The organism is uncultured Adlercreutzia sp. (assembly GCF_958431955.1).
In the GTDB taxonomy this organism is placed as follows: domain Bacteria; phylum Actinomycetota; class Coriobacteriia; order Coriobacteriales; family Eggerthellaceae; genus Adlercreutzia.
Map to the genome: position 1 here is coordinate 57,672 of NZ_CAUASN010000005.1, position 49,019 is coordinate 106,690.

Annotated in this window: 50 protein-coding genes and 2 tRNA genes; 43 read left to right on the forward strand and 9 right to left on the reverse strand. The window is 67.9% G+C overall.

The window, feature by feature from the left end:
• Positions 1-60: 60 nt before the first annotated feature.
• Complete coding sequence (locus tag Q5064_RS02850) at positions 61-1,047, forward strand: DMT family transporter (RefSeq protein ID WP_302962116.1); 987 nt, start codon at positions 61-63, stop codon at positions 1,045-1,047.
• Between the two features lie 78 nt (positions 1,048-1,125).
• On the opposite strand, the gene Q5064_RS02855 is transcribed toward Q5064_RS02850, so the two are convergent.
• From Q5064_RS02855 to Q5064_RS02875, 5 genes are all read right to left on the reverse strand, one after another.
• On the reverse strand, positions 1,126-1,821 hold the full coding sequence (locus Q5064_RS02855; RefSeq protein ID WP_302962117.1) for a pentapeptide repeat-containing protein: 696 nt from the start codon (positions 1,819-1,821) through the stop codon (positions 1,126-1,128).
• Between the two features lie 82 nt (positions 1,822-1,903).
• A complete protein-coding gene (locus Q5064_RS02860; RefSeq protein WP_302962119.1) occupies positions 1,904-2,773 on the reverse strand; it encodes a DMT family transporter in 870 nt (289 codons plus the stop codon).
• On the reverse strand, positions 2,770-3,567 hold the full coding sequence (locus Q5064_RS02865; RefSeq protein ID WP_302962121.1) for an AraC family transcriptional regulator: 798 nt from the start codon (positions 3,565-3,567) through the stop codon (positions 2,770-2,772). Before Q5064_RS02865 ends, Q5064_RS02860 begins: the two co-directional genes overlap by 4 nt.
• 62 nt (positions 3,568-3,629) lie before the next feature.
• On the reverse strand, positions 3,630-4,286 hold the full coding sequence (locus tag Q5064_RS02870; RefSeq protein ID WP_302962123.1) for a response regulator transcription factor: 657 nt from the start codon (positions 4,284-4,286) through the stop codon (positions 3,630-3,632).
• Positions 4,283-5,410 carry a sensor histidine kinase gene (locus Q5064_RS02875; RefSeq protein ID WP_302962124.1) on the reverse strand — a complete coding sequence of 376 codons (1,128 nt, stop codon included), beginning with the start codon at positions 5,408-5,410 and terminating at the stop codon, positions 4,283-4,285. The genes Q5064_RS02870 and Q5064_RS02875 overlap by 4 nt, the downstream gene beginning before the upstream one ends.
• A 118-nt stretch (positions 5,411-5,528) precedes the next feature.
• On the opposite strand from Q5064_RS02875, the gene Q5064_RS02880 reads away from it, so the two are divergent.
• The 18 genes from Q5064_RS02880 (at position 5,529) to Q5064_RS02965 (ending at position 21,303) form a co-directional block, all read left to right on the forward strand.
• Complete coding sequence (locus tag Q5064_RS02880; protein WP_302962125.1) at positions 5,529-6,503, forward strand: ABC transporter ATP-binding protein; 975 nt, start codon at positions 5,529-5,531, stop codon at positions 6,501-6,503.
• Positions 6,504-6,511: 8 nt separating this feature from the next.
• Entirely contained in the window at positions 6,512-7,696 is a 1,185-nt protein-coding gene (locus tag Q5064_RS02885) for an ABC transporter permease (protein WP_302962126.1), read from the forward strand.
• Entirely contained in the window at positions 7,683-8,894 is a 1,212-nt protein-coding gene (locus Q5064_RS02890; RefSeq protein ID WP_302962128.1) for an ABC transporter permease, read from the forward strand. Before Q5064_RS02885 ends, Q5064_RS02890 begins: the two co-directional genes overlap by 14 nt.
• 254 nt (positions 8,895-9,148) lie before the next feature.
• Positions 9,149-10,582 (forward strand): UPF0236 family transposase-like protein, encoded by a 1,434-nt coding sequence (locus Q5064_RS02895; RefSeq protein WP_302962130.1) that lies wholly within the window; start codon positions 9,149-9,151, stop codon positions 10,580-10,582.
• Positions 10,583-10,697: 115 nt separating this feature from the next.
• A tRNA-Val gene (locus Q5064_RS02900) sits at positions 10,698-10,772 on the forward strand.
• Positions 10,773-11,076: 304 nt separating this feature from the next.
• Positions 11,077-11,919, forward strand: coding sequence for a Flp pilus assembly protein CpaB (cpaB, locus tag Q5064_RS02905; protein WP_302962132.1), 843 nt, complete (start codon positions 11,077-11,079; stop codon positions 11,917-11,919).
• Entirely contained in the window at positions 11,916-13,283 is a 1,368-nt protein-coding gene (locus Q5064_RS02910) for a P-loop NTPase (RefSeq protein ID WP_302962135.1), read from the forward strand. The genes cpaB and Q5064_RS02910 overlap by 4 nt, the downstream gene beginning before the upstream one ends.
• Positions 13,284-13,292: 9 nt before the next feature.
• Complete coding sequence (locus Q5064_RS02915; protein WP_302962137.1) at positions 13,293-14,624, forward strand: CpaF family protein; 1,332 nt, start codon at positions 13,293-13,295, stop codon at positions 14,622-14,624.
• Positions 14,588-15,565 carry a type II secretion system F family protein gene (locus Q5064_RS02920; RefSeq protein WP_302962139.1) on the forward strand — a complete coding sequence of 326 codons (978 nt, stop codon included), beginning with the start codon at positions 14,588-14,590 and terminating at the stop codon, positions 15,563-15,565. Before Q5064_RS02915 ends, Q5064_RS02920 begins: the two co-directional genes overlap by 37 nt.
• Before the next feature lie 5 nt (positions 15,566-15,570).
• Positions 15,571-16,512 carry a type II secretion system F family protein gene (locus tag Q5064_RS02925; RefSeq protein WP_302962141.1) on the forward strand — a complete coding sequence of 314 codons (942 nt, stop codon included), beginning with the start codon at positions 15,571-15,573 and terminating at the stop codon, positions 16,510-16,512.
• 48 nt (positions 16,513-16,560) lie between these two features.
• Positions 16,561-16,803 (forward strand): hypothetical protein, encoded by a 243-nt coding sequence (locus Q5064_RS02930; protein WP_302962142.1) that lies wholly within the window; start codon positions 16,561-16,563, stop codon positions 16,801-16,803.
• Positions 16,804-16,826: 23 nt separating this feature from the next.
• Positions 16,827-16,991 carry a hypothetical protein gene (locus Q5064_RS02935; RefSeq protein WP_302962143.1) on the forward strand — a complete coding sequence of 55 codons (165 nt, stop codon included), beginning with the start codon at positions 16,827-16,829 and terminating at the stop codon, positions 16,989-16,991.
• Between the two features lie 34 nt (positions 16,992-17,025).
• The gene (locus tag Q5064_RS02940; protein WP_302962145.1) at positions 17,026-17,544 is read left to right on the forward strand and encodes a TadE/TadG family type IV pilus assembly protein; all 519 of its coding nucleotides are present in this window, start codon (positions 17,026-17,028) and stop codon (positions 17,542-17,544) included.
• Complete coding sequence (locus Q5064_RS02945; protein ID WP_302962146.1) at positions 17,534-19,642, forward strand: molybdenum cofactor biosynthesis enzyme; 2,109 nt, start codon at positions 17,534-17,536, stop codon at positions 19,640-19,642. The genes Q5064_RS02940 and Q5064_RS02945 overlap by 11 nt, the downstream gene beginning before the upstream one ends.
• Positions 19,633-20,088, forward strand: a complete 456-nt coding sequence (locus Q5064_RS02950) for a hypothetical protein (RefSeq protein ID WP_302962148.1) — start codon at positions 19,633-19,635, stop codon at positions 20,086-20,088. The genes Q5064_RS02945 and Q5064_RS02950 overlap by 10 nt, the downstream gene beginning before the upstream one ends.
• 14 nt (positions 20,089-20,102) lie before the next feature.
• Positions 20,103-20,609, forward strand: a complete 507-nt coding sequence (locus Q5064_RS02955; protein ID WP_302962150.1) for a hypothetical protein — start codon at positions 20,103-20,105, stop codon at positions 20,607-20,609.
• Positions 20,606-20,971, forward strand: a complete 366-nt coding sequence (locus Q5064_RS02960) for a DUF192 domain-containing protein (protein ID WP_302962151.1) — start codon at positions 20,606-20,608, stop codon at positions 20,969-20,971. Before Q5064_RS02955 ends, Q5064_RS02960 begins: the two co-directional genes overlap by 4 nt.
• Positions 20,968-21,303, forward strand: coding sequence for a hypothetical protein (locus Q5064_RS02965; protein ID WP_302962152.1), 336 nt, complete (start codon positions 20,968-20,970; stop codon positions 21,301-21,303). The genes Q5064_RS02960 and Q5064_RS02965 overlap by 4 nt, the downstream gene beginning before the upstream one ends.
• A 56-nt stretch (positions 21,304-21,359) precedes the next feature.
• Here the strand turns inward: Q5064_RS02965 and Q5064_RS02970 are convergent, their stop codons facing one another.
• Positions 21,360-21,704 (reverse strand): winged helix-turn-helix domain-containing protein, encoded by a 345-nt coding sequence (locus Q5064_RS02970; protein WP_302962153.1) that lies wholly within the window; start codon positions 21,702-21,704, stop codon positions 21,360-21,362.
• 21 nt (positions 21,705-21,725) lie between these two features.
• A complete protein-coding gene (thrC, locus tag Q5064_RS02975) occupies positions 21,726-23,300 on the reverse strand; it encodes a threonine synthase (protein ID WP_302962155.1) in 1,575 nt (524 codons plus the stop codon).
• 220 nt (positions 23,301-23,520) lie between these two features.
• Here thrC and Q5064_RS02980 point away from each other — a divergent pair, with 220 nt between their 5' ends.
• From Q5064_RS02980 to Q5064_RS03010, 7 genes are all read left to right on the forward strand, one after another.
• Positions 23,521-23,802 (forward strand): FeoA family protein, encoded by a 282-nt coding sequence (locus Q5064_RS02980; protein WP_302962157.1) that lies wholly within the window; start codon positions 23,521-23,523, stop codon positions 23,800-23,802.
• 93 nt (positions 23,803-23,895) lie between these two features.
• The gene (locus tag Q5064_RS02985) at positions 23,896-24,126 is read left to right on the forward strand and encodes a FeoA family protein (protein WP_302962158.1); all 231 of its coding nucleotides are present in this window, start codon (positions 23,896-23,898) and stop codon (positions 24,124-24,126) included.
• 155 nt (positions 24,127-24,281) lie between these two features.
• Positions 24,282-26,813 carry a ferrous iron transporter B gene (locus Q5064_RS02990; protein WP_302962160.1) on the forward strand — a complete coding sequence of 844 codons (2,532 nt, stop codon included), beginning with the start codon at positions 24,282-24,284 and terminating at the stop codon, positions 26,811-26,813.
• Positions 26,814-26,844: 31 nt separating this feature from the next.
• Positions 26,845-27,048 (forward strand): hypothetical protein, encoded by a 204-nt coding sequence (locus tag Q5064_RS02995; protein ID WP_302962162.1) that lies wholly within the window; start codon positions 26,845-26,847, stop codon positions 27,046-27,048.
• 191 nt (positions 27,049-27,239) lie between these two features.
• On the forward strand, positions 27,240-27,620 hold the full coding sequence (locus Q5064_RS03000; protein ID WP_302962165.1) for a metal-dependent transcriptional regulator: 381 nt from the start codon (positions 27,240-27,242) through the stop codon (positions 27,618-27,620).
• A gap of 90 nt (positions 27,621-27,710) precedes the next feature.
• Positions 27,711-28,679, forward strand: a complete 969-nt coding sequence (locus Q5064_RS03005) for a septum formation initiator family protein (protein WP_302962167.1) — start codon at positions 27,711-27,713, stop codon at positions 28,677-28,679.
• An 81-nt stretch (positions 28,680-28,760) separates the two neighbouring features.
• Positions 28,761-29,711, forward strand: coding sequence for a Ppx/GppA family phosphatase (locus Q5064_RS03010; protein ID WP_302962169.1), 951 nt, complete (start codon positions 28,761-28,763; stop codon positions 29,709-29,711).
• A gap of 74 nt (positions 29,712-29,785) precedes the next feature.
• Here the strand turns inward: Q5064_RS03010 and Q5064_RS03015 are convergent.
• A tRNA-Leu gene (locus Q5064_RS03015) sits at positions 29,786-29,868 on the reverse strand.
• A 378-nt stretch (positions 29,869-30,246) separates the two neighbouring features.
• Between Q5064_RS03015 and Q5064_RS03020 the strand changes: the two genes are divergently transcribed.
• The 16 genes from Q5064_RS03020 to Q5064_RS03095 all read left to right on the forward strand — a co-directional run bounded on the left by Q5064_RS03020 (position 30,247) and on the right by Q5064_RS03095 (position 46,995).
• Positions 30,247-30,513 (forward strand): type II toxin-antitoxin system Phd/YefM family antitoxin, encoded by a 267-nt coding sequence (locus Q5064_RS03020; RefSeq protein ID WP_302962171.1) that lies wholly within the window; start codon positions 30,247-30,249, stop codon positions 30,511-30,513.
• Complete coding sequence (locus Q5064_RS03025) at positions 30,503-30,808, forward strand: type II toxin-antitoxin system RelE/ParE family toxin (protein ID WP_302962174.1); 306 nt, start codon at positions 30,503-30,505, stop codon at positions 30,806-30,808. The genes Q5064_RS03020 and Q5064_RS03025 overlap by 11 nt, the downstream gene beginning before the upstream one ends.
• Positions 30,809-30,920: 112 nt before the next feature.
• Positions 30,921-31,793 (forward strand): NrfD/PsrC family molybdoenzyme membrane anchor subunit, encoded by an 873-nt coding sequence (gene nrfD / locus Q5064_RS03030; RefSeq protein ID WP_302962175.1) that lies wholly within the window; start codon positions 30,921-30,923, stop codon positions 31,791-31,793.
• A 91-nt stretch (positions 31,794-31,884) separates the two neighbouring features.
• Entirely contained in the window at positions 31,885-32,241 is a 357-nt protein-coding gene (locus Q5064_RS03035; RefSeq protein WP_302962177.1) for a GntR family transcriptional regulator, read from the forward strand.
• 79 nt (positions 32,242-32,320) lie between these two features.
• Positions 32,321-33,181, forward strand: coding sequence for an SPFH domain-containing protein (locus Q5064_RS03040; protein WP_302962179.1), 861 nt, complete (start codon positions 32,321-32,323; stop codon positions 33,179-33,181).
• A gap of 245 nt (positions 33,182-33,426) precedes the next feature.
• The gene (locus tag Q5064_RS03045) at positions 33,427-35,859 is read left to right on the forward strand and encodes a molybdopterin-dependent oxidoreductase (RefSeq protein ID WP_302962182.1); all 2,433 of its coding nucleotides are present in this window, start codon (positions 33,427-33,429) and stop codon (positions 35,857-35,859) included.
• Between the two features lie 2 nt (positions 35,860-35,861).
• Entirely contained in the window at positions 35,862-36,488 is a 627-nt protein-coding gene (locus tag Q5064_RS03050) for a 4Fe-4S dicluster domain-containing protein (protein ID WP_302962184.1), read from the forward strand.
• A 90-nt stretch (positions 36,489-36,578) separates the two neighbouring features.
• Positions 36,579-37,328: a hypothetical protein gene (locus Q5064_RS03055; RefSeq protein ID WP_302962186.1), complete on the forward strand. Its 750-nt coding sequence runs from the start codon at positions 36,579-36,581 to the stop codon at positions 37,326-37,328.
• 217 nt (positions 37,329-37,545) lie between these two features.
• Complete coding sequence (locus Q5064_RS03060) at positions 37,546-38,601, forward strand: polyprenyl synthetase family protein (RefSeq protein ID WP_302962188.1); 1,056 nt, start codon at positions 37,546-37,548, stop codon at positions 38,599-38,601.
• 1 nt (position 38,602) lies between these two features.
• Positions 38,603-39,505, forward strand: coding sequence for a peptidoglycan-binding protein (locus Q5064_RS03065; RefSeq protein WP_302962189.1), 903 nt, complete (start codon positions 38,603-38,605; stop codon positions 39,503-39,505).
• Between the two features lie 322 nt (positions 39,506-39,827).
• On the forward strand, positions 39,828-41,114 hold the full coding sequence (gene leuC, locus Q5064_RS03070; protein ID WP_302962192.1) for a 3-isopropylmalate dehydratase large subunit: 1,287 nt from the start codon (positions 39,828-39,830) through the stop codon (positions 41,112-41,114).
• Between the two features lie 14 nt (positions 41,115-41,128).
• A complete protein-coding gene (locus Q5064_RS03075) occupies positions 41,129-41,623 on the forward strand; it encodes a 3-isopropylmalate dehydratase small subunit (protein WP_302962194.1) in 495 nt (164 codons plus the stop codon).
• A 325-nt stretch (positions 41,624-41,948) separates the two neighbouring features.
• Complete coding sequence (gene leuB / locus Q5064_RS03080) at positions 41,949-43,055, forward strand: 3-isopropylmalate dehydrogenase (protein ID WP_302962195.1); 1,107 nt, start codon at positions 41,949-41,951, stop codon at positions 43,053-43,055.
• A 142-nt stretch (positions 43,056-43,197) separates the two neighbouring features.
• Complete coding sequence (locus Q5064_RS03085) at positions 43,198-44,691, forward strand: helix-turn-helix transcriptional regulator (RefSeq protein ID WP_302962197.1); 1,494 nt, start codon at positions 43,198-43,200, stop codon at positions 44,689-44,691.
• Positions 44,692-44,855: 164 nt separating this feature from the next.
• Positions 44,856-46,373, forward strand: a complete 1,518-nt coding sequence (locus Q5064_RS03090; protein ID WP_302962199.1) for an FAD-dependent oxidoreductase — start codon at positions 44,856-44,858, stop codon at positions 46,371-46,373.
• Positions 46,374-46,614: 241 nt separating this feature from the next.
• Entirely contained in the window at positions 46,615-46,995 is a 381-nt protein-coding gene (locus Q5064_RS03095) for a NifB/NifX family molybdenum-iron cluster-binding protein (protein ID WP_302962201.1), read from the forward strand.
• Between the two features lie 67 nt (positions 46,996-47,062).
• Here Q5064_RS03095 and Q5064_RS03100 read toward each other — a convergent pair whose 3' ends face one another.
• Positions 47,063-48,172, reverse strand: coding sequence for an ATP-binding protein (locus Q5064_RS03100; RefSeq protein ID WP_302962203.1), 1,110 nt, complete (start codon positions 48,170-48,172; stop codon positions 47,063-47,065).
• A gap of 184 nt (positions 48,173-48,356) precedes the next feature.
• Between Q5064_RS03100 and Q5064_RS03105 the strand changes: the two genes are divergently transcribed.
• On the forward strand, positions 48,357-49,019 hold a 663-nt coding region (locus tag Q5064_RS03105), incomplete at its 3' end, for an ATP phosphoribosyltransferase regulatory subunit (protein ID WP_302962206.1).

Sequence of the window (49,019 nt, forward strand, 5' to 3'; positions counted from 1 at the left end):
TTTGAAGGGGGTGCGCGGCCGGCGTTCGGCGGCGCGCCACGGGAAGCGAGAGGAGGCATCATGAGCCAGTGGAAGCAAGCGCGGTGGCCGTTCGTGGTCTTCGTGCTCATTGAAGTGGTCATCTTCGGATCGGGAAGCGCCGTGACGAAGTTCGCCTACGAGTCCATCACGCCCCTGTGGTGTTTGGCCGTGCGTTTCGGGCTCGCCACCGTGGTGTTCGCCCTCTTCTTCGGCCGCCGCATGGCCCGTCGCCTGCGCGGGGTGCGCGTGCGCACGTGGCTGCCCCAGGCGCTGTGCATGGCGGTGTCGTATCTGTGCTGCAACGTGGCCCTCGACCTGACGACCGCCACCAACGTGGGCTTCCTCGTGGCGCTGCCGGTGGTGTTCGCGCCCATCCTCTCCACGATTGCGGAGCGCGGGCGCTATCCGAAGGCGATTATCCCCTTCCAGGTAGGGGTGGCTGCGGGACTCTACCTGCTGTGCAGCCAGGGCGGCAGCTTGGCCATCGGGCCGGGCGAGCTGATGGCGCTGGCTTCGTCGGTGGCGCTGGCCGGAGCGCTCGTGTTCGGCAAGCAGGCCTTGGCCGAGCTGGACGCCGTTACCGTGGCCGGCACGCAGATCGCCGTGGCCTTCGCGTTGTGCCTGGGCTGCGCGCTTCTGTGGGAGCCGGCGCTGGATGTGGCGGCGGTGCGCCCGGTGGCCTGGGGCATCATCGCGTTTCTGGCCCTGTTCTCCACCTGCCTGGCGTTTTTCCTGCAGAGCCTGGCGCTCGATCGGCTTTCCTCCACCACGGTGTCGCTACTGCTGACGGGCGAGCCGGTGTTCACGGCGCTGTTCGCCTACTTGTTTTTGGGCGAGACCCTCTCGCCGATGGGCCTGGCCGGTGCGGCGCTCATCGTGGGCACGGTGGTGGCTGCCACCTACGTGGACGGCCGCGCGGACGCCCCGGCTCGCGAGACGGCTCCGGCCCTCGCGCGCCTGCCGCGGCGGGTGGTGCGCCCGCGCCTGCTCGTTCGCCGGGTGCGCGACGACCGCATGGCCGCTTAAGGGCGGCCGCCGCATCGCCGCAGCTGCGGATTTTGCCATGGAGGCGCCGCCGTCAGATCGGGACGGCGGCGCCCTTTTCTATTCCGCGACGATCACGCCCAGGCGTCGCGCGAGGGCGGCGGCCTGGTACACGTTCATCTTCGTGCCGTAGATTTCCGCCATGGTGTCTGAGAGCGCCACCCCTTCCAGCTGGCAGGTGGTGAAGTCGATGCCGAGCAGCGGCGTGCGGAAGAAGCTCGTGCCGATGAAGCGGTCGTCGTCGAGCATCACGTAGTGCAGCTCCATCTCGGCCATGTCGGCGCCGGAGAAGTCGCAGCGCGCGGCCTCAACGCCCCACCAGCGGCAGCGGTTCTGGGCGCTGTAGGCCAGTGTGCAGTCGGCGAGGGACACCTGCTCGAGGTTCGCCTCCATGAACGACGCGCCGGTGAGCTTGCAGTTCTTGAAGGTGCAGCGGGTGAACCCGGCCCCGTCGAAGGAGGCGTTGGAGAAGTCGCAGCCCTCGAACACCGTGTCGGTGAAAAGCGCGCCGGAGAAGTCGCAGTCGGGCAGCGCGCAGTTCGCGAAGCGGGCGTGGGCCGCCTCCAGCTCGGAGAAGCTCTCCCCGGTAATGGTGAGGTCGCGGGCATCGATGGCCTCGAGGGACGCGCCCGGGCCCTCGAGAAGGTCGGCGGCCGCGAGGGGCGCGAGCTTATCGGGGACGGCGGGTACCACGAGCGCCCGCGATGCCGCCGCGCGATCGAAGGCAACCTGCACGGAGTCGGGGATCACGGCCATGGGAGCATCCTTTCGTCAGCGGGGAAGGGTGCCGCCATTGTACTACGGCGCACGGCGGCCGCGGGTGCGCCCCTCGCGGTTTCTAGCGATTCGAGAGCGCGAGGCCCGCGATGGTGAGAACGAGGCCCGTGGCGATGGGGGCGGTGAAGGGCTCGGCGAGCACGATGACGGAGGCCGTGGCGGTAATGGCCGGCACGAGATAGATATAGGTGCTCGTGACCACCGCGCCCAAATGCTTCACAGCGAAACCCCAGGTGACGAAGCAAGCGGCCGAGGCGCCCAGACCGAGGAACGCCAGGTTCGCGAGGTTCACCGGATCGACGAGGACCACGCCCGGGGGCAGGGTGCCGGCGAAGGGCAGCGCGGGCAGCATGAACAGGAGGCCCCACAGAAAGATGCGCTTGGTGGCGGCCAAGGTCTCGTAGCCGGCATCGGCGATGCGCGCCACGGTGGTGGAGTAGACGGCCCAGACGAGCGCCGCCGCCAGGGCCAGGCCGCAGCCGGCGAGGTTGTCCGCAACGTCGCCGCCGAGGGCTCCTCCGCTCGCGAAGCTGACGAGCGCGATGCCCGCCATGGCCAGGACGAAGCCGGCGATAAAGCGGCCCGACAGCGCGCCGCGGTTGCCGCGCGCCACGGCGATGAGCGCGCAGAACAGCGGCGAGGTGGCCACGATAACGCCCACGGCGGTGGCGCTCGTGAGCGTGAGGGCCACGTTCTCCATGAGGAAGTAGCAGGCGATGCCCGTCAGCCCTGCCAGGGCGAACAGGAGCTCGTGGCGGCGCTTCCGCAGGCGCAGGATGCGGGGGCGCAGGCAGATGAGGGCGACGGTGCCCAGGGCGAAGCGGATGAAGAGGATCCACAGCGGCGAGAAGTCGGCGAGCAGCACCTTGGTGGACACGAAGGTGATGCCCCACACGAACACGGTGAAGGCGGCGAGCAGATGGGCTTTCACGGGCGCGTCTCCTTCGCGGCGTCGGCCGCCACGGCGCGCTGGTAGAAGCCCGGGGTCATGCCCAGCCGCTCTTTGAAGGCGCGCGTCAGATGGGCCTGGTCGGAGAAGCCGGCCGCGCAGGCGGCCTCGGCGCAGCTCGCTCCGGCGGCCAGGATCTCCCGGGCGCGTTCCACCCGCAGCGAGGCGAGGTAGCGCATGGGCGTGATGCCGAAGGCGGCGCTGAAGGTTCGCAGGGCACGGTACTTGTCGAGGCCGGCGGCGGCTGCCACCTCATCGAGGCGCACGGTTTGCGACGCGTGGTCGCGCAGATAGGAGGCCATGGTCTGAGCCGAGTGGTCGCAGGGCGCGGCTTCCCGCGAAACCGCCAGCTGTCCCACGAGCAGGCAGATCGCCTCCTCGAGGCGCTCGTCGTCGGGGACGGGCGCATCCACGAGCGCGGCGATGTCGTCCATGCGGGCCGCGGCTGCGGGATCTTTCACCACGGGGCCGCGCAGGGGAGGGCAGTCGGCAACGCCCACGAGGGCCACGCTGTCGTAGACGAGCGGTCTTACGCCCTCCTGTGTGCAGCCGTGGACATCGCCGGGGTTCAGGGCCAGCAGGCATCCCGGATCGAGGCGGTAGCGCCGCCGCCTGCACTCGAGGAGCCGGCGCCCGTCGCGCATAAGGCCGATAACCGGGTAATCGTGGGCATGGGGCGCGAATGGCCGGTCGAGGCCGGCGAAACGGCGAAATTCGACGGTGCCGCCCAGGACGCAGCGCACTGATTCGGTATGTGGGGCGCGGGGTGCTTCCATAACGTGACCATGATAGGCGTTCCGCCGACGATTTCTTGCACGAAATTGCAGGGCCTCGGCCGCTAGCGCCACCAGGCGATGGCGATCTGAGTGCGGTTGCGCAGGCCGCATTTCTGGAGGATGGCCGAGATGTGGTTGCGCACGGTTCCCTCGGACAGGTACAGCGCGGCGGCTATCTCCCGGTTGTCCAGCCCCTCGGCGATGAGCTCGGCCACCTCGCGTTCGCGCTCGGTCAGGCTGCCGGCAAGGGCGCTGCCGCCGCCCAGGCTGCGGCCCGCGAGCGCCCCCATGCGCTCGCTCGCCTCGGCGCCCATGACGATCTGCCCGTCCATGACCGCGCGCAGGGCGCCTTCCAGGGTGGAGACCTCCTGCTTGATGAGGTATCCGCGGGCCCCCAGGGCCAGGGCGCGCACGATGTAGTCGTCGTCGGCGAAGGTGGTGAGGAACACCACGCGGGCCTTCGGGTCGGCGGCCAGGATGCGCTCGGCTGCGGCGAGGCCCGAGGTGCGCGGCATGCGGATGTCCAGCAGCGCGATGTCGGGGCGGCAGGCGGCGTACAAGTCCGCGGCCTTCTCGCCCTCGGTGCTCGTGCCTGCCACGCGCACGGCGCCGCGGGCCTCCAGGATGGTGCGCAGCGACTGCACGATGAGCGGATCGTCGTCGACGAGGATCACGATGATGGCGTTGGCGTTGCCGGTGCTGTTGGCGTCGGCGCTCATGCGTCCTCCTGGGGCTTAGGGAAGGTGGCGAACACGCGGCTGCCCGTGCGCGGGGCGGCGAGCGGGGCGAAGGAGAAGGTGCCCCCGAGGGCCTCTGCCCGCTCGGCCATGGAGGTGAGCCCGAGGCCCGCGGTCGCCGGAGGGACCGCCGCCCGCGCCCCCGCGCTGCCCGGAGCCGCCTCGGCGCAGCCCGCGCGGCCGTCGTCTTCCACGATAAGCTGGTAGAAGCTGGGAAACTCCGTGACGAGCACCGTGGCATGGCGCGCCAGCCCGTGGCTCGAGGCGTTGGAGAGCGCCTCGCGCACGATGGCGATCACGGCGAGGCCTACGGGCCGCGGCAGGGCGCCGGCTTGGAACGAGAGGCTGCCGTCGAGCCCCGGGAACTCCGCGACGAGCGTCTCTAAGGCCGTGCGCGCGTCCAGGGCCGCGTCGTGCAAATCGTGCACCGAGGCGCGCACGGTGTCCAGGGCCTCGTGCAGGGTTTCCGCCACGGCGTCCAGGTCGCGGGCCACGGGCGTATCGGCACCGTGGGCTACGCTTACGGCCTGAACTTGCAGCACTGAGCGGGTGAGCAAATGCCCCACGTTGTCGTGGATTTCCCGGGCGATGCGCGCCCGCTCGCCGAGTACCGCGCAGCTGACTTCCAGATCTTGGCGCTCGGCCAGGTCGCGGGCACGCTCGGCGAGGGCGAGCCGCTCTTCCTGCACCGTGTCGCGCAGCGAGCGCAGGCGCTCCCGCTCCTCGGCGTTGCGCCGGGCGCGCCATCCCATGAGGCAGGCGAGCAGCCCCAAGGCCGCTGCGGCCGCGGCCAGCGCGAGGCTTCCCGCCACCGCATTGCAGACGAGCGGAAGCGGCCACGCCCAGCGCAGGGCGCCGAGGCGGAAGGCCCAGGCCGCGTAGGCCGCCAGCGCCGCGAAGGCGGCCAGCGGGGGCATCACGGCCGCCGCCGCGAGCAGGCCGCCCGCTGCGATGAGGCGCGTTGGCCTGCGCCTGGCGAGCTCGACGGTGCAGGCGGCGCATATAGCTGCGAGCAGCGAGGCCACGCTTGCGGGCCCGGCCGGCGCCAGAAGCGCGACGGGAATGCCCAGGGCCAGAAGAACGGTGTTGTCGATGGCGCGATCCATGGGGCCATTATAAGGGCGCGCCACCCGGGCGGGCGAAAACCGTGACATTTGGCACTTCTGCCGCCGCCGCTCCCTTGGAATAATGCAATCAGCGAACCTGACGAGGGAAGGAGGGCCTGTGGATGCACGCACGGCATTCGGCGCCGAGCGCGCCGCGGGCGATATCGTGGCTGTGGAGAACCTGGTGAAGCGCTACGGCGACGTGGTGGCCCTGGACCACTTCAACCTGGCGATCGCCCGGGGCGAGATATTCGGGCTGCTCGGGCCCAACGGCTCGGGCAAGACCACGGCCATCAACTGCATTTTGCAGCTGCTCACCTACGACAAGGGCTCCATCTCGCTGTTCGGGCAGCCCATGGGCCCTACCCGCTACGACCTGAAGCGCATGATCGGCGTGGTGCCCCAGAACGTGGCGCTGTTCGAGGAGCTCACCGTGCGCGAGAACATAGACTTCTTCTGCGCGCTGTACGTGGGCGAGGCCCGCGAGCGGGCGCGCCTGGTGGATGAGGCCATCGCGTTCGTGGGGCTTCAAGACTACGCGTCGTTTCGCCCGCGGAAGCTGTCGGGCGGCCTGCTGCGGCGTCTGAACATCGCCTGCGGCATCGCGCACAAGCCCCGCCTTGCGTTTTTCGACGAGCCCACGGTGGCCGTGGATCCCCAGAGTCGCAACGCCATTCTGGAGGGCATCCGCGCCATGAACGAGGCCGGCTGCACCGTGGTGTACACGAGCCACTATATGGAAGAGGTGGAGGAGATCTGCTCGCGCATCATGATCATGGACCGGGGCCGCTCGGTGGCCGTGGGCACCAATGCCGAGCTGAAGGCCATGGTCGGCGCCGGCGAGCGCATCCTCGTGGAGGTGGCGGCCCTTCCCGACGGCGCCCGCGGCCAGCTGGAGGCGCTGCCCCACGTGCGGCGCGTGACCTACGCGGAGCCGGAGCTGGTCGTGCAATGCGAGCAGGGCGCGCACAATGTGGGTGATGTGCTGGCGGTGCTGGCGGCGGCGGGGCTGCCGCTGGGCCGCGTGTACGCCGAGCCGCCCACCTTGAACGACGTGTTCTTGGAAATCACCGGCAAAGAGCTGAGGGACTAGGAGGCGCCATGGGCACGCTGTTTGTCAGCACCCTGCGCGCGCTGCTGCGTGAGAGGGGGCTGTTCATCTGGTCGCTCGCCTTCCCCATGCTGATGGCGACCATCTTCATGTTCATGTTCGCGGGCATCGAGGACGCCACCGCGTTCGACCCGGTGCCCACGGCCGTGGTGGCCGACGAGGCGTGGGACGCATCGCCCTTTTCGGAAGTGGTGGAGGCCCTGGCCGAGCCGGGCGACGACCAGCTGCTGGAGGTGCGCGCCTTCGGCGATTCCCAGGAGGCCCTTCGCGCCCTGACGGGCGGCGAGGTGATGGGGGTGTTTGCCGTGGATGGCGGCGATGTGGAGCTGACGCTGTCTCCGGGGCTCCAGATAGGGGCCAGCACCTCGGCCGACGATGTCGACCGCACCATCCTGGAGTCGGTGGCGACGGCCTATGTGCGCGATGCCGACCTGATGGCGTTCCTCGCGATGACCGACCCGGCCCTGCTCGCCGACCCCGACCGCGTTGCCGCGGCCTTCGACGGGGAAGATGCCACCGAGGAGGTGTCGCTCACCCGCAGCGCCCCGGCGCAGACCGTGCGCTTCTACTACGCGCTCTTCGCCATGGCCGCCCTGTTCGGAGCCCAGATCGCCGTGTTCGCCATCTGCTGGACCCAGCCGAACCTGTCGCCCCTGGGCGCGCGCCGGGCGCTGGGGGCCATCGGGCGCACGCGCACCCTGGCGGCGACGCTTGGGGCCTGCTGGCTCGTGAGCTTCGGCTGCCTGGTCGTCGCGTTTCTGTACACGCGGTTGGTGGTGGGGGTCGATTTCGCCGGCCGGGAGGGGTGGTGCGTCGCGGGATTGGCCGCCGCTGCGCTTCTGGCCTGCGCGCTGGGCACCGCGCTCGGGACCCTTCCCAAGATCGATTTGGGGTCGAAGACGGGCATTCTCACGGGCCTCGTGTGCCTGCTGTCGCTGTTCACGGGGCTCTACGGCGAGCCGTGCATGGAACTGGCCGATCTGGTCGCGCGCGAGTTCCCCGTGCTGGCGTCGCTGAACCCCGCCAAGGCCATCTGCGACATGTTCTACAGCCTGTACTACTACGACGGGTTGGAGGTGTTCGCGGCGAACGTGGCCGAGATCGGCGTCTTTGCGGCGGTGCTGTTCGCCGTGGGAGCCCTGTTCATGAGGAGGCAGCGCTATGCGAGCCTGTAGGTACGCGCTTGAGATCGTGGCGAAGCATCCCATCTATCTCATCATATACGTGGGGTTTTTGAGCCTCATGGGCCTGTTCGTGACGAGCGGTCTGTACCCGCCGGCGATGTCGGACGAGTACGAGCCGGCCGAGATTCCCTTCGCGGTGATCGACCGCGACCAGTCCGAACTCTCGTGCTCGGTGGCGGCGTTTCTGGCGGAGCAGGGGCCCTCGGTGGAGGTGCCCGACGAGCTGCGGGCGTGCCAGGACGCCGTGGCCACGGGCGAGGTGCGCTACCTGCTCATCGTGCCTGAGGGGTTTCAGGAAAGCTTCCTGCAGGCGGCCCGCGAGCGCGCTGCCGCGCCGCGCCTTGAGACGGTGTTCAGCTTCGAATCGATGGGGGCGACGCTGGTGGACACCCAGGTGAACCAGTACCTGCAGCTGATCCGGGCCGCCGCTGCCCTGCAGCCAGAGGCCGATGCGGGCGCGGTTGTGGCCCAGGCCGAGGCCGCATCCGAGAAGGCCGCGACCATCCGGGAGGTTCCCGCGCCCGGCGAGGCGACCGGTTGCGAGGCCTTCATCTTCTACCTGAAGTGGAGCGCGTATCCCCTCACGGTGGCTGTGGTGGTGTCGGTGGGTATTCTCATGGGCGCCTTCAACCGCACCGATGTGCGCCGGCGCGTTACCGTGTCGCCCGCATCGGGGCTGTCCCTGGGCCTGCAGAAGGCCCTGGCGGGGCTCGTGGTGGCCCTGGGGGTATGCGCGGTCATCGTCGGTATCGGCCTGGCGGTCTTCGGCGATGCGGCCGCGGCGCTTCCTCCCGGTGCCCTGGCCGCCGTGTTGGGGCTCGTGCTGGCCTTTCTGCTGGTGCCGCTGGCCATCGCGTTTCTGCTGGGGCAGCTGGGCTGCGGCGAGAACGTGTCGAATACCGTGGGCAACATCGTCGGCATGGTGCTGTCGTTTCTTGGCGGGGTGTGGGTCAGCGCCGACCTTATGCCCGAGGCGGTGCGCACCGCGGCCATGTTCACGCCGGTGCACTGGCTCTGCACGGGGCTGGGCGCCGCGGCCGCCTCTGCCCCCGGCGGCGAGGTGCTGCTCTGCGCCGGGGTGATGGCGCTGTTCGCCGCAGCCGTCTTCGCCGTGGCGCTCGTGGCCGGCCGCCTGCGCGCCCAGACGAGCGAGGCCGGCGGCAACGCCGCCGCAGCGGCCCCGCGCTAGGGAGGCGGTGCGGGCTGCTCGCGCGTTGGCCTGGACTCGGGCGTGGCCTTCTGGGATGCGGGAGCCTGCGCCCCCCCCATCGACTTTACGCCGTCCCCGCTGCCCCTCGGCGTAAAGTTTTTGGGGGGGCGCAGCGCGGCGTGAGCCGCGCCGGGGACGAGGGAGGGCGCGGCCCTTCCGAGGACCGGCCTGTCAATGAGAAAGAGGTTCCCCTATCCTTTTGTTCGACCAAGAACGGAGAAAAGGAGAACCTCGTGGACAATGATAGCAGCTTGAGGGAGGCGGCAGTGGCCTCGATGGCGGAGATGTTCCTGTCCAGCGCCAGGGGCGCTGCCGACTTCGCGGCCTTCGAGGACGCGGCCATGGCCGCCGGCCACTCGATGATGGCCGAGGCCATGGGGCGGGCTCTCGAGGCCAGGGACGCGGAGCTGTCGGCCGGCAGGCCGGCGGGGCTGCGCCTGCGCGACCTCAGGGAGCGCACGCTGGCCACCGAGGTCGGCGACGTCTCCTTCTCGCGCCGCCGCTACCGCGACGGGTCCGGAGGGGCCGTCTACCTCCTCGACGACGCCCTCGACCTGCCCTGGGGCGCCCGCGTCTCCCCGGGCGCGGCGGCCTTCCTGGTCGCGGCCGGCACCATGGCCTCCTACGCCCGCACCGCCTCGCTGCTGGCCCGCCGCGGCTCGCACGTGAGCGCGACGGCGGTGATGGGCTGCCTGCGGTCGGCCGGCGCGCTGTGCGCCGAGGAGGACGAGGCCGCGGCCGAGTCGCTCTACTCCGACGGCGTCGTCCCCGACGCCGAGCGCGAGCGGGCCTGCCTGCTCGTGGAGGCCGACGGCACCTTCTTCAGCCTGCAGCGCCCCGCCGAGGGGGCGCCCCGCCGCGTCGAGCTCAAGGCGATGGCGGCCTACGAGGGCAAGGTGGCCGAGGGGCGCAAGGCGCGCCGGGTCGCCCCCCTCCACCACGCCGTCGTCGGCACCGCCGGCGAGCTGTGGTCGCAGGGCGTGGCGGCCATGGGCTCGCGCTGGGACCTGTCCAGGCTGGAGCGGGTGCACCTGGGCGGCGACGGCGAGCCGTGGTGCTCGGCGCTGGGCGCGTGGCTCCCGCGGGCCGAGGTCGTCTTCCGCCTCGATCCCTTCCACGTGAACCGCGCGATCCTCGCCGCGCTGCCGGACAGGCGCCTGGCGGCGATGCTGATCGGGCTGGTCCGCGACGGCGGCGCGGAGGCGGCCGTGGCGCTGCTCAAGGGCGCGCGCGACCTGGGGCTGGCCCGGGAGCGGGCGGGCGCCGCGGCGATCGGGTACCTGGAGGGGAACCTGGCCTCGGTCGCCGCGGCGGGGCCCTCGCTCGGCACGATGGAGTCCGACAACCAGCACCTGTACGGCGCGAGGATGGACTCGGTGCCGTGCGGGTGGTCGGAGGCGGGCGCCTGCGACATGGGGCGCCTCGTGAGCCGCCGCGAGAGCGGCCGGGCCGTCCCGCGCATGACCCGCGAGCGCTCGGCGACGCCCCGCCGCAGGGGTCGCCGGGAGGCCTGCGAGCTGCGGTCGCTGGAGCGCGGCGGGGCGAGGGCCTCGGAGGTGGTACAATCCGTCGGGAGCGGGTACGAGCCGCCCCATCGCGCCAGCGTGGCGCAGATGGCGCCCGTCGTGCCGCTCGCGGCCGGCCTGGACTCGGGCATGGCCTTCTAGGATGCGGGAGCCTCCGCCCCCATCAACTTTACGCCGTCCCGCTGCCCTTGGCGTTTGCCCTGAGCGGGAACTTGTGGCACAATACCCATTCGCGCGCCTGGCGCGCAACATATCCGGTCGCGTGGCGCAGCGGGAGCGCAGGTGCCTTACAAGCACAAGGTCGGGGGTTCAAATCCCTCCGCGACCACCAGAAGTATTCGCAGGTCATCGCCTATTTCTGAGGCGGTGGCCTGCTTTCGTTTCCCGATGATTCCCGCGCACTTCCCCTCGAGCCTCGATCCTGCTCCGGCGGGGCTCGCGGGAGTTCGCTGCGATGGCGAGGGGCCTGGCGCGGGCATGTTCCCGGGAATGGAACGGGAGTCGGGTGGGTCGTGAGCGGTGTCCGGGCGCGACGCCGGCGGGGTGCGGGGCGGGAGCTAAATGCGAACTTGCGGAGTCATTTCCACGGTTTTGGGAGCGCATACTGCCGGTGTTTCCAAAGGACGGGAGATGACATGAGAGCAAGTAAGACGACCGTGGCCGGCCTTGTGTGCGGTCTTGCCTGCGCGCTGTGCGTGGGGTTGTACGTGGTGGGTGTGCGCGCCGAGGTGGAGGAGGCGCGAGCCGAGGCCCTCGAGCGCTTCGGGGGAGACCAGATCGAGGTCTGCGTGGCCCAGCGCGATCTGGCCGCCGGCGAGATAGTGGACGGGGGCGCCGTCGCCACCAAGCTGTGGGTGGCCGACCTGCTGCCCGACGGGGCCATAACCGATGCCTCCCAGATCGTCGGCCGCCGCCTCGGGTCGAGCGTGATCAAGGGCGAGGTGCTGTGCGAGCAGCGCACGGAGGCCGCCGAATCGGCGCTGAACGTGCCGACGGGCAAGGCGGCGATCAGCGTGCCCGCGCGGGCGGTGCAGGCGGTGGGCGGCTCCGTGGAGGCCGGCATGCTGGTCGATGTGTACGCGACCGGGCCCGTGTCGACGGCGAAGCTCGTCGCGGGGGCGCTCGTGCTGGCCACGAGCGCCTCGGGCGAGGGAGCCTCGGGGACGGCCGAATGGGTGACGCTCGCGGTGGATCCGGAGCGCGTGCAGGAGATCGTGGCCGCTGCCCAGAACCTGGAGCTGTACTTCGCCCTTCCGGCGGAAGAGGAGATTCCAGCTGACGGGGCAGAGGCCCCTGACGCGGCTGGCGGGGCTGTGCCGGCCGATGGGGCCGAAAAAGCCGATGCTGCCGGTAGGGCCGGGAAGGCCGCCGGGGCGGAGGCGGCCGGCGGGGATGCGGACGCTGCCTTGGGCGCTGCGCAGGGCGCAGCGGCTCCCGGCGGCGTCCAAGGGTCTTCTGCGGAAGGGGGCGCCCGATGAGCGCGCGGGGTTTGTGGGCGCTGTGCGCCCGTGCGGCCGACCTCGCCGATGCGGCGAGGTGGGGCCTGCCCGCTGCGGCGTTCGAGGACGCGCCGTGGCTCGAGCGGTACTCGAGCGCCGTGGAGGCGCGGTCGGCCCTGGCGGGCCGCGCCGATGTGGCCGGGGTATGGGTGGCGTCGAGCGATGAGGTGCAGCCGATCAACCTGGCGGCGGCGCTGAAGAGGGACAACCCCGCCCTGCAGGTCTTCCTCGTGGGGGATGAGGACGCGCCCGACCCCTCCCGCGCCAGCGCCGCCGGACTCGACGGGGTGCTCGGGCCGGAGGAGTTCGCCGCCCGCTTCGCGGCGTCCTCCCTCGGAGAGCCCCTGCCGTCGCCGGTTGCCGGGGACGGCCCCGCGCCCGCGTCGGCGCGGCCCTCTGCGCCCGATGCCTGGTTCGCGTCGGAGGAGGCCGTCGCGGCGTCTCCTGCGGGGGAGCGGGCGTCGGCCCGGGAGGCCGACGCCCGGGGACGTGCGGGCTTTCTGCTCACTGTGGCAAGCGGTTCGGGCGGGACGGGCAAGAGCACGGTGAGCGCCCTGCTGGCCCGCCTGGCCGAGCGCCGCGGCCTGCGCACGGCGCTGCTCGACGGCGATCTCCAATTCGGAGATCTGGGCGAGCTCGCGGGCTCGTGCGAGAGGATCTCGGTGGAACAGGTCGTCTCGTCGGATGCGGCTTTGGACGAGGTGGACGGCAGGCCCTTCGTGCTGATCGCCGCCCCGCGCGATCTCGAGCGGGCCGAGGCCGTCGTGGGCTTTTTCGACGGCGTCGTGTCGGCCCTCACGGCCCGGTTCGACCTCGTGGTGGTGAATACCGGGGGCAGCTGGGGCGAGCTCCATGCGCGGCTCCTCGAGCAGGGGGCGGCATCGGTGCTGCTCATGGATCAGCGGGCCTCGTCGGTGCGCGCATGCCGCCATGCCCTCGACCTGTGCCTGCGCTGCGGCATCGCGACTGGCTCGTTCCTGCTGGCGCTGAACCGCTGCGGGCGCCATGCGCCCTTTGGCTCCGCGGACGTGTCGGCCGCGCTGGACGGCGCCCGCGTCGTCGAGCTGGCCGATGGCGGGCGCGAGGTGGAGGAGTTGCTCGGCGCCGGCTGCACCGATCTGCTCATCGAGTCCGGAAACGGGTTGTGCGGCAGCCTCGACCGGGTGCTCGACGAGCTGCTCCCCGAAAACGCCGCGGCTCAGCCAGTGGGACGGGAAGACGTCATCGCCCGGCTCGACGTGGCGGGCGCACGAGAGCGGGAGGGCCGGCGCTCGCGCAAGCGTCGGCCGAAGGGGCGGCGCGAGCGCGCGGGCGAGACGGCCGCCGGCGCCGCGCTCCGATAGGAGGCTCCCATGGCTTTTCTGGAACGGGTTCAAACGATGGAGGAGGGCCGCCGCGCCGCGCGCGACGAGCGCCAGGAGCGGGGCGTCGAGGCGCTCCGGGCGGCGGTGGGCGAGCTGGTCCCCCTCGACCGCATGGCGGCCCTGGTGGGCGACTCCCCCGAGCGCGCCCGCAACGAGATACGGGCCGCATGCCGCCGAGTCGCGGTACGGGAGCCGTGGAGCTCGCTCGATGCCGGCTCCTTCCAGCGCCTCGTGGAGACGCTGATCGACACGGTGTTCGGCCTGGGGCCGCTCGACGCCCTCGTGCGCGACGAGTCGGTGACCGAGATCATGGTCAACGGCACGAGCAGCGTCTTCGTCGAGCGGGAGGGGCGGCTGATGCGAAGCGACGTGGCCTTCGAGAGCGACGAGCAGGTGCGGGCGCTCATCGACCGCATCCTCGGTCCTTTGGGCCGCCGCATCGACGAGTCGTCGCCCCTCGTGAGCGCCCGGCTGCCCCAGGGCCACCGCGTGCACGCGGTGGTGCCGCCGCTGGCCATCGACGGCCCGTGCCTGACCATCCGCTCGTTTGCGCGGCACTCCCTGTCGTTGGCACAGCTGCGGCGGCTCGGCTCCTTCGACGAGTCGGTGGAGCGGTTCCTCGTATGGGCGGTGCGGGCGCGCAGATCCATGGCGGTGTCCGGCGGCACGGGCAGCGGCAAGACGACGCTGCTCAACGCGCTGTCCCGCCATATCTCCCACGAGGAGCGCGTCATCACCATCGAGGACGCCGCCGAGCTCAAGTTCGACGAGCACCCCCATGTGGTGAGGCTCGAGGCCCGCGCTGCCAACGCCGAGGGCACCGGCGAGGTCACTATCCGGGAGCTGGTGGTGAACGCCCTGCGCATGCGGCCCGACCGCATCATCGTGGGGGAGTGCCGGGCCGAGGAGGCCATCGACATGCTCCAGGCCATGAACACCGGCCACGACGGATCGCTCACCACCCTGCACGCGAACTCGCCGCGCGAGGCGGTGGATCGGCTGGTGACCATGGTGCGCTTCGGGGTCGATCTGCCCCTCGACGCCATCGAGGCCCAGATCGGGAACGCGTTCGATCTCGTCGTCCAGACCGCCCGCTGCCCCGGCGGCGAGCGGTGCGTCTCCGAGATAGCCTCCGTCACCTTCGACTTCGACCGCCGGCGGTGCGCGCTCACGACGCTGTACCGGCGCGATGCGGGGCGCGCCTGCGGCCGCTGGGTCGGCTACCCGCCGTGGGTGGAAGAGCTGGCTTGGAGGGGCATAGCCGAGAAGAAGGAGGTGAAGGGATGGATCCGCTCGTTGGATATGCGGCTGTCGGCGTAGCGGCCTCGGGTGCCGCCGGGTTCTTGGCCTGCCGCGGCCTGCTCGCCGGCCGGAACCGGCGCCTGCGGGCGGCCGCGCCGATCGAGGGCGCCGGCCCCGGAGGCGCCCGGTGGCTGCGGCGCCTGGCCAGCCGCGGCGCGGGGCCGCTGCTGCCGCTCGCGTCGGCGCTCCTGCGGAACCGGGCCGTGTCCCGGTGGGCCGACGGCCTCGTCCGGCTGTGCCGGTCGCGCGGTCTGGCGACGCAGCCGGCCCCCGCGGTCTCCGCCGCGCTGGTTCTCGGCATCGTGGCAGTGGGCGGCGGGTGGGTTCTGACGGGCTCCCCGGTGTTCGGCGCTGCGCTCGCTGGCTGTGCCGTCGTCGCCGTCGGCGGCCTGTCGCGGGCCGAGGAGGACAGGTGCCGTGCGGCCCTGAGGGACGAGGTGCCCGATGCGTTGCGCTCGCTGGGCGTGTGCTTCCGCGCCGGGCTGTCCCTCGTGCAGACCCTGCGGCAGACGGGCACGGAGATGAAGGGGCCCTTGGGCGAGCTGTTCCTCTCGGCGGCTTGCGTGCTCGAGACAGGCGGAACCGCGGGGGAGTCACTGGCGGTGTTCCGCCGCCGCGCCGACGTTCCCGAGCTTGCGTTCGTGGCGGTGGCGCTCGACGTGCAGCATGCCTGCGGCGGCAGCATAGCGCCCGTGCTCGATGCGGCGCGCGAGTCGGTGGAGGGGGAGATCGAGCTGGCGCGCTCCCTCAGGGTGCAAACGGCCCAGGCGAAGCTGTCGGCCCGCATCGTCACGGCGATGCCCTTCATCCTTGTGGCGCTCTTCTCGCTGATGAGCCCAGGCTTTTTAGCCCCGTTCGTGGAGAGCGTCCCGGGCATGGTCCTGCTGGCCATGGCGCTTGCCATGCAGGTCGCCGGCATCGTCGCGGTGCGTCGTTTGCTCGACGTGGACGGGAGGTGAGGAAAATGGGATGGCTGAATATGGCCCTCGTGGGCGCCGCGATGGTCCTCGCCGGAGCGGCGGGCTGGCTCTCGCAGCGGGCCGCGGGCGCGTGGAGACGGCGGATGCGCCATCGCAGGGCCGTCTGCGGTCGCGACGGACCCACGTCCTCGGGCGCGGGCGCGGAGCGGCATTCCGCCCTGGACGAGCGCCTGATCGCCTACGGCGTCGGCGTGTCCCGAAAGCTGCACAGCTCCCTCGCGCGGCGGTGGGCGCCGGCATGGCTGGCGAAGCGCCCCTGGGTCGCGGCGAGGGCGTCGACGGCGGGCTTGGGGGGCCGCCTCGATGACGGCGGCTTCTGGGAGGCCCGCCTGAGGCTCGCCGCAGGCGGGGGCGCCGCGGGCCTTCTCGTCGGCGCGGTCTTCTCGACGGAGCTCGGCTGCTGCCTCGCCGTCCTCGGCGCGGCCCTCGGATGGCGGGCGCTGCCCTGGGCGATCGCGCAGCGGACGCGCCGGCGCGCCGAGGCGATGGAGCGGGATCTGTCCGAGATGCTCGACGTGGTGGCCCTCGGCATGAGGAGCGGCATGTCCTTCGACCGCAGCCTCGAGCTGTACACGGGCTATTTCCGCACGATGCTCGCGGAATCGTTCGCGCGCGCCCAGCGGCAGTGGACGTGCGGCCTCGCCTCCCGGGACGAGGCGCTGCGTGCCGTGGCGGCCTCCTATGCGTCCCCGCTTCTCGAGCGGGTGGTGGAGAACGTGATCCGCTCGCTGCGGTTCGGCGCGACGCTGGCCGACAACCTGGAGGACGCGGCGCGGGAGGCCCGCAGCGGCTACAAGGCTCGCAAGCAGGAGCAGGTGGCGAAGGCGCCGGTGAAGATGATGGTGCCGACAGGCGTTCTCATCCTGCCCGCCATGCTCATGCTCGTGCTGGGGCCGGTGCTGCTGGAGCTGGCGGGGGGATTGTGATGGGCGGTGCCGGGATGCAAGGAAAGAACTCTGGAAAGGAGCTTGGTTATGGAGAAGATGAAAGCCGCGCGCCGGTGGGCCGGCAGGGCAACGGCGGAGATCGACGCGCGCACGCGGATGCTCTGCGCGAGGATGCACGCGAAGACGGGGGAGGTGCGGGGGCAGGGGACGACCGAGTACGCCATCCTGGTCGGCGTGCTCGTGGTGATCGCCATTCTGGCCATCACCCTGTTTCGCCCGAAGCTACAGGAGCTGTGGGACGCCATCGCCAACGGCATCAACGGCCTCTAGCGGACGACCGGGGGCAGGGCACCGTGGAGTACGCCATCGTCACGGCCGGGGTGCTCTGCGTGGTCGTCGCCCTCGGGGCGCTGTGGAGGGGGCTGTCGTCGGGCATGTTCGTCGATCATGCCCTGCTGTCGGCCTCCCACCACCTCCAAGGCGCCTTGGGATGGGCCTTCGACATTTTCAGCTACTAGGAAAGACGGCGGGGCAACGCGAGGAGGATCGGAGATGAGAGGGAAGACCGGGCGGAATGCGAGAGGGGATGGCGGCCAGGCTACGGTGGAGGCGGCCTTCGCCCTGCCGGTGCTGTTCCTCCTCGTACTGCTGCTGGTGCAGCCGGGCATCGTGCTCTACGACCGTATGGTCATGGCCTCGGCTGCCGCCGAGGGATGCCGGCTGCTGGCGACGGGAGGGGAAGACGACGCGACATGCGTCGCGCTGGTCAAGCGGCACCTCGGGGCCGTCCCACAGCAGGACAACTTCCACGTGCACAGCTCGGGTTGCACCTGGGAGGTGGTGTGCGAGGGCGGTGGCGCAGACGCGCTCTCGCGGGTAACCGTGCGGACGGAGGTGAGGCCGCTGCCGCTGCTGGATTTGGGGGCGACACTGCTCGGCCTTGTGAACGAGCGGGGGAATCTGGAGGTGGAAGTCGCCGTGGAGACGCCCACGAGGGCGGAATGGGCCCAGCGGTCGCTCGAAGGGGCGACCCCGAACGAGAAAGCAGGTGAGTGGTGCGATGGGAATTGATCGGCTGGTAAGGGACGAGGAGGGCTTCACCACGGCCGGCATGGCCGTCGCCCTCCTCGTGTCACTCGCGCTGCTTTTCTCGGCCGCCCAGGTGTACCGGGTGAACACGCTGGCCTCCGAGGTGCAGGATGTGGCGGACGCGGCCGCCCTGGCTGCGGAGAACCAGGTGGCGGAGTTCATGGTGGCCGTGAGGGTGGTCGACGGGGCCGTGCTCTCCATGACGCTGCTCGGGGCGGCCTCCTACGGGCTGGGCGTGGTGGCCCTCTGCGCGCCCCCGGCCGCCGAGCTGGGAGCCCAGCTCGTCTCGACGGGGCAAAAGGTGCTCGACGCGCGCGACGCCCTGGCCGAGCGCGCCGCCGCGTCGCTCAACGCCCTGCAGAAGGCCCTCCCCTTCATGGCCTGCGCCAGCGCCGCCGCCGTGGCCCATGCCAACAGCGCCTCGCGCGGGTGCGACTACGCCGCCATGGCCCTTCTGCTACCCGCCGAGGGGGAGGCGGTGGCGGTGGGGGCCAATGCCGCCGAGCGTGATATGGAGGAGGGGGTCCGGAACGGAGAGGAGGCGCTCGCCGATGCGGCGCAGCGGGCCGAGGATGCCGTGCAGGCGGCCGACGAGGCCAAGGAGCGCGGGTTTTTGCGCGACTGCGGGGATGCCCCGGGCTACTGCATGTACGAGCGCGCGGGCCATCTGGCGGGGCTCTCGGGCGCGGACAACCCGCTCTACGAGTCGGCGGAGGCCTGGTCGTTCTCGGTCGCGCTCGACCGCGCGTGGTCCTACTACCGCGCCCGCCTGGGCATCGAGGCCCCGGAGGGCCCGTCGGCGCAGGAAGGCGCTCGATCGGCCTTGCGCCGCCTGTTCTACCGCTACGCGGTGGCCGAGCTGCGCCAGGCGCGCGAGCGGTCGGCGGCGAGCGGTGTCGTGTCCTTTCCCCGCCTGCCTCGGAACACCGAGCAGATGCGCGCCACCTCCTTGTACACCGACCCCTCCTTTCCCATCACCGTCGAGGAGAGCGTGGCCGTGATGCACGCCTGGGAGGGATGCCCCGACGCGGGCCTCGTCGAGTCCTACGGATCGGTGCGCACGCTCGAAGCCGGCGGCTTCGAGGAATGCCCCTCCTGCCGCTTCACGGCCTCGTCCCTCGGCAGCGTGGCCTCGGCGTCCACGGCCATCGACAACGGCTTCGAGTACCACTACGACGCCGTAGCCCAGGCGGCCGACGATTACGAGCGCGCTCGGCGGGAGGCCGAGCCTCTGGCGGAGGCCGTGCGCGAGGAGGCCCAAGGGCTGCTCGACACGGTGATGGGGGCGCTGCGCGGGGCATCGTCCATGCGCATCGATGCCCAGCCGCCGGGCTCGGCCGGGTGCATCGCCCTCGTGGCCGCGTCGGGAGCAGACTCCGCGGGGGCGTTTTCCCATTCGTTCGCGGGCGGCGGCAGCGCTTTGGGGACGCGGGCGGCCGTGGCGGCGGCCACCCTCATCGAGGACGGGGACGAGGAGGCATCGGTTGTGGGGGATCTCCTCGACGGTCTGGATGCCGACGGGTCGGCCGCCGTCGGCGCGGCCCGCATCGTGCTCGACTGCTGGTCGGGCCTGCTTGGCGCCTACGGCTCCGGGCAGGAGGCGCTGATCGACGGGGTCGGATCGGCGCTCGACTCCCTGCCGCTTGTCGGGGCCGCAGGATTGGGGGCATGGGCTGCCGGGGCCCTCCGCGATAGCCTGGCGGCCGTCGGCCTCGAGCCGGCGAACTTGGCGCCGCTTAAGCCGGTTCTGGCCGGAACGGGTGCGGTGGCCCGCGCCGATGGGGGCGACTTCGCGGTCCGCTATCTCGCGGTGCGCGAGGAGATGCTCGCGGAGGCCCCCTCGTCGGGCAACGTGTTCGGCGCTCTCGCCGACCGCATCGAGCGCGAGGCCTTCGATCGCCTGGACGGCTTCGAGATAGAGATCGCCTGCGTAGAGCTGCCGGTAGTCGACCTGGAGCTGCCTATCACGGTGACGCTGCCCCCGTCGGTCACCGAGGGGGCCCGCGGAATCGTCGATCGCGCGATGGAGGCGGTACGCGCCGCTGCCGGCGCGGCGGGACTGGACTCGTCATGGGAGTGAGGGCCGCCCGCGCCCGCCTGGCGGGGCGCGGGGAGGCGGGGCAGGCGACCGTGGAGCTCGCCGTGGCGCTGCCCGTCGTCATCATCGTGGCCGTTGTGGTGGTGAACGCCCTGACGTTCTTCGGGACGTGCGCGGCCTTCGACCGCGTGGCGCGTCAGACGGTGTGCGCCGAGGCGAGCGCCCCGGGCGCCGGGGAAGACGTCGGGACGACGGTCGCGCGCGTGGAGGGGCGGCTCGAGGAGGCCTTCGCCGCCTCCAACGTGACGGTGGCGGTGCGCGCGGAGGGCGCGCCGGCGGGGCTCGTGCGGTTCACGGCGCGCATCGAGTACCACCCGACGCTCTTCGGGCTCGGCATGCGCACCGAGGTGCTCGGCGTGGCGCTGCCCTCCCTGGCCCACGAGGTGGATATGGCGGTGGACGTGTACCGCCCGGGAATGCTCTTTTGAGGAAGGAGGCTGGTATGGCCGTTCAAACGAGGCGCCTGCTTCGCGCCGCGTTGATTTTGGGAATCGCGTTCGTTGTCCTGGGCGCGACGGCTGCTGCCGAACAACGGGAGACTGCGGCCGCCGCGCAGCCCTTCTCCGGGGAGGCGTTCGCGCGGTCCCTCGTCGATGGGGAGGAGACGACCGCGGAAAACTCGCTCGCGGCCCTCGACGCCGCCGTGGGCCGCGAGGCGCGGGAGGTGCCGGCGTGGGTCTCCGAGGAGGTGCTCTCCCTCGACGGCGCGACGGAGATCAGGGCCTTGGACGACTGGTCCCTGATCGGCTTCACGTTGCCAGGGGAGGCGGAGACGGTGCAGGCGCAGGTCGCCGCGGAACTCGAGGGGCGCGGGTGGGCCCTCGTGGAAACGGGAGCCGGGGCGTCGTTGTCGGGGGTCAAGAAAGGAGGCCGGTGCTCATGGCTGCTGCTCAACTGCACGGCCGTCGGCGACGAAACGTGTATCGTCGTCCAACTGCCTGCCGCGTGAGGGACGGGGAGGGCGCGCCCTTCGATGGCGTGTGGGTGGTGGCGGCACGCCCGCTGATGAGGCTGCGCGGCCTGGCGGGACGCGCTCCCGACCGCACGGTCATGGCCTTTCCCCGCTGCCGCGATGTGCACACGCTCACTATGCGCCACCCCCTCGACGTCGCCTTCGTCGATCGACGGGGGAGGGTGATGGAAGTGCGCCGGCTCGTGATGCCCGGCGCCCGCCTGCGCAACGACCGTGCTTCCGCCGTGGTCGAGCGCTTCGCCCGGCCGGGGCCGTGGTTCGCGCGGGGAGATGTGGTCGAGATGCCCCAGAGCGGGCGCAAGGGCGGCCGGCGCGCCGCCGGAAGGAGGAGGAGATGAAGATCTGCCCGACCTGCATGAGCAAGCTGTTCGACGATATGGACACCTGCTACGGGTGCATGTACCGCTTCGGGAGCGATCCTGAGAGAGAGCGCGAGGCCGAGGCGGTCATGTGGCCGCCGACTCCCGAGGACGTGAACGAGGGGGCGGCCCTCGAGGGGTCTATCCCATGGGGCATCCCCGAGCCCGCGGGGCTCGGATGCGGGGGACATCCCCCGTCAAAGGTGTCTGCCGCCCATGCCATGGAGGCGGGCGGCCTGGTGCTGCGCGTGATCGCGGGGAGCGGGCGTCCGGAGGAACCCCTCGTGACCATAACGATCGAGCCGGCCTAGCGGGCCGGCTCGGAGGGTGGTGCCGTGACAGGCGGCGGGATGCGCCGAAGATCGCCTCAGCGGGTCATTTCGGCGAACAGCTGGGCCGCCTCGTCGGAGAGCCGCTCCTGAATGGCGAGATAGGCGTCGAGGAGCGTCTCCCCCTCGGCCGTCAAGGTGGAGCCGTGGGCACCGTCGCGCAGGAGGAGCTGGACGCCGAGCGTGCTCTCGGTGTCCTTGATCACGCGCCACGCCTTGCTGTAGGCCATGCGCATGGCCTTCGCCGCGGCGTTGAGCGAGCCGTGCTCGCGCACGCCGAGGCACAGTTTGGCGATGCCCGGGCCGAAGGCGGACTTCTCCTCGGCCTCGGGGTTCGAGATGGTTATGCGCACGACCGGGGTGAGCGATTGCAGCTGGCTCATGGGCGTCTCCCGTCTTTGGGGCTAGCGTCGGCAGAAGGCCTCTGCGGCCGCCTCGATAGCCTCGACGTCATTGTCTATCACATCGGTGAATCGTACCGCGGCGGCATCGAGGTTGGCAAGTCCGGCGGGAATGTCGTGCCGCTTCGTTTCCTCGGCGATACGTTCGTTGAGCTGGCAGCCGGTCAGCTTCGCCACCTCTTCCGGAAGGGCCTCGCCGGGCGCCATGCCGTGCAGGGCGCGGTACACGTTGTCCCCGAACTTGGCCCAGTGGGCGGTGGAGGCGATGAGCACCGGGTTCTCGCCGCGCAGGTTCTGGGCGGCGGCGAAGGCCACGGCCGTATGGGGGTCGAGCAGGTAGCCGTATTCGTCGTGGACGTCCTTGATGGTGGTAAGGCACGTGGCGTTGTCGATGGAGTCGGCGCTGAAGTTCTCGCGCACGCGGGCGAACGTCTCGGGATCGACGCGGAAGCAGCGCTTCTCGTTCAGGTCGGCCATCCACTGGCTGATGGCCTTAGGATCGCGGCCGGTGAGCTCGAAGAGCTGGCGCTCCAGGTTGGAGGACACGAGGATGTCCATCGAAGGCGAGGAGGTGAGGATGAACTCGCGGTCGGAGATGTCGTAGGTGCCGGTGTTGATGAAGTCGGTGAGCACGCGGTTGTCGTTGCTGGCGCACAGGAGCATGCCGATGGGCACGCCGATCTGCTTGGCGTACCAGGCTGCCAGGATGTTACCGAAGTTGCCGGTGGGCACGCAGACGTCGATCTCGTCGCCGACTGCGATCTTGCCCTGGGCCACAAGCTCGGCGTAGCTGGAGATGTAGTAGACCACCTGGGGCAGCAGACGGCCCCAGTTGATGGAGTTGGCGCTCGAGAGGGCGACGGAGCACTCCTCGGCGAGCTTCTCGGCGAAGGCGGCGTCGGCAAAGGCGCGCTTCACGCCGGTCTGGCAGTCGTCGAAGTTGCCGCGCACGGCCCATACGCGCACGTTGTCGCCGGTGGTGGTGACCATCTGCTTGCGCTGGATGTCGCTCACGCCGCCGTCGGGGAACAGCACGCCGATGGACACGCCGTCGACGCCCTTGAACCCCTCGAGGGCCGCCTTGCCTGTATCGCCGGAGGTGGCCACGAGGATCATGAACTCGTGGTCGAGCTTGCCCCGGTCGCGCAGCTGGGCGGCGCTGGCCGAGAAGAAGTGCGGCAGGCACTGCAGCGCCATGTCCTTGAAGGCGCTCGTGGGCCCGTGCCACAGTTCCAGGATATGGGTGTCCTCGTCGAGGGAGGTGATGGGGCAGACGGCCTCGTCGTCGAAGTTGTCGCCGTAGGCGCGCCCCATGAGCATGTCGATGACGTCGTCGGGAAGGTCGATGTTGAACGCCTTGTACACGGCGGCGGCGCGCTCGGCATAAGGGAGCGCGGCGAGGCCCGCTATCTCGTCTAGCGTGAGGGAGGGCAGCTGCTCGGGAACGTAGAGGCCGCCGCCCGGGGCCAATCCGTTCACCACGGCCTCCGTGAACGGGATCGGCTCGCCGCCCGCTCCGCGCGTGTCGAGGTAGAGGTTCTGGCCGAAGGCTTCGGCGCGATCGGTGGGCTGGGACATGGGGCTCCCTTCCTGAAGGATGACGATTGCGGACAAGGATACCACGGGCCGCCGCCGCTCCCGCCGCCGATGGGGGCGAATGCACGGCAGGGCAGGGGGAGGAGCACGCGCCGCCTGCCGTTCGCGGAAAAGTACGAAAAAGTTAACTTCATGGGTTTACATAAGCTAACTTTGGACTACAATACGGAGTTGCATGCATCTAACATTGATGGGAGTCGCTATGAGCCAAGCAATGGTTGTGGAAGGCGCCCGCTGCCAGGCCGACAGCGCCGGTGTAACGTGCCAGCCGATGCCCCTCGCGTTTCTGCGGGGCGGCGATACGGCGAAAGTCGTCCGTGTGCGCGGAAAGGGCGAGGTGCACCACCATCTCGAGAACCTGGGGTTCGTCGAGGGTGCGTCCGTCTCGGTCATTTCCGAGCAGGCGGGGAACTTCATCGTGCAGGTCAAGGGAGCAAGTGTGGCCCTCGACCGCAGCGTGGCATCGAAGATCATCGTCGCTTAAGACAGCTATTGCCGGCACGCCCTCGGCAGCGGGGGCGCGCCGTCTCGTCGCGTCTCCTGTCACCAGTTCAGAGGAACACAGAAAGGAAGGACTATGGCAGAGGATAAGACCCTGCGCGATGTGCCCGTGGGGCAGTCGGCCACCGTGCGTCGCCTGGTGGGCGAAGGCGCCGTCAAGCGCCGCATCATGGACATGGGCATCACCAAGGGCACCGAGGTGTTCGTGCGCAAGGTGGCGCCTTTGGGAGATCCCATCGAGGTGACCGTGCGCGGCTTCGAGCTGTCGCTGCGCAAGGACGAGGCCGAGAACGTACTCGTTGCCTAAGAGAGCGAACACGGCTCTCACCTGCGCCTTTAGGCGCATTTTTTCTCCCTTTTAGTTAACTCGAACTAACTTTGATCATGTCGCAGACGCTGGGGAGAGCGTCGGGGAAGCAAGAGGCGGCATGGCGGTGATTTTTGGAGAAGGAAAGGCTGATCATGGCTATCAACATTGCCCTTGCCGGCAATCCCAATTGCGGCAAGACAACCATGTTCAACGACCTGACCGGGGCGAACCAGTACGTGGGAAACTGGCCCGGTGTAACCGTTGAGAAGAAGGAAGGCAAGTACCGCGCCGACAAGGACGTGACCATCACCGACTTGCCGGGTGTGTACTCGTTGTCGCCCTACACTCCCGAGGAGATCGTCACGCGCGACTACCTCATGAGCGGCAAGCCCGACGTGGTCATCAACCTGGTTGACGCCACCAACCTGGAGCGCAACCTGTACCTCACCACCCAGATCATCGACCTGGGCATTCCGGTGGTTCTGGCCCTGAACATGATGGATCTGGTGGAAAAGAACGGCGATGTGATCAACGTGGCCGAGCTCTCCCGCCATCTGGGCTGCCCGGTGGTGGAGACCTCCGCCCTCAAGGGCCGCGGTATGGACGCCCTCATGGAGCGCGCCATCGCCGAGGCGAAGAAGGGCGTTGCCCCCACGACCGAGCTCGGCTTCGACCAGAAGGTCGAGGAGGCCCTCGCCAAGGTGATCGACATCGCCGGCGCGCGCATCAGCGGCCGCCACGCTCGCTGGTATGCCATCAAGCTTCTGGAGGGCGAGCAGCTCACCATCGACAAGCTCGATCTGCCCGCGGGCGACCTGTCTAAGATCGCCGCGGTGCGCGAGGCGCTGGAGAACGCTGAGGACGACGACGCCGAGTCCCTCATCACCAACGAGCGCTACGACGCCATCACCGACGTGTGCGCCGAGTGCGTGAAGAAGTCGCCGAAGGCCATGACCACTACCCAGAAGATCGACCGCGTGGTCACCAACCGTATTCTCGGTATTCCGATCTTCATCGTGATCATGTTCTTCGTGTACTACATCTCCGTGTCCACGGTGGGCACCCTTGTGACCGACTGGGCCAACGACGGTCTGTTCGGCGACGGCTGGCTCTACACCAACACCGAGGCCTACGAGGCCGATGTGGAGGAGTACGAGGGATACCAGGCCGAGATCGACGCCTATCTGGAGGCGGCTGAGGAAGACGGCCTCGATGTCGAGGCGTTCTCCGAGGCGCTCGAGGCCGAGGATCCCACGGCTGAGGACGAAGAGGTCATCGAGAACTTCATCTACGCCGCCGAGAGCGCCAACGTGGTGGGCGAGATGGAGGTCGAGGATGAGGAGACCGGCGAGGTCGCCATCGAGTCTGTTGACTCCGCTGCTTTCGCTGAGGCCCTCGAGGCCGAAGAGCCCGATCCGGCCGACTACGGCTTCTACCATGTGGGCGTGCCTGTGGTGGTGGAGGGCTGGCTCGAGGCCGCCGGCGCCGCACCCTGGGTGCAGTCGCTCGTGCTCGACGGCATCATCGCCGGCGTGGGCGCTGTTATCGGCTTCATCCCGCAGCTGATCGTGCTGTTCATCCTCCTCGGCTTCTTGGAGGGCTGCGGATACATGGCCCGCGTCGCCTTCATCATGGACCGCATCTTCCGTCGCTTCGGCCTGTCCGGCAAGTCCTTCATCCCGATGCTCATCGCCTCTGGCTGCGGCGTGCCCGCGGTCATGGCCACCAAGACCATCGAGAACGAAAAAGACCGTCGCATGACCATCATGACCACCACGATGATCCCCTGCGGTGCCAAGCTGCCCATCATCGCGCTCGTCTTCGGCGCCCTGGCCGGTGGCGACTACGAGGCCACCTGGTGGGTTGCCCCGCTGTTCTACTTCCTGGGCCTGGCTGCCATCATCATCTCCTGCATCATCCTGAAGAAGTTCCGCGCCTTCGCCGGCGAGGTTGCCCCCTTCATCATGGAGCTGCCCCAGTACCACCTGCCCACGGTGAAGAACGTGTTGCTGTCCATGTGGGAGCGCGTGCGCAGCTACGTGGTGAAAGCCGGTACCATCATCTTCCTGTCCTCGATGGTCATCTGGTTCCTGCTGAACTTCGGTATGTACGAGGGCTCCTTCGGCCTGCTCGATCCTGACATGGACGATTACATCCAGTACAGTCTCATGGCCGGTCTCGGCAACTTGCTGGCCTGGATCTTCGCGCCGCTCGGTTTCGGCAACTGGGAGTCCACCGTTACCTCCATCACGGGTCTGGTGGCTAAGGAGAACGTCGTGGCCACGGTGGGCGTCATCACGAGCCTGGGCGACGAGATCGGCGAGACCGATCCGAGCCTGTGGAGCTCCTTCGCCGTCATGCTCGGTGGCAGCAGCGCCGCCATCATGGCCTTCTGCGCCTTCAACCTGTTGTGCGCCCCCTGCTTCGCCGCCATCGGCACCATTCGCCGTCAGATGATGTCCGCGAAGTGGACCTGGGCCGCCATCGGCTACATGACCGTGTTCGCCTGGTGCGTGGGCCTCATGGTCTACCAGTTCGTCGGTCTGGCCACCGGTGAGGTCGCTTTCGGCCCCTTCACGGCCCTGGCCGTCGTGGTTGCAGCCGGCATGCTGTTCCTGCTGTTCCGCCCGGCTGCCAAGGCGAAGCCCTCCGGCCAGCTGGAGGCGGCCGCCGACAACGCCTAACGACTCGCACCCGCTTCGCAAAGGAAACGCCATGCAAGAGCTCAGCCTGAACTTCCCCACCGTCGTCATTCTCGTCGTCATCGCGGCGCTGGCCGTGCTCGCCATTCGGCGCATGACCCATCGCGGGCTGTGCGACTGCGGCGACCACTGCGAGAGCGGCTGCCACGGCTGCGAGGGCTGCTCGGCGGCAGAGTCCATGGCCGCTGCCATGGAGAAGGCGGCGAAGGACAAGTAGCCCTTGCGCGGCGCCCCTTCGGGACGCCCGGCGCCGACTCGGGAGGGAGCGCGGCGCCGGGCCCGGCGAGGTAACCGCTCGGCAAACCGTTGGCGAAGACAATGTGAACGAGGCTCGGAACTCTGCGTCCGAGCCTCGTTTTTTCATAGGGGCCGTGATACCATGAGGACAACTATGATAAGGAGAGCGCTGTGGTGAAGACATCCATGTCCCATGAGGACTACCTCGAGGCCATCGTCATGCTGGGAGGCACGACGGAGGTGCCCGTGCGCTCGGTGGACGTGGCCAACAAGCTGGGCGTGTCGAAGGCCTCGGTGAACAAGGCCATCTCCGCCCTGAAGGAGCAGGCGCTGGTCGTGCAGCCCCACTACGGCGACATCACGCTCACCGAGGAGGGCTACGCCTACGGCAGCTCGGTTCTCGGCCGGCACCGCATGCTCTTCGACTTCCTCACCAAGGCCGTGGGCATCTCGCCCGAGGTGGCGGAGGAGGAGGCCTGCCAGATGGAGCATGCCATCAGCGACGATTCCTTCGAGAAGTGGGAGGCCTTCGTCAAGAGCCTGAACCTCTAGCCCCGGCGCGCGAGCGCCCGTACCTGACCGCTTTCGACTGACTATCCGAACCCGAACCGAACCACGGCAGCGAAAGGAAGCCCCTCACCCGTGCCACCCCAGGCGAACATCGTATCCTTCGACGCAGCGCGCCGCGCCGCGGCGGGGGGTCGTGCGCCCGCGACCCGGCACGCGGCATCGGGCACGGCGCCCCGGCGCCCGGCCGGGCGCGTTCTCATCGGGGGCGACCAATCGGCCATCGTGCGCGACGGCGACGAGGGGCGCGGCCGACCCTTCACGGTGCCGCGCCCGACGCCGAGCTGGTACGACGGGGGAGCCTCGGCGGCTGTGCGCCCCGACGACGGGTTCCTGTCGGGCGCGGCGGCCCGCGCCGACGAGGAGGCGGGCGAGGAGTACGAGGCGCGGCTGCTCGCCGCTCTGGAGGAGCGCGAGCGGGGGCCGCTCGACCGTCTGCGCGCCAAGCGCCGCGAGCGCACGAAGGACCGCGCCGATCGGGCGTACTTCCGCCAGTACGAGGCCGGCGCTCCCGCCGACGGGGCCCAAGGCGGCCCGCGCGCCGCGGTGTACAAGGGCGAGATGGGATCGTCGCACCGCCGCTCGTCCCGCATGCAGCAGCAGGCGTCGGCCGGCGCGCAAAGCCGCGGCGGCCGTATCCGGGGCGCCTCCGACAGCCCCTCCCTCTTCCGCCATCCGTCGCTCATGGGGCTTGCCGCCACGGCGCTCTGCATCGCCTTCGGCGTCGCCTTCCTCTATGGGCCGGCCCAGCAGCTCTACGTGGATCTGCGCGAGAAGGACCGCCTGACGGCTGAGTACGAGGCCGTGGTCGAGCGCAACGAGGCCCTCGGCGCGCAGGTGGATGCCCTGCAGACCGAGGCCGGCATCGAGGATGCGGCCCGCACGCAGCTCGGTTGGGTGCGCGAGGGCGAGCATGCGGTGTCGGTGGCGGGGCTCGCCGAGCGCGCGAAGCCGGAGTTCCGCGGCAACATCGTCTCCGAGGACGTCGAGCTGCCCGAGACGTGGTACTCGGGGGTGCTCGATCCCCTGTTCGGAGTGTCCTGAGGCCCATCCGCGCGGATGCTTTGGGGCGCTTCGGAGGAGCGCCCCGCTGCCGGGCGGGCAATCTCGTGAAAGGAAGCTAGCATGGCCTATCGCAACGGGCGCTTCGCCGCTCTGGACATCGGCACGGTGACCTGCCGGCTGCTCGTGGCCGACGTGGATGCGGGGCGCATTCGCGAGGTGGCCAAGGAGTACGCCATCACCGATTTGGGCGTGGGGGTGGACGCGACGGGGCGCCTGTCGCAGGAGGCCATCGACCGCGTGCTTTCCACGGTGGATCGCTATCTGGGCGTGCTCGCCCGCAACGACGGGCCCGCGCATCCCGTGGAGGGGCTCATCGCCATGGCCACCTCGGCGTCGCGCGATGCGGAGAACGGCCCCGATTTCGTGCGCCAGCTCGCCGAGCACGGCGTGACGCTGAGCGTCATCCCCGGAGAGCGCGAGGCGCAGCTCACCTTCATCGGCGCGTCGAGCGATTTTCCCGGCGAGAACCTGCTCGTGGTGGACATCGGCGGCGGCTCTACCGAGATCGTGGCCGGCCGTTTCGGGGAGGAGCCCGTGGCCGCCCGCTCCTTCGACATCGGGTGCCGCCGCGTGACGGAGCGCTTCTTCCGCGACGATCCGCCCACGCCCGGGCAGATCGACGAGGCGCGAGCGTGGATGCGCGAGACCATGGCGCCGTACTTCGCCGATCTGGCCGGGCGCAGCTTTGCGGCCGATCGCGTGGTGGCCGTAGCCGGCACCGCCACGAGTGTGGTGGCCATCCGCGAGGCCATGGAGGTCTACGACTCGTCCCGGGTGCACCGGGCGCAGGTGACGGCGGCCGAGCTGCGGGCCATCGAGCGCCACCTGGCCGGCGAGACGCTGGAGGAGCGCAAGCGCACGGTGGGGCTCGACCCCAAGCGCGCCGGCGTCATCGTGGCGGGCCTCGTCATCTTGGAGGAAGTGCTCGCGCTTGCCGGGGCCGAGGCCTACACGGCCAGCGAGTCGGATATCCTGCACGGGATGATTCTGGAGGCGGCGCGCGAAGAGTAGAGTCGCCCGCAGAGCCGCGATCTGGTGCGGCGCGAGTTTCCGCTGTGGCGGGCGCCCGGGCAGCGAGGTGCGCATGGTAGGGGCGGTGGGACTCGAACCCACAATCCGAAGAGGCGGATTTTAAGTCCGCTGCGTATGCCAATTCCGCCACGCCCCCACGGCACGACTCTCGGCGCCCGCCCATGATACCACGACCCGCCCGGGTCGCCGCCGGGTTTGCGGCGAGACGCGAGCGGGACGGGGGTCGCCCTGCGCGCGATGTTCCCGAGACCCGTGCGCGACGCCGTCGGGACGCGAGCGGGTCTCGGGCGGGACGCGAGCGCGGTGCGCGGGGAGACGGAAATGCGAACTCCTCGCGACAAAAGTGCGGCGGCGGGATGCTAGGCTCTCTTCTTGAACGGATATCGCGAAGCGAGAGTTCGAGGAGGTGAGGTTCGTAGCGCAAGATCGTTCCGCCGTGGCATCGGTTGCGATGGTGCCGCCCTTCCCCTTTGCTGATGTGGTACAATTAGGCCACAACGCAAAGGAGGCCTTTATGACGACATGTGTTCCGGTGCGGGATATGAAGAACACAGCGGCGTTCTCCGACTTGGTCGAGCGGGAGCGGGATGTGACGGTGACCAAGAACGGCTACGAGGTGTTCCATTGCCTGAGCGGAGATCAGTATCGCATTCTTCAAGAAGAGGTGGCCAGAGCGCGGCTGCTGTCCCGCATGATGCTGGCCGAGCGGGAATGCGAGGCGGGCGCTTGCGATGGCTTCGACGCGTTCGCTGCGTCCGTGAGGGAAGAATATGGCCTGTAGAAAGGTCATATTGGCGGAGGCTCAGCAGGAATTTCGCGATATTGTCGGGTATCTCGTCGGCGTACTTCAGAGCCCCCACGCGGCGCAGCGATTCATGGACGAGTTCGATGCGCAGCTTGCGCTGGTGAGCGAGAGCCCCAGCCTCTACGGCCTCTCCCGCATGCCGGAACTTGCGGCACGGGGCTACCGCTGCGCCCCGGTGGGCAGTTACGTCATGATCTACAAGGCGCAGGCCGATGCGGTCGTCGTCGCCCATATCTTTCATCAATCCCAAGACTACGCGCGCTTGGTATGAAAACAATGGCGGCCTATTGATATCGGGGGCGGGAGGTTGGTTAGAAAGTCTTGGGCAGCTTGAAGGGGCCGTCCCTTATAATCTTCTAATCTGGCAACGGAGGGGGTGGAAGATGTTCAATGGCCTCATAGCGGCGTACATGTTTCTCGGCGGTGCCGGTGCCGGAATGGCTCTCGTGCTTGCCGTGCTTGCCCTGAGGGGGCTTCGGATGTTCGCGCCGGGCACTGCTTCTGGCACCTCGCTGCCTTTGGCTCTTTCCCATCGGCGTCTGATCGGGCTCGGATTCATTGTATCGTGCGGAATTTGCGCGCTTGGGTCGTTTTGCCTCATGGCGGATATGAAGCGCCCAGAAGCACTCCTGACGTTGCTCGCTCATCCGTCGTTGACGGTGTCTTCGGTCGGTGCCTATGCTTTAGCGGCTACCGTCGGTGTCTCTTTGTTGCTCGGATCGACCTATCTCTCGCGGCGCGTCTGGCCCTGCGCCGCTATAAGGACGGCTCTCCTCGGATGTGTTGTCCTGTGCGCAGTTGTCATGACCTACACGGGATTGCTGTTCACGGCCTTTTCGGCGGCGCCCCTGTTCCGCACGGGATGGGTGGTTCCGCTCTTCGTGCTATCCTCGCTTTCGTGCGGATGTGCGCTGGTGGGGCTGTGGGCGCAGGTGAGCCGTACGGCGAGCGCCTTCGCCAAAGAGCTGGCGGCGATCGATCTTGTGGACGGGGTAGTCATCTTGCTGGAGTCTGTGGCGATGGCTGCGTTTGTTGCCGACGCAGCGACCGTGGCCCCGTCGTCGGCATCAGCTCTGCTGTCGGGAGATTGCGCGCTGTTCTTCTGGACCGGCGTGGTGGGGTGCGGTCTGGTGCTCCCCTTGGCCATGGGAGCTGCCCGTCGGCTCGGATGGACCCGATTCCGTTCGGTGTCCTCTGCTCCTCTCGTGCTTGTTGGCGGCTTCGTCCTCCGATGGTGTATGCTGAGGGTCGCTTAACGCATGGGGCGTGTGGGAGAAGGCGATCGAACGACGCAGAGAGGAAGGCCGGGGAATCGTGTTCCCTTTTGAGAGAGATGAAGAGAGCGGTGTGCCCCTCTGGGTTCAGTTGCGCAATCGAATCGTGTACCTCATCGGTTCGGGCTACTACCATGCCGGCGATCAGCTTCCCACGACCCACGAGCTGGCGGTTGACGTGGGCATCAACTATAACACGGTGAACAAGGTATACACGAGCCTCGCCCATGACGGCTATATCACATCCAAGCGCGGGGTTGGCGCCTTCGTGAACGCCTTGGAGCCGGATGTCGGCGCCGAGCAGGCGGATGCCATTCGAGAAGTGCTCGACGAATGCGTGGCGGCCCTGAGCGATCTGGGGCTCTCTCGCGACGATATCGAGCGCTCCATGAAAATGTATCTGCGGAAACTGGAGCAGGAGAGGGGATAGCACTATGGGTATCCGACGGAAAGAGCGCCGCGAGGCCGATCGGAACAAGGTGGTTGTTTCGCAAGGCTCGAGCGATCCTATGAACAGCACCTCACGGAACGGCGTGTACTTTCTGCAGGCGACGATCATCGTCGCGACGTTCCTCGCCGGCTGTGCGGCTTTCGCGGCATGGGGCGGCCGAATCGATCTCTTTGCCGTGGTCTTTGGGGTTTTCGCGGCCTTAGTGGCGGGGTCGTCGGTTCATGTGGCCCAACAGTGGGAGCGCATGATTATCCTGCGGGCTGGAAAGTTCAAGGCGGTGAAGGGCCCGGGCCTGTTTTTCACGCTGCCCTTCGTCGAATATTGCTCGCTGCGGGTGGACATGCGCATTCGCACGACGGCGTTCGGCGCCGAGGAGACGCTTTCGACCGATCTGGTTCCCCTCGATGTCGACGCGGTGGTGTTCTGGATGGTTCACGATGCGTCTAAGGCGTGCATGACGGTTGACGACTATGCGAACCAACTGCTTCTCAGTGCCCAGACCATCCTGCGCGATGCCATCGGCCGTGCGACGGCTGCGGAAGTGACGGCGCGGAGGGACCAGCTCGATCGCGAATTGAAGCGTCTTCTGGAGGAGAAGGTCTCCGCTTGGGGCATTACCGTCCTGTCAGTGGAGGTGCGCGATATCCTCATGCCCGAGGCTCTGCAGGAGGTCATGTCCCTTGAGGCCCAGGCTGAGCAGAGAAAGAAGGCGCGCCTTATCCTCATGGAGGCCGAGTCGGACATCTCCGCCATGATAGAGGGGCTTTCCTCGGTCTACGGAGAGCAAGCTCCTTTGGAGCTGCGCCGCATGTTCCTCTTGTACGAGGGAATGAAGGAGGGCAGCGGTACGTTGATGGTGCCCAACTCCTGGAGCGATGGGTTTGCGGTGGGAGGCGGTTCCGGCCATCCGGCGTCCTAGCCCCTCTCTATTCTGAAAATAGGATAAAAGTCCCGCCCTCTCTCCCCTTTACTTTTCCTATGAAAAGTGTTTTCATAGGAAAAGTAGGGATGGCCATCCTGCTAGCAAGGACCTGGTAAGAGGGAGAGGGGTCTCGCCGGTCGCTCCGAGCGATGCCTCTCATGCAATTTCAGAATGGGGGAGAAATGTCACAGACACATCGTACCTCGCATCTTACTCGCCGCAGCTTCCTAAAGGCATCCACAATGGTTGCCGGAGGTGCCTTCGCGGGGGCGGCACTCGGCTGCGCGCCTGCCGCCTCCAGCGATGACGAGAATCTTGCGGCGACGGGGGAGGAGCCGAGGGCTGAGGAGCAGCATTTCAACGTCTGCTGCCGTCCGAACTGCTTCAACACCTGCATGATGGACGCCACGGTGCGCGACGGCAAGCTCGTCAAGACGGCGCCGGCGAACTTCGATGACGCGCCTGAGTTCAACCGCGTCTGCCTGCGCGGCCTGGTCAGCAATGAGAACATCTACAATCCCGAGCGTGTGCTGTATCCGATGAAGCAGACTGGCGAGCGCGGGAGCGACAACTGGGAGCGTGTAAGCTGGGAAGAGGCCATTGCCGACATTGCCGAGAAGATGAACGCTTACCGTAACGAGTTTGGCGATGCCTCCCTGTTCCGTGCATCGGGCTCGAGTGTGTATCATGCCACCAGCGGGATGCCGGGAAAACTGTGGACGGCCATCAACGGATCCACCATGAACGGGCCGCTCGACGCCGGCAATATGTACGGCCTCATGCGCGTATTCGGCTACGGTGGAGCCCCTTGGCCCGGGAACGATCAACGCGACTACGTTAATGCGAAGAATCTGTTCCTGTGGTCGAACAACCTGACGGATGCCCAGATTCACGACTGGCACTTCGTGGCCGACGCCATTGACGCCGGAACGAACGTCATCTGCATCGATCCGATCTTCACTCAGATGGCCGCCAAGTCGCATCGGTGGGTTCCCGTCCGCCCCGGCGCCGATATGCCGCTCATTATGGGCATGATGAACGTCATGGTGGAGGAGGGGCTTGTCGACACCGAGTTCGTGAAGGCCCATACCTCTGCGCCGCTTTTGGTGAAGGAGGGCGACGGCACACTGGTGCGCATGAGCGATCTGGGCGTGGAGCCGACCCAGGGGGATGTGAACCCCGCCACGGGAGAGCCGACGGTGATCGATCCCTATGCCGTATGGGATGCGGCGGCGGGCGCGGCGGCGGAGCTCTCGGCGGTGGCTGATCCGGTGCTCGAGGGGGAGTTCGAGGTTGCGGGCGGCAAGGTTCGCACCGTGTATTCGATGTTGCTCGACGAGATTGCCAAGTTTCCGCCCTCTGAGGCGGCTAAGCTCTGCGATGTGCCGGAGGAGACGATTCGCGAGTTGGCGCGCCTGGCCTGCGACGGCCCGGTGACCCATCGCATCGGATGGGGTTCCCAGGCCTACGACAACGGCATCGCCCCCTCCTCGTCGTGTGCCATCATGGCCGCCCTCGCGGGACAACTCGGCAAGCCCGGCGCCAACTGCAGCTCGGCGGTGTGGATGAGCTGGACCGGGGCGAACCCGGCCGCTACGACTCCGGCTAACGTAGTGGCACCCGAGGCCGCCTCCCCTACTATCGCCTATTGGAATATGCCGGCGGTGTTTGAGACCGGCATGTACCTGGAGGCGCCTGTCACGCCGAAGATGCTGCTCGTGCATTCGGGTAATCCCATGTGCACCTGGTGCGACACCAATACGCTGCGCGACAAGATCTTCGGCAACTTCGAGCTCATCGTCACCATTGACTACATGATGACCGACACGGCGAAGCACTCGGACTACGTGCTGCCCTGCGCGCACTGGTTTGAGTTCGAGGACGTTATCACATGCGGCAACACGTTCCACCTCATTCACTCGGAAAAGGCCATCGAGCCGTTGGGCGAGGCCAAGCAGGATATGGACATCATGCGCGACTTGGCTGCTGCTATGGGGCTGGATGCGGGCTTGATCCACGAGAGCAACGAGGCGTTTCTGCGGGAGCTGCTCGACAGCGAGGCGGCTCAAGCGGCGGGTATTGACTACGACTCGTTGTGCGAGAAGCGCGCCATTCATGCCTGGGGCGGCAAGTTCATGCAGTGGCAGGATCTCGCGTTCGCCACTCCGTCGGGTCGTGCCGAGCTGTACGTTGAGGCGCCTACTCCTTATGGGTTCAACGGCAAGGCACCCGATCTTTCGCGCGAGCATCTGCCCACGTGGTTCGAGCCGCGCGAGGCGTGGCCCACGAATCCCTTGGCCGAGAAGTACCCCTTCGTTCTCATGTCCGAGCGCCCTCGCTTCCGCGTGCATGGGCAGTGGGCTTACAACCGCATTCTCCGCGAGCTCGATCCGGAGCCGACGGTGAAGATCAATCCCGCCGATGCGCAAGCTGCCGGGTTGGAGGACGGTACGCTCGTGGAATGCTACAACGACCATGGCCATGCGGTCGCGAAGCTCGTTTACAACGAAGCCATCCGCCCCGGCACGCTGGTCTACCCCAAGAGCTGGCAGGCCGATCAGCATGTGGCCGGCAGCTGGTCGGAGCCGCTGTCCTGCGAGACGGACGCGGTGCTGTGCAATCAGAGTTTCATGGACTGCTTGGTGGGCATCCGTGCTTGGGAAGGAGCTGAATAGCCATGGCGCGCTATGGAATGGTCATTGACGTCAAGCGCTGCGTTGCCTGCAGCACATGCGTTACCGGTTGTAAGATCGAGAACAATCTGCCTCAGAATGTATGGTGGAACCGCGTTGTGAACGAGGGAGGGGAGAACCCCGATTCCCCCTCGGGAACTTACGCCAAGGGCGACTTGGCCATGGCTTCGTATACGATGTCCTGCCAGCATTGCGGAAACGCGGCCTGCGTTGACGTGTGCCCCTCTGGAGCTACCTGGAAGGACGAGGAGACCGGCATCGTCCTGAACGATACGGATAAGTGCATCGGCTGCGGCATGTGCATCGAGGCGTGCCCCTACGACGTGCGTGTTTTGCTGGAGGAAGAGCCCGTATTCTACGCCGATTTCGGATTCGGCGCCCAGGGCACTCTTAAGCATATCGCCGGCACCGTCGGCAAGTGCCAGCTCTGCCACCATCGCGTGAAGGACGGCGAGGTGCCCTTCTGCGTAGAGGTCTGCCCTGGTCGTGCTCGCATTTTCGGCGACCTGGACGATCCGTCGTCCGAGATTGCCAAATTGGTGGCGGAAGGCGATCTCGAGCAGCTTCGGCCCGAGGCGGGCACTGATCCGCATGTGTATCTGATGCGCTAGCGAGCCTCATCGCTTTGAGCGCTTGCGGGCCCCACCGAGTTTTACCCTCTGCGGTGGGGCCCTTTGCATCGGGAAGGAAGGATCTTGTCCATGACCCAGTTTCTGGTTTTGCTGCTCTGCTTCGGCTTCACTATGATCTTCGCCCGTGCCCTTAAGAGCTGGCCTGTGCCGTTCTATCTTGTTGCGGCCGCTGTTGCGGGCGGGGCGATGTGCCTGACTTACTCTCCCGCCCCCGACCCCCTGCTGCGAGGCTTTGCGTTCGTCGTTCAGAAGGGATATGTCGGCTTTGCGTTTCTGGCCATTGTCATGTTCATCGGGGTCTTCGACGAGCGCGGATGGGTTCGCCAGCGCCTTCAGCCCATTCGGGGAGAGCTCTCGCTTGTCTCGATCGTTCTCATGGGCGCGCACGTGATACCTTATGCGCTGACTTATGGGGGCATGGTGGGCAAGCTGCACGTCCTGCGTCCGAGCATCGTCGTCTCGCTTGCACTTGCGGCTGTCATCCTCGTGCTGTTCGCCGTGCTGGCCGTTACATCGGTGAAGCGAGTGAAGCGCTCCATGAGGGCGGTCGCCTGGAAGCGGGTGCAGCAACTCGCCTATGTGTTCTTCGTGCTTGTTCTCGTCCACCTGATCGGCTACCTGGTTGTGCCTGCGCAGGCGGCTTCGCCGGAAGCCCTTGGCTCGCTTGCCTACTACGGTGTGGTGTACGGCGCATACGCCGTTGCCCGGCTTGCGAGGTGGCGAGTCGACCGGCGAGCCGGGAATTGCCCTGCATCTTCTCGACGGGAGGAGGAGCTTTCCGCGTCGTCGGTTGACGACGCCTCCGCGACTTGCGCGTGATGTTCCCGCGACGCCGGCGGGACGGCGGCGGGACGCTGACGGGGCACCAGTGGGACGCGAGCGCGCCATGTCCGGGATGAGGGTACGGGCGCTGGGCCTGAAGGGCCGCCGCAGAATCTTACATTCTTGTCGATGGGCTGATCGGCGCGGCGGGGGTGGGGCGACCGTGGTATTATGGTTCGATGCTGAAGCGACCGACCAACGGCAAGAAAGCGCTATGAAGAACATCACCGAAATTCTCGCCGGCGTCGAAGAGACGCCCACCACGTTCGAATCCTATCTGAAGAGCTATGCCGATCCGGTCGGGGAGCTCATCAACAGCTATATCCCTCGCGGCGCCCATGGCGACATGGACCGCTACCTGTACGGCCCTCTGTACCGCTACAGCGAGAACGCCGGCAAGCGCCACCGTCCGCTCATCTGCTATGCGGCGTGCCTGGCGGTGGGAGGCGACCCGGACCGCGCCACCACCTCGGCGGCGGCCATCGAGCACTTCCATTCCGCGGCCCTCATCCACGACGACATCGCCGACGAGGCCGAGCTGCGCCGCGGCGAGCCCTGCCTGCACCTCACCGAGGGGCTCGGGCTGGCCATCAACATGGGCGACCTGGCGCTTTCCATGGTGAACGGGCCGGTGGTGAACGACCCGCTGCTCGACGACGCCACGAAGGTGCGCGTCATCCGCGAGCTCATCGCCATGACCTGCCGCACGGTCGAGGGCCAGGCCCTCGATTTGGGCTGGGCGCGCGACGGGCGCTACGACATCACCCCCGAGGACTACCTCACCATGGCCATCCACAAGACGGCCCACTACTCCGGCGCGGTTCCGCTCGCCGTGGGCGCTATCGTGGCGGGAGCTCCCGAGGACCAGGTGGAGGCCCTGCGCAGCTACGGGCTCGATACCGGCCTCGCCTTCCAGATTCAGGACGACTTGCTGAACCTGGTGGGTACCGACGAGGCCAAGAAGAAGGACTTCCGCAGCGACATCACCGAGGGCAAGCGCACGCTCGTGGTGGTGCACGCCCTGCAGAACGCCTCGCCTGCGGCCCGCGAGCGCCTGATCGAGATCCTCTCCGCGAAGGAGCGCGATCCCGAGGTGCTGGCCGAGGCCGTGGCCATCATGGAGGAGGCGGGCTCCATCGAGTACGCCCGCGCCTATGCCGAAGATCTCAGCCAGAACGCGAAGGAGCGGCTCGTGGCGGCCATCGCGCCGTCGCCCTACCGCGACCTGCTCGTGTCCATGGCTGACTGGTTTGTGAACAGGTTGAAGTAATATGGAGCCTATCAAGCGCAACGATTCCGGCGCCGCCGTCGAGGACGTGCAGCAGCGCCTCGCCCGCATCGGCCACCTGTCGGAGGATGCCGTCTCGGGCACCTTCGACGACGCCACGGCCACCGCCCTGGCCGACTTCTGCGCCGCCTCGGCTCTCCCCATCGCCGAGGAAGTGACCGAGAAGGTGTGGTCGGCGCTTGTGGACGCCTCGTTCAACCTGGGAGACCGCACGCTGTATCTGCGCATGCCCTACTTCCACGGCCACGACGTGCTGGAACTCCAGCATGCCCTCGGCGCGCTCGGGTTCTTCTACGGCGACGACGACGCCATCTTCGGCGCCCATACGGAAGACGCCCTGCGCCGTTTCCAGCTGAACATGGGCCTGCCCTCTGACGGCATCGCCGGCGCCTACACCTACGCCGCCCTGCGCAACCTCGCCCATTCCTGGGTGGGCAAGGAGGCCGCCCACGGCAAGGTGCACCACCTCGGCTTCGCCCGCGCGGCCGACGTGCTCGAGCGCAACGCCGTGTGCCTGTTCGGCACCGACGAGTTCTCGCGCTCGGTGGCCTCGCGCATGTCGAACGTGGCCGTGGCCACGAACCCGGCCTCGAAGATCATCAGCGCCGACAGCCTGTCGGTGCCCCCGGATGCCTCCATGATGCTCGTGCACGTGCTGCTCTCGGTCCAAGATGCCGAGGCGGGTGTGCCGCTTGTGTCCTACGAGGACGAGGACTCGCTGGCCCTGCGCCTGACCTCGGCGGTGGATGTGGCCCGCGAGGCGTCGTGGCCGCGCGTGTCGGTGCTGCTTCCCGGCAAGGTGTGGCTGGAGGCCGGTCCCGAGAGAAGCGCCCAGCACTACGCCATCACCCTGCTCGACGCCCTCTGCTCGGCGCTTCAGGGGTAGAGACACGTTTGATTGTCCGTTTTGGACGCTGGGCTGTCCCTAAAATGGCCGTTCTGCATCCTGCAGCTGCAGCGGGGGAAATATGGCGCAAAGTTTCGGTTTCGGTGCACGATCGTGCTGAGAGAGGAGCCCGGCGCCCGCATGCTCCTTCAGTTCCCAGGCCTTTCATGCTCCAAACTCCAGGTGGCGCCCCCGGACTGGCGGAATGTGCACCAATTCCGACGTTTCGCGCCACTTCGAGGGAGAAAAAACTGTACGCAGCCGCACGGTGCTACAATGATGCGGTTTTCAGTAAGGTTTGCGTTGCGTAAAGGAGCTTCCCTTGACTCGTCCCATGACCATGGCGGAGAAGATTCTCGCCGCCCATGCGGGGCTCGACGAGGTGGTGCCCGGGCAGTTGATCGAATGCGATCTGGACCTGGTGCTCGCCAACGACGTCACGGCCCCCATCGCCATCAAGACCGTCCGCGAGATCACCGACCGCGTCTTCGACGCCGACCGCGTGATCCTCGTGCCCGACCACTACGTGCCCAACAAGGACATCAAGAGCGCCGAACAGGCCAAGATCGTGCGCGACTTCGTGCGCGAGCAGGGCATCTCCCACTACTACGAGGTGGGCTGCATGGGCGTTGAGCACGCGCTTCTGCCCGAGCAGGGCGTGGTGGGCGCGGGCGACCTCATCATCGGCGCCGACAGTCACACCTGCACCTACGGCGCGCTCGGCGCGTTCTCCACGGGCGTGGGCTCCACCGACGCCGGCGTGGGCATGGCCACGGGCAAGGCCTGGTTCAAGGTGCCCGAGACCATCAAGTTCGTCATTAACGGCCAGCTTGCCCCGGGTGTGACCGGCAAGGACGTCATTCTGCACATCATCGGCATGATCGGGGTGGACGGCGCCCTGTACAAGGCCATGGAGTTCACGGGCAGCGCCATCGAGACGATGCCCATGGACGAGCGCCTCTCCATTTCGAACATGGCCATCGAGGCCGGCGGCAAGGCGGGCCTCATCCCCGTGGACGATGTGACCCGCGCCTACATGGACGGTCGCGTCGAGCGCCCCTACACCGCCTACTACTCCGACGAGGACGCCGAGTTCGCCCAGGTCATCGAGATCAACGCTGCCGACATCGTGCCGACGGTGGCTTTCCCGCACCTGCCGAGCAACACGCGCCCCGTGGCCGAGGCCCGCGACGTGCGCATCGACCAGGCCGTCATCGGCAGCTGCACCAACGGCCGCTTGGACGACATGCGCCAGGCCGCCGCGGTGCTCAAGGGCCGCACGGTGCATCCGGATGTGCGCTGCATCGTCATCCCGGCCACCCAGCAGGTGTACCAGCAGTGCATCGCCGAGGGGCTCATGGACATCTTCATTAACGCCCACTGCGCGGTGTCCACCCCCACCTGCGGACCGTGCCTGGGCGGTTACATGGGCATTCTGGCCGCCGGCGAGCGCGCCATCGCCACCACCAACCGCAACTTCGTCGGCCGCATGGGCGACCCCACGAGCGAGGTGTACCTCTCCTCGCCGGCCGTGGCCGCCGCCAGCGCCGTGCTCGGCCACATCGGCCTTCCGGAAGACTTGGAGCCGGTCGCCTGCGCGGCCGAATAGGGAAGGGAAGCCTCATGCAATTCAAGGGAACCGTGCACCGCTACGGCCGCGACATCGATACCGACGTCATCATCCCGGCCCGCTACCTGAACACCTCCGACCCGGCCGAGCTGGCCAAGCACTGCCTGGAGGATCTGGATACGGAATTCGTGAACAACGTGCAGCCCGGCGACATCATCGTGGCCGATGAGAACTTCGGCTGCGGAAGCTCCCGCGAGCACGCCCCCATCGCCATCAAGGCGGCCGGGGTGGATGTGGTCATCGCCAAGAGCTTCGCGCGCATCTTCTACCGCAACGCCATCAACACGGGACTGGCCATCATGGAGTGCCCCGAGGCGGTGGACGCCATCCGCAACGGTGATGTGGTGAGCGTGGATGCCGACACCGGCGTCATCACCGACGAGACCACGGGCGAGACCTTCACGGCCCAGCCCTTCCCGCCGTTCCTCATGGAGATCATCAACGCCGGCGGCCTCGTACCGCGCTGGCAGAAGAAGCTTGGAAATTAAAAATATATACATTTTATTAGTTACTAGATGCTGGTATGCTGAAAGGGCCGGCAAAGTCCGCTTGCGGGTGGCGCTTCTGAAAGGAGGCGCTTCCTATGGATGTATTCCTTGAAATCTTGAACGGCTGTGCAGCCCTTGCTACGGTTGCCGGGCTTTTGCTCGAAGTCTGGAGAGAATATAAGCAACGACGGATGACGAAGGGAGAAAAGGAAAGGACCGGCGGCAACCGGTCCTAACCAATTCACTTGAACCTGCGCCGCCCGCGCCCAGTTAACGACTGACGGGCTTTGCCGGCCCTCGTATTATAACACGGAAGAAGGAAGAAATGAACACGTATAAGATCTGCTTGCTGGCTGGCGATGGCATCGGGCCGGAGATTATCGCCGAGGGCGTGAAGGTGCTGAACGCCGTGGGCGCGAAGTACGATACGGCCTTCGAGTACACCGATGCGCTCATCGGCGGCGCGGCCATCGATGCGACCGGCGAGCCTTTGCCGGCCGCCACGCTGGATGCGGCTCGCGCGTCGGATGCGGTGCTGCTGGCCGCGGTGGGAGGGCCCAAGTGGGATACCACCGACCCGAACGCCCCGCGTCCTGAGCAGGGGCTGCTCGGCATCCGCAAGGAGCTCGGACTGTACACGAACCTGCGTCCGGTGCAGATCTTCAACGCCCTGGCCGATGCGTCCACCCTGCGCCCCGAGATCGTGGACGGCGTGGACATGATGATCGTGCGCGAGCTGACGGGCGGCTTGTACTTCGGCCGCCGCGAGCGCTTCTACGACGAGCCGGCCGCAGGCGTGAATGGCGCCCCGGGCCAGCGCGCCTACGACACGCTGGAGTACTCCGAGTACGAGATCGAGCGCATCGCTCGCCAGGCTTTCGAGATCGCCCGCAAGCGTCGCAACAAGGTGACGAGCGTGGACAAGGCCAACGTGTTGGAGACGAGCCGTCTGTGGCGCGAGATCGTGCACCGCGTGCATGACGAGGCTTACGCCGACGTCGAGCTGGAGGACTTGCTGGTGGACAACACCGCCATGCAGCTCATCAACCGCCCGGCCGACTTCGACGTGGTGGTGACCGAGAACATGTTCGGCGACATCCTCTCCGACGAGGCCGCCCAGATCACGGGCTCGCTCGGCATGCTGGCCAGCGCGAGTCTGGGCGACGGCGTGGCACTCTACGAGCCGAGCCACGGCAGCGCCCCCGACATCGCCGGTCGCGGCATCGCCAACCCGCTCGCGCAGATCCTCTCGGTGGAGATGATGCTGCGCTACAGCTTCGATATGGGCGAGGCCGCCGACGACATCCGCCGCGCCGTGACCGCGGTGCTCGACGCGGGCTGGCGCACCGGCGACATCAAGGACGCCGAGACGCCCGCCGACCACGTGGTCGGCACCGAGCGCATGGGCGACTTGGTGGTGGAGCACCTGTAGGGCTCCGTTCGCCCCGGCTTTCGGCCGCACCGTTCGCATTCGCATCGGGAGAGGTACCCTTCGGGGTGCCTCTCTTGCATTTGGGGGTGGGTCACGTTATCGTGGGGCACTTGCCAAGGCGAGCCAAAGGGAGGGAGACGCCGTGGTTGCAAGGAATGGATTCGGCGCGCTGCGCCGCGCGTGCGGAGCGGGCGCGCTTCTGGCTTTGGGTGTGTACGCGCTCTACCGGCTGCTGGCCTATTCGGGCTATGTGACCAATTTCGGCCTCATCAACGACCCGTTCGCCTATATCTCGAACCTGCCCTTCATGCTGGGAGCGGCCGCGGGCAAGCTGGTAACGTGCGCCGTGGTGCTCGGCTGCTATCTGACGGGGCGCCTGGCTCCCCGCAGACTGGGCGTGCACGTGCCGCTGATTCTCATCGGAGGCGCCTACGCCCTGGCGGCCCTCGTGCCGCCCGATGCGGCGTTAGAGGCTCCGGCGGCCGCGGCCCTCGGCCTGTTCTGGGGCCTTACCGTGACCGTGGTGGGGCTTGCCGCCATCGAGCCGTTCGTGGACGAGCCGTCCCCGGTGACGGTCATCGTGCAGCTGGCCACCTGCGCGCTGCTGCTGGCAGCCGGCTCCTACGCTCTGGCGCTTTTGCCCCCGCGCGGCATCTCGGTCGCCGGCGTCGTTATGGCCACGGCCCTCGGCCTGCTCTTCCGGCGGGAGCGCCGGCGCGCTCGGGGCGAGGGAGGAAAAGCCCGCACGGCCCAGGGGGAGGGGGTTTCGGAGGGCCCGCGCGAGCGCCGCCGTCGCTTGCGTGCCACGCTGGGGGAGTGCGCCACCCCGATACTCGCCGCGTCGTTCTTCGAGCTGGTGGTGGGCCTCGTGAACATGTACGCCTTCACGAGCCACACTGGTTTCACCATCTCCACCCAGGCACCGTTGGAGGGGTCTCTCATCTGCGCGGTGATCGTGATCGCGTTCGTGGTCGCCACGGCCCGCATCCCCCAGGCGCGCTTCGTGTACCTGGTGGTGTTTCCGGCGGCCATCGCGGTGTTCCTGGCGCTACCCTACTTCGGCGATTTGTGGGGCAAGCCGCTCAGCACCGTCATCTACGCCGCGAGCGCCATCACCACCATGCTGACCACCTTCTGCATCATCCGCGCGGCGCGCCGTACGGGCGACGTCGTATACGGTGTCGCCGCCATAGGCGCGGGGGCCATGAGGCTGTGCCTGGTGGTGGGGCTCGTGCTGGGATGGCGGTTCGGCACCTTGGCCGAGGGCGGAGCCTTCCTGCACCTGTCCATCGTGTGCGTGGTGTGCGTGTACCTGCTCGGCATGGTGGTGCTGTGGTGGGGCTTCCAGAGCTCGCGCCGCAAGCCCGCGGTGGAGGTGGTGAAGGTGGTCGTGGAACGTCCCGCGCCCACCTTCGAGGAGTCGGTTTCCGAGCGAGTGGAGGAGCTGGTGCGCACCTTCGGGCTCTCGCCGCGCGAGCGCGATGTGCTGGTGGGGCTCGCCCAGGGGAACACCGCGGCCAGCATCGCCGAGGGGCTGCACATCTCCACCTCCACGGCCCAGGGGTATATCAAGAGCCTGTACGTCAAACTCGGTGTGAACAAGAAACAGCAGGTCATCGACTTGTTTCAAAGTTAACCAATTTTTGGGGGAGCGAAAATTCCGCACCTTTCCTAGACTCTTCTGCACTGATCGCCGCAATGCCGCCCAGCGAAGTCGAGGGGCGCCCGCCGACTCAAGGGGAGGGGCGGGGCTCGCGCGGCGATCGACGACGAGTCCTCAACGAAAGGGAGGGAACGCGCATGACGATTTCACGTCGCGACTTTCTGAAGATCGGCGGTGCCTCGTGCATCGTCGCCGGCACGGGGGCGGCCCTGGCTGGCTGCAGCCCCGCAGGCGATAGCGGCGCGGCCGGAGACGCTCTGGCCGAGACCGGCGAGGCGGCGCTTGTGGGCTACGCGCCTGTGAGCTTCTCCGACGAGGTGGACATCCTCATCATCGGCTCGGGCTACGCGGGTCTGGCCGCGGCCATGGCTCCGGCGCTGGCGGGCAAGAAGATCATCATCGCCGAGAAGCAGGCCCAGATCGGCGGCGACTCGGCCACCTCGTGCTGCTTCATGTTCGCCAATGGCACCGAGCTGCAGCAGGCTGCCGGCAATCCGATGACCATCGACGAGTACTGGGAGGCCTCCGCCGAGAAGCTCTCCGCCGGCTGGGAGCAGTACGACTGGTTCGGCGAGTGGGTGAAGGGCAAGACCTACGCCAACACGCACTTCGTCGACTCGGCCATCAACGACTTCGGCGCCTCGTTCATGGAGCCGTGCACCGAGGAGGAGCTGCCGCGCCTGTTCGGCTCGGTCATCCTGCCGGCCGACGGCATCGGCTCGGGCGGCCCGAACATCCTGCAGCCCATCGCCTCGAAGCTGAAGGAGCTGGGCGTGGAGGCCCGCTGCGGCCTGCGCGCCACGGCGCTCATCAAGGACGCGGAGGGGGCGGTCATCGGCTGCCGCTTCGAGGATGTCATCTCCGGGAAGCTGACCGACATCCGCGCCGCGGCTACCGTGCTCGCCACCGGCGGCTTCGCCGATAACGGCGAGATGGTGCAGGAGTACCTGCCCGCTTGGGCCAACTTCGGTCAGATGGTGCATGGCTGCCTCGGCGAGGGCCACAAGATGGCCGTGGACGCCGGCGCGCAGCTGTTCGGCATGGACTCCTCCTTCGAGCGCTGCAACCTGATGGGCGATATTCCGAACTGCACCACCTGGGGCTACTGGACGCCCATCGTGCTGGTGCTGCCCAACGGCAAGCGCTTCATCGAGGAGGCCCAGTCCCATGATGCGGCCCAGGCCGCGGTGGATGCGGGCTACCGCCAGTGGTGGTCCATCTTCGACGACCGCGCCTTCGCGGCGCGCGCCATCGGGCACTCGGTCGAGGGCAACATCAAGAGCCGCGCCGACGTGTACGTGAAGGCCGACACCCTGGACGAGCTGGCGGCCGGCATGGATGTGCCCGCCGACACGCTGAAGGCCACGTTCGCCCGCTATGACGAGCTGGTGGCCGGCGGCGAGGATACCGACTTCGGCAAGAAGGCGTGGCTGGAGTCGCTGCAGCCGCCCTACCACGCGCTGAAGCTGAACGTGTGCCGTTACAAGACCTCCGGCGGCGTGATGTGCGGCCCGAACAACCAGGTGCTCGACACCGCCGACGCCGAGATTCCCGGCCTGTACGCCGCCGGCGCCGTGGCCCTGCAGTCCTTCGCGAGCGTGTCGGCTTGCATGGCCACCGGCTACTACGTCGGCGAGACCCTGGCCGCGCTGTAGGCGCTCCCTCCCCGCCTGTCCGCCGGCCATCGCCGACACCTGCGGCCGCCCTGCTTCGGTGGGGCGGCCTTTTGCGCATGTGAGGAGAGAGGCACGGGGTTTGCAGGGGCGCGTCCGCGCGGCGCGGTGCGAGTGGGACGCAGCCGCGTCGGGTGCCCTGCGCGGCCCCGCGCGGTTGCCATTCGCCGCCTCATGCGCTTAAATGGAGCGGTACCAAGAGAGCGAGCGAAAGGAATTGCGCATGACGACGATGAAACTGGCCGTGCCCACCATGGGCGAGGCGGGGCTTGCGGCTGAGCGCGCGGGGCACTTCGGCCACTGCGACCGCTTCACCATCGTGACCATCGAGGACGGAGCGGTGCTGCCCGAGACCGGCGTGGTGGAGAATCCGCCCCACGAGGCCGGCGGTTGCCTGCGCCCGGTGGGGCTCTTGGCCGGCGAGGGCGTGGACGCCATCGTGGCCGCGGGCATGGGCGGCCGCCCGCTCATGGGCTTCAACCAGGCGGGCATCACCGTGTACTTCGACAACGTGCACCCGGTTGTGGGCGATGCCGCAGCCGCCGTGGCCGCCGGCGAGGCCCCCATCATGGATCCCTCCCAGGCCTGCCAGCACCACCACTAGGATCTGCCCGACGCAGATCGACCACCCAGGCGCAGCCGTCCGCGGCTGCGCCTTTTTGCGCCGGAGGCTATATCTGCAAGGGGCCGAGCTTGGCTTCCAGATAAGCGCGGAATCCCGGTAGTTCGAAGGTGACATAGGAGGGGCCGCGCTCTCCGACGATGCCTTGCTCGATGAGGCGGCGCTTGTAGGTGCTGGCGTAGTTGCTTCCCTCGCCGAGGCGCTCGGCGATAACGGCGATGCGGCTTTCGTCTTCGTCAAGAAGCATGGCCTGAAGAAAGAGCAGATCCTTGGGGGACAGGTCGTAGTAGGTTGCCTCCAGAACGCGCTCGGTGAAATTGCGGTGGGCCGCCTCGGCACCCCTGCGCACGTCCGCAAGGGAGATGGTCTTCTCGCCGGGGTTTTGCGCCCAGCTCTGGAACCCCACGAGCTGCATGAGATAGGGGAAGCCCTCGCTTGCCTTTACCGCCTCCGCAAGGGCTTCGGGGTCGATGGACCGACCGCCTTCCTCGGCGGTCAGGCGAATGCCCTCGGCTATGTCCCCATCCGCGATATTGCCCAGGCGATAGCGATTTGCCCGTCGTAGGAACGAAACCGACTCGTTGCGTAGAAGAGAGCTCACCTTTCCGGGGAGCCCCGCGAGAACGAGGGCGACCGTGCGTTCCTCGCCCACGAAGTGCTGGTAGACCGTTGCCAGCTGTATCATCTCGTCCAGATCGGGGCGTACCTCGTCGACGGTGATGAGCAGGCCGATGCCCTGGTCGTTCAGAGCTTGGAGCATGCGCGTCATACGGGTGCGCCAGTTGCCGTCGGGCGCGATGCCCGGCTCCCATTCCAGACCGAGAAGCTGTCCGACCGTCAGCCCCTTCAAACGCGCCTTCTCGGACGTGTCAATGAAGTTGGCGGCCGCATCGCGCGTGCGCTCGATGATGTCCTCCAACATGCCCGGGATGGCCGCGACGTTGACAGAGATCCACCCGTGCTCGGCGGCAATACGGGACAAATAGAGGAGGAGCGCCGTCTTGCCCGTGCCGCGCGCCCCGGTGAGAATGGTCGAGAGGTTGGGGTCACCCGGTCCGTTCTCGAAAGCGGACTCCATTTCCGAGATGATGTCGAGACGTCCCGCCATCAGCAAGGGCACGCGTCCGAAAGTGGGAGTGAATGGATTCGGTGCAGTCACGGTGCCTCCTTTTGCGATTTTAGGCGATTTTTGCAATTTTAGGCGATTTTAGGCGAGTTTTGCAAGACGGAGGCCGGTGGGCCTCCGGCGGTTTCCGACGCGCGCCTTTTTGGCGCTTGCGTTACAATACCCGGAGCTTATCTGAGAGGGGCGCATGGCGCCCGATGACGACGAAGGACTCGCTATGGCCATTAACGCACCTGAGGGGACGCGCGATCTTCTGCCCGACGAGGCGCTGTTCTGGAACCAGTTCAAGCAGACGGCGGCCGAGGTGTTCGGCGCCTACGGGTATTTGCCCATCGACACGCCCATTATGGAGCAGACCGAACTGTTCGTCCGCGGCATCGGCGAGGCCACCGACGTGGTGTCGAAGGAGATGTTCACCGCCATTTCGGGTGAGAACCTGCGCCGTTGGGTGGAAGAGGGGAAGGCCCCCAAGGCGAAGAGCCGCCTGAGCCTGCGCCCCGAGGGCACGGCGGGTGTGGTGCGCGCCGTGGTGCAGCACGACCTGGTTCCCCAAGGGGCCGCTCCGGCGAAGCTCATGTACGCCGGTCCCATGTTTCGCGCCGAGCGCCCGCAGAAGGGCCGCCAGCGCCAGTTCAACCAGGTAGGAGTTGAGTGCCTGGGCGCCGAGGAGCCCACGATCGACGCCGAGGCCATCATCATGCTCATGCGCTTCTACGAGAAGGTGGGCATCCCGCGCGAATCCATGCGCCTGCTGCTGAACTCCATGGGCTGCGAGCAGTGTCGCCCGGCCTACCGCGAGCAGGTGAAGGCCTACATGGATGCGCATGGTTCCCCAAGGGGCCGCTCCGGCGAAGCTCATGTACGCCGGTCCCATGTTTCG

Bases quoted from the DNA above. Each gene is read 5' to 3' on its own strand.
- Q5064_RS02850 (WP_302962116.1), top strand. From the start codon at position 61: ATGAGCCAGTGGAAGCAAGCGCGGTGGCCGTTCGTGGTCTTCGTGCTC.
- Q5064_RS02855 (WP_302962117.1), bottom strand. From the start codon at position 1,821: ATGGCCGTGATCCCCGACTCCGTGCAGGTTGCCTTCGATCGCGCGGCG.
- Q5064_RS02865 (WP_302962121.1), bottom strand. From the start codon at position 3,567: ATGGAAGCACCCCGCGCCCCACATACCGAATCAGTGCGCTGCGTCCTG.
- Q5064_RS02870 (WP_302962123.1), bottom strand. From the start codon at position 4,286: ATGAGCGCCGACGCCAACAGCACCGGCAACGCCAACGCCATCATCGTG.
- Q5064_RS02875 (WP_302962124.1), bottom strand. From the start codon at position 5,410: ATGGATCGCGCCATCGACAACACCGTTCTTCTGGCCCTGGGCATTCCC.
- Q5064_RS02885 (WP_302962126.1), top strand. From the start codon at position 6,512: ATGGGCACGCTGTTTGTCAGCACCCTGCGCGCGCTGCTGCGTGAGAGG.
- Q5064_RS02890 (WP_302962128.1), top strand. From the start codon at position 7,683: ATGCGAGCCTGTAGGTACGCGCTTGAGATCGTGGCGAAGCATCCCATC.
- cpaB (WP_302962132.1), top strand. From the start codon at position 11,077: ATGAGAGCAAGTAAGACGACCGTGGCCGGCCTTGTGTGCGGTCTTGCC.
- Q5064_RS02910 (WP_302962135.1), top strand. From the start codon at position 11,916: ATGAGCGCGCGGGGTTTGTGGGCGCTGTGCGCCCGTGCGGCCGACCTC.
- Q5064_RS02915 (WP_302962137.1), top strand. From the start codon at position 13,293: ATGGCTTTTCTGGAACGGGTTCAAACGATGGAGGAGGGCCGCCGCGCC.
- Q5064_RS02920 (WP_302962139.1), top strand. From the start codon at position 14,588: ATGGATCCGCTCGTTGGATATGCGGCTGTCGGCGTAGCGGCCTCGGGT.
- Q5064_RS02925 (WP_302962141.1), top strand. From the start codon at position 15,571: ATGGGATGGCTGAATATGGCCCTCGTGGGCGCCGCGATGGTCCTCGCC.
- Q5064_RS02930 (WP_302962142.1), top strand. From the start codon at position 16,561: ATGGAGAAGATGAAAGCCGCGCGCCGGTGGGCCGGCAGGGCAACGGCG.
- Q5064_RS02940 (WP_302962145.1), top strand. From the start codon at position 17,026: ATGAGAGGGAAGACCGGGCGGAATGCGAGAGGGGATGGCGGCCAGGCT.
- Q5064_RS02945 (WP_302962146.1), top strand. From the start codon at position 17,534: ATGGGAATTGATCGGCTGGTAAGGGACGAGGAGGGCTTCACCACGGCC.
- Q5064_RS02950 (WP_302962148.1), top strand. From the start codon at position 19,633: ATGGGAGTGAGGGCCGCCCGCGCCCGCCTGGCGGGGCGCGGGGAGGCG.
- Q5064_RS02955 (WP_302962150.1), top strand. From the start codon at position 20,103: ATGGCCGTTCAAACGAGGCGCCTGCTTCGCGCCGCGTTGATTTTGGGA.
- Q5064_RS02965 (WP_302962152.1), top strand. From the start codon at position 20,968: ATGAAGATCTGCCCGACCTGCATGAGCAAGCTGTTCGACGATATGGAC.
- Q5064_RS02970 (WP_302962153.1), bottom strand. From the start codon at position 21,704: ATGAGCCAGCTGCAATCGCTCACCCCGGTCGTGCGCATAACCATCTCG.
- thrC (WP_302962155.1), bottom strand. From the start codon at position 23,300: ATGTCCCAGCCCACCGATCGCGCCGAAGCCTTCGGCCAGAACCTCTAC.
- Q5064_RS02980 (WP_302962157.1), top strand. From the start codon at position 23,521: ATGAGCCAAGCAATGGTTGTGGAAGGCGCCCGCTGCCAGGCCGACAGC.
- Q5064_RS02985 (WP_302962158.1), top strand. From the start codon at position 23,896: ATGGCAGAGGATAAGACCCTGCGCGATGTGCCCGTGGGGCAGTCGGCC.
- Q5064_RS02990 (WP_302962160.1), top strand. From the start codon at position 24,282: ATGGCTATCAACATTGCCCTTGCCGGCAATCCCAATTGCGGCAAGACA.
- Q5064_RS02995 (WP_302962162.1), top strand. From the start codon at position 26,845: ATGCAAGAGCTCAGCCTGAACTTCCCCACCGTCGTCATTCTCGTCGTC.
- Q5064_RS03010 (WP_302962169.1), top strand. From the start codon at position 28,761: ATGGCCTATCGCAACGGGCGCTTCGCCGCTCTGGACATCGGCACGGTG.
- Q5064_RS03020 (WP_302962171.1), top strand. From the start codon at position 30,247: ATGACGACATGTGTTCCGGTGCGGGATATGAAGAACACAGCGGCGTTC.
- Q5064_RS03025 (WP_302962174.1), top strand. From the start codon at position 30,503: ATGGCCTGTAGAAAGGTCATATTGGCGGAGGCTCAGCAGGAATTTCGC.
- nrfD (WP_302962175.1), top strand. From the start codon at position 30,921: ATGTTCAATGGCCTCATAGCGGCGTACATGTTTCTCGGCGGTGCCGGT.
- Q5064_RS03040 (WP_302962179.1), top strand. From the start codon at position 32,321: ATGAACAGCACCTCACGGAACGGCGTGTACTTTCTGCAGGCGACGATC.
- Q5064_RS03045 (WP_302962182.1), top strand. From the start codon at position 33,427: ATGGTTGCCGGAGGTGCCTTCGCGGGGGCGGCACTCGGCTGCGCGCCT.
- Q5064_RS03050 (WP_302962184.1), top strand. From the start codon at position 35,862: ATGGCGCGCTATGGAATGGTCATTGACGTCAAGCGCTGCGTTGCCTGC.
- Q5064_RS03055 (WP_302962186.1), top strand. From the start codon at position 36,579: ATGACCCAGTTTCTGGTTTTGCTGCTCTGCTTCGGCTTCACTATGATC.
- Q5064_RS03060 (WP_302962188.1), top strand. From the start codon at position 37,546: ATGAAGAACATCACCGAAATTCTCGCCGGCGTCGAAGAGACGCCCACC.
- Q5064_RS03065 (WP_302962189.1), top strand. From the start codon at position 38,603: ATGGAGCCTATCAAGCGCAACGATTCCGGCGCCGCCGTCGAGGACGTG.
- Q5064_RS03075 (WP_302962194.1), top strand. From the start codon at position 41,129: ATGCAATTCAAGGGAACCGTGCACCGCTACGGCCGCGACATCGATACC.
- leuB (WP_302962195.1), top strand. From the start codon at position 41,949: ATGAACACGTATAAGATCTGCTTGCTGGCTGGCGATGGCATCGGGCCG.
- Q5064_RS03090 (WP_302962199.1), top strand. From the start codon at position 44,856: ATGACGATTTCACGTCGCGACTTTCTGAAGATCGGCGGTGCCTCGTGC.
- Q5064_RS03095 (WP_302962201.1), top strand. From the start codon at position 46,615: ATGACGACGATGAAACTGGCCGTGCCCACCATGGGCGAGGCGGGGCTT.